Genomic DNA, 47,258 nt, shown 5'->3' on the forward strand with positions numbered 1-47,258 from the left:
CCAGCTCATAGCACCTTTCTTCATGTACGACACCAACTCCGAAGGAATTACCGTGAAAGCGGCAGGCTAGTGGCGGAGGATTTCACATGACGGACCAACTTTCGGGTGTACCTGTTGCTCCCGATAGATTGCCGCTCATCGGCCACAGCGTGGCCATCATCCGCAACCCGCTCGAATTTATGGCGTCACTGTCCGACGTCGGTGACGTCGTGCAGATCTTTCTCGGTCCGCGACCGGTGTACTTGGTCACGACGCCTGAGCTGATTCGACAGGTCAGCTTGAACGAGAACAACTTTCGTCGCGACGAGCTGGCCGAGTCGATCAAGGACATCTGCGTCAACTCGGTGAACATCCTTACTGGCAAGGAGCACGAGCTACGTCGACGGATGATTGCGCCCGCCTTCAAACAGGCAAGGCTCGCCGACTATGCCGTGGTCACAGCCGAGATCGCGAACAGGTGGGCCGCGTCCTTCGAAGACGGTCAGGACGTCAACCTGATGTCGTCGGCGCATCGTGTTGTGTTGGAGACGGTGTCGTCGACGTTGTTCACCGGTGATTTCACCGCGCATGCGCAGGACCAGATCCGCGAAGACATTCCCTGGCTGCTTACCGAAGTCGTGCGCCGGGGATCGCTACCTGCGAGTGTCCGGAATGCAAGGCTTCTGGCGAACTGGCGTTTCAAAGTCCGATCGAAGCGGTTGCGCGAAGCGATCGGCGAGGTGGTGACGCAATATCGGCGCAACGACACCGATCAGAGCGATGTGCTCTCTGCGTTGATCCGCCATACCGATCAACTCACCGGCACAACCCTTTCCGACGAGGAGATCATCGACGAACTGATCCTCGTCATGGCGGGAGGCGTCGGTTCGCAGGCGTCGCTGCTCGGCTGGATCCTGCACGAAGTCATTTCGAAACCCGACGTGGCGGAGAAGCTGTATCGCGAACTCGACGACGTCGTCGGCGCCGGTCCTGTACGGCCGGAACATATTCCGGCGTTGCCCTACCTGCGTCTCGTGCTGCGCGAAACGCTGCGGATGTGGGCGCCCTGGGTGAGTACCCGCACGACGAACGGCGAAGTGACACTTGGTGATCGGACTCTGCCGGACGGTGCGATCGTTGCCTACAGCCCGTACATGATCCATCGCGACGACGAATACTACGAGAACGCAAACGATTTCGATCCCGAGCGCTGGACGCCTGAACGAGCGGCGACAGCAGAACAGCGCACGTCGTTCACCTTCGGTATCGGACCACGGCGTTGCCCGGGCAACCACTACTCGATGCTTGCAATCTCGATCCAAGCGGCGGCGTTTCTCGCGCGCTGGCAGCCCGTCGCAGATTCCAAGTACGTCGTGAAGCCGTCGAACAAGGACTTCGTGCTGTCACCGTCGGCAGTTCCCGTGCGAATGCGCTTGCGCGCCTGAGTCAGTCGTCGGGCGGCGTGAACTGGCTGGCGGTGAAGACGGCGCCTTGCGGATCGCGTATCAGGGCGTCCTTCGTCCAGTCGGTGTCGTCGGTCGTCAGGATGGTGGCACCGAGGCGCTCTGCAGTCGTGACAGTCTCGTCGCGGTCGGCAACCGTGAAGGCAACGTGCCAGTGCGGTGGCTCGCCGTCCTGGACTGGTGCGAGCCATCCGATGGCGTCGGAGAATCCGGGCGGCACCAGCTCGCTCGATTGCCGTTCGTAGATGTCGGGATCGACGGTCGCGGCCAGGTGCGCTCCGTAACCGGGCTGCCGAATCATCGTCGCGTAGCCGATATCGTCGAACGCCCAGCCGAAAACCTCTGTGTAGAAGGCGATCGCTGTCGTCGAGTCACTGGCATGGAGGTTGCTGAAGTTCCACGATCCAGGTGTGTTGGTGACTTGCGCACCTGGCCGTCGTTTGGCTTGCCACAGCCGAAACTGCGCCCCTGTCGGGTCGGTGCACACGACAGAAATCCCGCCCTCACCAGCGGGTGTCGGAGGTTCGACGATCTGTCCACCAGCGGCCGTGACACGCTCGGCGGCAGCGTGCGCATCGTCGACGGCAACGTAGGTATTCCACGCTGATTCGCGTGTCGGAGCGGCTACTGTCGGCCCTCCGACCGCGGCAACATCCTTGCCGTCGAGTTGAGCAATGGCGTAGCGGAATGGTGACTCGGACGGCGTCGCATCGCTGAAGGTCCAGCCGAACAAGCCGCCGTAGAACGTCTTCGCGCCTTCGACGTCGTTCTGCTCGACATCGATCCAGGAGGTAACGCCCTCAGGGTAGTTCCGGATCATCGTTCGCTCCGTTCGGTCGTCGCGCGTTGCTCGGTGCCCCCGAACGTATCCGGGGGCACCGACACCGACGACCGGGGCCGCTATCCGACCTGCGCGCTCCGCACGGGCAGCTTCCAGCCCGGTCGAATGAAGTGGCACGTGTAACCGTCCGGGTAGCGCTCGAGGTAGTCCTGATGCTCGGGCTCGGCTTCCCAGAAGTCACCTGCCGGGGTTACCTCGGTGACAACCTTTCCTGGCCACAGACCGGACGCGTCGACGTCGGCGATCGTGTCGAGCGCCGTCTCCTTCTGCGCGTCGTTGTCGTAGAAGATCGCGGAACGGTAGCTCGCACCCATGTCGTTGCCCTGTCGATTCTTGGTCGACGGGTCATGGATCTGGAAGAAGAACTCGAGCAGCGTGCGGTAGCTGATCTTGTCTGGATCGAAAGTGATCTCGATGGCCTCGGCATGGTTGCCGTGGTTGCGGTAGGTCGCGTTCGGAACTTCGCCGCCGGTGTAGCCGACACGCGTCGAAATGACACCCGTCTGCTTGCGGATCAGGTCCTGCACACCCCAGAAGCAGCCGCCTGCGAGGATGGCCTTCTCGTGTGCAGTGCTCATACAGTGCTCTCCTCGTTCGAGTTTGTCCGATTACCCATACAGACTGATCAACACCGCAGCCTGCTCGGATAGTCCTTCACCTCGTCCAGGCTAGTGACGTTTACCGAACCTGCGCCACAACGAAGATGCGCCGGAACTCGTAGAAGGTCGAGCCGTCGGGTCGCTTCGGATATTCCTGGTCGAGCAGCGGCACCAACTCGTCCCGAAATCGATTCCAGTCTTCTTCGGACAGTGCAGCTTTGACGGGAACGAGGGCGGTGCCCTTGATCCATTCGAGAACCGGATGCTCACCGTCGAGTTGCTGGATGTAGGTCGTCTCCCACGCGTCGACCGAACATCCAGCGGCGCTGAGCAGATCGGCGTACTCGGTCGGCGTGTCAACCACTTTCCCGACCCGAAACGGTATGTCTGCGAGGTGCGGGATCCAACGTTCGGTACTTGCGAGCTCACGCACGGCCGCGTGTGACGGTGCGTCGAAGTTGCCGGGAACCTGGATGGCGATCCAGGACTTCGACGGGAGCAGTCCAGCCCAGCTCTGCATCAGTTTGCGATGCTCGGGGATCCACTGCAATGCCGCGTTGCTGACGAGGACGTCGGTATCGGGTTCGGGAGTCCAGTCCCGCAGATCCAGTACGCGGGCGTCGAGGCCGAGCAGGCGTGCGGCGTCGACCATCTCCGGCGAGCTGTCGACGGCTTCGATCGTCGCCTCCGGCCACCGCTGCGCGAGGCTGACGGTGAGATTGCCTGGGCCGCAGCCCAAGTCCGCAACTCTGCGGGGCGCGGTCGCGCCAATCCTCGATGTCAGTTCGTAGAAGGGCCGGCCACGATGATCTGCGAACGCAAGATATTGGTTGGGGTCCCACATGTGATTCCACATTACTTCTCGGCCGACACGTTCGCCTCGGATCGACCGGCCAGTAAAGCTAGTTGGTCCGCCAGACGGCCGGGATCCCGAGAATCGGCGGAATCCCAGCCTGCTGCGGATCGAACAGCACATCGACTGTGTGGCGTTTGCCCGCGGGATCGATTTGGTAGATGTAGTCGACGGAACCATGGAAGCCGGTCCCACACCACAGGTTCGCCGTGCCGTACGGACTGATGAGCCAGCGCGCGGATCCGCCGAACGGTGCGCTGACCGTGTTGCTGCACTGGTAATCGGGACCCCGCCGCGGGTCTGCGCTTGCGGAGGGAGCGAGTGCAACGCTCAGGCCGATCGTCGCTGCGGCAACTGCGGTCGCGCAGAGTACGCGGTTCTTCATGCGGTTCCTCGATTTCGTTTCGTCTGGCTCGGCACGCTCGAGCCACGGATCGGGTCGGTGGGAGCCTATGAGCAACCCGGCGCGTGCAACAGCCGCTATTTGGAGTGGCTTGTGGGACGTGGGTTAAGTCGTGTAGAGCGCGAGTGCGTTACAGCGCGTCAGCGACGAGATTGCGTTCGTCGTAGTCGGATCGCGCCTTCGCGATTTCGTCCTGGTGCAACTCGGTCCAGGTGACCAACGACTGAATAGTGGCGTGCAGCGTGGTCCCGAGCGGGGTCAGGACGTAGTCCACCCGAGGTGGCACGACGGGGTGAACTGTCCGCTCGACGAGCCCGTCGCGTTCGAGTTTGCGCAGCGTCACGGTGAGCATGCGCTGGCTGATTCCGTCGATCATCTTGCGCAGTTCGGTGAACCGCAACGTGCGGTTGTCCAGCAGCGCTATGACGAGTAGCGACCACTTGTCGGCGACCCGATCGAGAATCTGGCGCACCTCACAGCCCTCGCGGGTGTCCCACTGAAAGGCGTCGTACGGGTCGTCGTACTGGTCACCGACGGTATTCACGCAGTAACCCGGTTCCTTCGAAGTGCCTTCTTCCATAACCTGTAATGGTGCCCGATGATGAGGTCAGTTACAAGAAGTAACTGACCGTCGTATCAGGAACCGAACAGGTTTCTGCATCGGGAGTAGAGGGAGAGTTTTGTGACAAGCCTGTCCTCTCCGGACAAGACAGCCGTCGCGGCCAAGGCCGAACGGATCAGCGGCCGAGGTTGGGCAATTCTGCTCGTTTTGTGTGGAGCGATCTTCTTGGAAGGCATCGACATCTCGATGGTCGGGGTCGCTGTCCCGTCCATTCGTGCTGAACTCGGCATGTCGACGAGTGCGCTGCAATGGGTGGTCGGCGCGTACGTGCTCGGGTATGGCGGCTTTATGTTGCTCGGCGGTCGGGCGGCGGACTTGCTCGGACGCCGACGGATGTTCCTGCTGTGGCTCGGTGTGTTCATCGTGTTCTCAGGACTCGGCGGATTCGCCACCGAGGGGTGGATGCTCATCACCGCACGCTTCGTCACCGGCATTGCCGCGGCCTTTATGGCGCCGGCCGGATTGTCGATCATCACCACACGATTCCCGGAAGGTCCGGCGCGCAACAGAGCGGTACTCGTCTACGCCGGAACGGGTGCTGCAGGGTTCACGCTTGGTCTCGTCGTTGGCGGTGTTCTGACCGAAATAGACTGGCGCTGGGTATTTTTCGCGCCCGTTGCCATGGCGGCGGTCATTCTCGTCGCCGCAATTCGGCTGATCCCTGCGGAACCTCGGTCCCTGCCGCGCACGTTGCAGAGTTTCGATCTGGCCGGTGCGTTTACCGCGACGTCGGCGATGCTCTTGCTGGTGTTTGCTGTCGTTCGTGCACCAGACGTTTCGATCACGTCGACCGTTGTTGCGGCGCTTGCGAGTTCGATATTCTTTCTGGTCTTCGTCGTGGTCGAGCAGCGGGTTCCTGAGCCTTTGATTCGGTTGGGCATCCTGCGGTCGGGCCCGCTCCTGCGGGCGAACGTCTCTGCGATTCTGTTCTCCGGGTCGTTCATGGGGTTCCAGTTCATCCTTGTTCTCTATCTGCAGGAGCTTCGTGAATGGTCGCCGCTTCAGACCGGTCTGGCGATGCTCGTCTCCGGAGGTGACGCCATACTGGCGCCGACCTTGACTCCAGTACTCGTCAACAGATTCGGCAATGTGCGAGTTGTATTGGGCGGCTTGCTGATCGGTGTGGTTGCATACGGACTGTTCGTCCGAGTCCAAGTCGATTGGACCTATGCGGCCATGCTGCCGACGATGGTGTTGATCGGGGTTTCGTTTGCGATGGTCTACGGTCCGCTGACGATCGCCGCGACCGATGGAATCGTCGAGAACGAGCAGGGACTCGCAAGTGCATTGCTCTACACCTCATGGCAATTCGGAACCGCACTCGGCCTTGCCGTCGTGACCGCCGTGCAGGTGGCGGCCCTCGAAAGCAGTGGCTCGGCAGAGGGACTGCTCGAGAGCTATCGAGCGGCGCTGGTTGTGCCAGTGATCGCCGTACTCGCTGCCGTCGTGGTCACCGGATTCGGGTTGCGCCGCAGGGTCGGAGAAGTCACCGCACCTTGACGAGCCTCATGGTGCCGGAGCCGTCGGCTCCGGCACCGTCGTCGATAAGGACGCGGTCACCGGGCTGTAGTGGTAGGTCAGTGCCTACCAAAGCGTCCCAGGCGACGATCTCTTCACATTCTTCGGTCACGAGGATGCCGAAGCCTTCGTACGCGCCGCCGTACCACTGCTGGACGACGGCCCACACCTTCGAATCCATGGCTACCTCTCCCGTTTGATGCCGAGCGCCTACGACCGCGTTTGTCTTGGTCACACTATTCGCTTTCGCGGTGGCGTGGGTTGCGCCGAACCTTTTGCTCACGCGGCTTCGATGTATTCGAGGTGCACGCGTTTGGTCGGGAACCAGGCGTCGATTCTGTTGCGCGGCAATGGGAGTGGTGTCGGTAGGGGTGGAGCTGTGGAGGTGTGTTGATGTCCTGTAGGGGTGGTGATGGTGTAGCTGTGCAGTTCGCCGGGGATGCGTTGGTCGAGTGTTGTGGACCAGCCGTCGGCTTCTTTGGCGTAATTGCACGCTTCGCAGAGTCCTGCGGAATTCTCGTAGGTGGTGTCGCCGCCTTGTGCGACGGATTTTGGGTGGTCGCCGTGTTTGATGGGTGCGCCGCACCAGGGTGTTCGGCAGGTGCGGTCTCGGAATCGGGTCATCCGCAGCATTCCTTTAGGGAAGCAGCGCGATTTCGATTCCATCGCGGTCAGAGCTCCGGTTGTGGGGTTGGCGTAGAGCCTGCGGAGTTCGATGGTGGCGTCGGTGTCGTGGAGCCAGTGTTTGACCAGGTCGGCGGGGATGGGTCCGTAGCCGGGAACCTCTGCCGCAGCAGGTTTGGTCCCGAGCAGCGCTTCGTCGGAGATGACGATGTCGACGGTCATCGGGACTGCGGTGGCGGTGGACAGTCCGGTGACGCGTTCGACGAGCAGGTCGGCCATGACCTGGGCTTTGGTGCGGTGGTCGCCGGCGGCGACGACCGCGGCGGCGTCGCGCATCAGGGTGGCGTGGACGGTGACGGCTTGTTTCACCGGTAGCAGTGCGGTGACGTAGGCCATGGTGTCCGGTGCGGGTCGGGAGGTGACGCAGCGGTCGGCGGTGGCTTTGCGGGCGCGGCGGACGAGTGCTTCGGTGTCGAGTTCGATCGCGATGGCGAGGGCGGCCGCGGCGATCTGTTTGTCGCCTTTGCCTGCGAGGGTGGCGGGGTCGCCGCAGAGTCGGCGGTCGACGATGCGGCGGTCTTCGCGGCTGAGGCAGGCTGTTTCGCGGACGAGGAGGGTGGCGCGCCATTCGGTGAGGTCGCCGGTGACGAGTCGGTCGAGGGTGTGGGGCATGTCTTCGTCGAGTGCTTGGGCGAAGCCGAGGTATTGGTTGCCTTTGTGGTGGGAGCAGCGTCGTGCGAGGCCGATCTCGAGGGGGATGCCGGCGTCTTGCTCCTTTTTTCGACAGTCCTCGGGCGGCGCGTTCGGTGCGTCGTGCTTTGGCGAGGTCGGCGGTGAGTTTGGCTTGTGCTGCGGTGCAGCCGGATAGGAGTTTGTCGAATTCGGTGATCGAGTCGCTGCGTTCGGTACAGCTGAGGGTGCGGTCGATGTCTGCTATTTCGGCTCTGATGGCGGCTATTCGCTGGGGGAGCGACTGCTGTTCCTTGGTGTCGAACATGCGTTCTATTCTATTGCGAATTCAGCTCATCCGCAAGCGATTTCAGCCGCACGCAAAGGCGTTGTGACAGCAGTACGACCATCGTCGGGGACGCCCTCACGCCGTCCAGCGACGTCAGGGGCACCTTCACGCCGTGCCCGTCGGCAACACGCAGACTGTGTCGATTCCCAGCACATGGTTGAGTCGTCCGAAGGCGAGCCACGAGCCCAAACACATTGTCAGTTCAACGATTTGGCGTTGATCGTAGGACGCCGACATACGGACCCAGAACTCGTCGTCCAGCCCATGATGGTCGAGTGCATACCGTTCGGCGTATTCGGCGGCCAACCTGGTGCGCTCGTCGAACGCGTCGGTCGTTCGCCAATTCTCGACGGCCTCAGCGAAAGTCGATTCCACCCTGGCACCGTCGCGTTCCGTTCGCCAGTCCTGGCAAAAGATGCAGCCGTTGATCTGAGCGATCCGCAGCCGTGCCGCCTCGAATTCTCTGAGGCCTAGTGTGGTGTCGGAGTAGACCTTCAGCGAGAACTTCGCCGCTGCCGTGCCGATGCCAGGCACCATCTCGCCCCACACATATGCGATGGGATCTTTGCCGTCGGGAACGTCGATCATCATGTGGAGGCCATCCTTTTCAACTTGCCGAGCGCCGGGAGGAGAGGTACATCGAGCGCGTCGTAGATTCCCGGCCCGGCCGACCGAAGCCAGGGGATTGCGTTGACCAATCTGCCTACCGCAGTGGCGTTTCCACCTGCCGCGCGACTTCCACCCTCGTCGGTCGCCTCGACGCTGATCTCGATACGAGGGCGTCCTTCGATGATCACCTTGTGGACGCCGTCGCCGCCGTCGGGCGGCAGCGGCCAGTCCGGTGCACACGAGGGATGGATTCTGGTGATGTGTTCGATGACGATCAGCGGTTCTCCCTCGACGATTCCCTGCACCTCGAACCGCAGTGCCCCTTGGGTTCCGGCCTCGAAAGTTCCCATGTTGGGCGTTTCGATCGTGCTGTCGAGTGGCCGCCGCAGCAGCGTCTCGCGAATCTCCTCCAGTTCGACACCGAGGGCGCGTGCAATCAACCGAATCTGTCCGCCCCACACCATCGTCGGAATCTTCGGTGCGACCATCGGCGCGACGTAGTCCATCGGTTGGCCCATGCCGATGAGGTATCGAACGGAATCGGGTTGGTCGTAGGTCGTGTAATCGAAGATCTCCTGGCATCGAACGCTATCGACCGACGACGCGAGTCCCGTGGCGAGAACGGGCAGAATGTCGTTTCCCCAGCCCGGATCGATGCCGGATACGAACAACGCACCGCCACCGGCGGTGATCGCGGCGAGAACCGGATCGCGGACCTCCGGGGGAGCGGACCGCGGGTCGTACAGCGCATACAACGACGGCGTCACGACTGTGGCGCCGCGACCGATCGCTCTCGTGATGTCGGCGAGTGCGTCGTCGGGACGGATGTCGCCGGACGCGGCGTAGACGGCGGCATCGGCGACGGCCAGCGCCGCGTCGATGTCGTCGGTCGCGGCGACGCCCAATGTGCGCCCCAGTCCGGCAATCTCGCCCGCGTCGCGTCCTACCTTGTCGGGGTTGTGGACGATGACGGCAGCGAGGTCCAAAACAGGGTGAGAATCGACAGCGCGGATCGCGGCACGGCCGACGTTGCCGGTGCCCCACACGACCGTACGAATCCGATCTCGGCTGCTCATGCACTTCACAATAGAACGTGTTGCAGTTTTTGGGGAGGGGCTGTTGCACCGCACTTCGAAGCACACGGGTCAGGTCGTCGAGAAAGCTCGACATCGTGGCACGACCCGTCGGGGTGTCGGGATATCGGCTCCGCAGGGCTATTCCGTCGTCGGTTCGCGAGAACCAGAACTGCGCGTCGTCGGCAGCGGTCACATTCGAGACATGATGGGCATCGATTGCGTCGTGCAATGCGGCACCGGGCAACTTCCGGTAGTCGACGTAGGATGTCATGAATACGTCGGACCTCGTTGCCTTCAGCCCACCCAACACTTCGACAACGTGCGCGAGCGGAATCTCACCCATCTGCAACGCATTTCGCAACTTTCCACCATTGCGGCCGAGGGCATCGATGAAGTCGGCGCCCGCGGCGACCTCGATGGGCACGTTGGTGGTGAACCACCCGACTGCGTGGTGCCAATTCTCCGAGCGTCGCGTGCGTACAGGGACCAGCACCGGCATGTGGGCGGATTCGTTTGGTGCACAGGCGCACTGCGCCATTGCGGTCAACACCCCGGCGAACACGCTTGTGTTCGCACGCTGGCAGACCTCCGCGAGACGCTGGGTCTCCTCGGCATCGAGCACATGACGGACGTCGGATCGCTGCGCCGCCGACGACCCCGCGACGACGCCGAGGTCGAGCGGAAAACTCGGCGGCGCACAGTCGTTCTTGCGAAGAAACTCGAGCCACGCGCGCATCCGTCGGTCGTCGGGAGAGACCTTCTCGACGACCGCTTCGGCGGCGCAGTAGTCGATGAAGTCCCCGACCTCCGGGAGCGGTTCGATACTCAGACCGCTGGCATCGGCAAGGTATCCGGAATACAGGTGGTGCAACTCGGCAACGATGATGGCGATCGAGTACGCGTCGACATGTGCGTGGTCGAAGCCGCAGAATACGGTCGACCGTCCTGGCCGATCGATGGCCGACAATAGGCATGTGGAGGCGCCGAAACGTCGGCAATGCATATCGAGTGCGGACCGAAGATGGTCGCGGACCTCGGTGGAGGTGTGAAAGCTACTGTCCTGCAATTGTTTCAGCTGGACCCGGCGATGCAGTTGCCGCTCGATTCCTTCATCGTTCCGTACGAAGGAATTTCGCAACGCGCCGTGCCGGTCGAGGAGCGCGCTGAACGCCTGCTCGAGGGCCTTGCCGTCGATCGGTCCATCGACATCGAAGCCGCCAGCGAGCCACACGCTCGGTCCGTCGGGCGCGTTCAGATGGAAGTTCTGGTTGAAGGACGGCGGCACCGCGGACCTGATCGGTGGGCTCCCAGGAGCGACGACCCACTGCAGAACAGTGCCGGGCTCGGGGGAGTAGCGGTCAATTGTTGTGACGTGCAAGGATCAATCCCTCGTCGACAACCGTGGACCGGGGGATCGCGTAGTCGCCGTCACGCGCAACCGCAGCAATCACACGGTGCAAATGTTCGTGATACCTGGACAATTCGTTGCGAGCCTGTGGCGTGTCCGGAGTCTGGCTGCCGAAGTAGAGATGGCTGTGGTCGCGGTTGATCCACATCGAGGCATTGGCTGTCTCGCCCTCTCCCGTGAAGAGCAGTCCCTTCTCGTAGGGGGTCGATCCGACTCCGGGAAACCAACGAAAATCTATGTAGGACAGCATGTGTGGACTCTTCGCCACTTCCTCGGCAGACGCGCCCGACGCGAGTAGTGCCATGATCACAGCCTGCACCGGTACGCGAGCCAGACGCTTCGACCGAAGGTGGCCTTCGTGAGCAAGCGGCATCAGCTCGCGGAACGACGACGCGTCGGCGGTGCGGAACGCCACTGGGGCAAAGTTGCAGAACCAACCCTGCGAAAGCGCGTAGTTGCCGACGTCTCGGCTGTTGAGGACGCTCATACCGTAGTACTCGGGTCGGCCTGCGAGTTCGTAGTCGGTGATCGCGAGAGCAGCGTAGATCCCGCTGATCAGTTTGCCGCCCGCTGCTTTGCACACGGCGTCGAATGCGTCGGTGCCTGCGATGTCGAGGAGATCGAACTCGACTGGGCGAACGGGCGCGGTCTCGCTCGGTGCCAGGCCGAGATCGAGGGCGAACGCCGGCATCGTCGAACCATGGCTTTCGAAAATCTGCAGCCACTCGGCGAGCTCGGGGGATTCTGCCGTATGAGCCTGCGCAAGTGCATGTTCCGTGCAGGCGTAGTCAGGAAAGCCGCCTGTTGGTGCTGATGTGTAGACGCTTGGTTCCGAGCCGTCGACCTCGGCTCGATAGCGATCGACCAACTCCGACAGTGCCAAGACCTGCGATGCTCCGTCGCTGAAAGCGTGATCGCAGCCGTAGTAGATGGTGAAGCTGCCAGGTCGACGGACCGCACCGAAGGCAAACCCCGGCCACCGAATGGACGTCGCATCGTTTTCGAAACGATGATGAATGTAGTCGGCGAAGGCATCGGTGTGTTCGAGTGCGCCCGCATTGTGGACCTCGAAATCGATTGCTGTCGAATCGATCCGGTGTCGAACGATTGCGGGTCCAGCAGCGGAGAAGAAGGTGTGCAAGCCGTCGTGGCGATGCACATACGACGTGAGTGCTCGGGTGAGAGCGTCCTCGTCGAGATCGCCCTCGACCTCGGTGGTGACACCGAGGAAAGCCCGGTGTGGACCGCCGCGTTGCTGCTTCGCGAGGAAGCCTCGAACATGGGTCTGCTGCAGGAAGGTCGGTGGATCGGCCTCGACGGGTGCAGCGTCGGCAACCGCCCGCGCCTGCTCGGTCGGACGCCACTCGAGTAGATCACCCGGCTCCGGTCGCCAGTTTCGCATCGCCGTTATGATCATTCGACCTCCTCAGCTTGCCCGCTGCGTTTCGTCGGCCGCGTGCGAGAAGGTCCCGCCGTCGGCGACTGATGTGAGCATCGACCCGAACGTGCTGATCAAGCGTTCGACGTTTCCTGTCGCCGTAGCGTTGCCGGGAAAGCGAGTAGAGATCGTCAGTCCGGCCGGTGCGCGGCTGATCCAGAAGTAGACTTCGTCATTCGATTCCGAACGACCGCGCAGCGTTCGGGCGCGCCACTGTGGCCACTGTTCGGCGTCAGGCACATACCGAACATCCAGATAGGACAACGCGAACCGCGGAATCGCAGAATTGTCGAGCAGTTCGGCAATACGCGGATAGGGAAAGCGCGCCAGCTCCTTTGCCGACGCGACAGCTGTCGTCGCGGCAGCCAGACAATCCTCGAATGTCGTTGCACCGCGGAGATTCACCTCCACAGGGACGATGCCCACGTACCACCCGACAGAGAAGCGATAGGCCAACTCGTGTCTGGTGTGCATCGGCATCGTGAAGCGCAGGGTCGGGTCCCCGGTGAGCTCGCGGTTCGCCAAGGCGACCGAGGCGAGTATCGCCGACTGCATTCCGTGGCCTGCCCGCCGGCTGTACACGTTGACGGCTTCTGCCTGCTCTGCGTTCAGCAACCACGACGAGGAGCTACCTTGCTGTGCGGCAGCGTCTTCCGAGCCGACCGAGGTGTCGACCGGCAGCGGGAACGCAGGGAACTTGCCGCCGGACTGCCGCAGGAATCGGCTCCACGTCTTCACGGCGTGATGCTCTGCAACGACCGAATTGCCAAGTTCGCGATCGTGGACGCTGAAGTCGAGGTGGCTACCGACGTCGGGCAGTCCTGGGTCGGTGCCGAACAGTTCGTATTCGTAGAGTCGGTGGATCTCGCTGATAGCCAACAACATCGAGTACGCATCCATCACCGAGTGGTCGGCGCCGAAGATCAGAAGAAACGACTCTGGCGTTTCGATGGTTGCGGCGACACAATGCGGCCAAGCAAACGGCGAGATGTGGTTGTCGAAGAAGTCGATCACCTTGGCGTGCATGTGTTCCGACGTCGACGTCTGGTGGGCAACCGCGTCGACGCCGAGCAGTTCGCCCGAGGTGGTTCGTCGTGAAAAGCGTTCGGTGCCTTGACCATCGAGATTCTCGACCACGGTTGTGCGGAACGTCTCGTGGCGCAGCATCCATGCGCGCAGTGCGCTGGCGACTTTGTCGGCGTCGTAGCGATGGTGGATTTCGAAAACGCCGCCGAGCCACGACGCGCTTGCGGCGCGATCGCTACTCCCGCGGGCGCAATGGTCCTCGTGTGTGTAGGCAAGGGGACGTGCGTCTGCGGACCAGGTCGCACCGTCGCATCGTGTGCTTGGCACCCAGGCTGTCAGTCTTCCTGCGGGTAGCGGATAGTCGGATAGTTCGGTGAATCGCATTGGGCCACATCCACTTCTGTAACCAGAGGGTGATTCGCGGTGATCACGAAGCCGGCGGCGTCCGGTGGGCAACACTGCCCGAAAGTGACGCGAAAACGATGCTAGGCGCGACGCGCCGATCGCGCGCAGCCGAAGACGCGTAACCTTTGTCACGCTAAGTAATGAATGTGGAATAGGACACAACAGACAGCCCGACATCCGATTACCGGGCGATGACCCGAATATGTCCGCGAGATGAAACCTGCGACTTCAGGCCGTGTTTCGGCAATTACCGCGTGCCCACACATCGCATCTTGGCTATGTATCGGTCCGGTTGCGGGTCGGCGTTACATCAATAAGCTCTGAACCAGTGACCAATTCGTTTGCCGAGCACCGCAGCGTCCGCCCGGCAAACTTCGGACCGATCCCGCCTCACCCACGATGGAGGGAACATGAGCACTGATAGCGACCTCGCCATCGCGACGGCAGGCCTGACCAAGTCGTTCGGAAGCTTCCGCGCAGTCGATGGCATAGATCTGCAGGTGCCTGCGGGCTCCGTCTACGCGGTTCTCGGCCCCAACGGGGCAGGCAAGACCACGTTCGTTCGGATGATCGCGACACTGCTGCGACCGGACTCGGGGACCGCCAAGGTCTTCGGCTACGACGTCGTCGCAGAAGCCACTGCCGTGCGGTCTCTCATCGGGTTGACGGGTCAGTACGCGTCGGTCGACGACGACATGACCGCGCAGGAGAACCTCGTCGTCTTCGGAAAGTTGCACGGACTTGGCCGTAAAGCGGCGCAGCTCAAAGCATCCACCCTGCTGGGCGAGTTCGGTCTCGACGACGTCGCCGATCGGCCGCTGAAGAAGTTCTCCGGCGGGATGCGTCGCCGATTGGATCTCGCGGCCAGCCTCGTCGCTGCTCCGCCGCTGCTGTTTCTCGACGAACCGACAACCGGACTGGATCCGCGCACGCGCGCACAACTGTGGGACAGGTTGCGCGCGTTGGTGGCCGAGGGCACAACGATCCTGCTGACGACCCAATACCTCGACGAAGCCGACCAACTCGCCGACCGAATAGCGGTCGTCGATCGAGGCTCGCTCGTCGCCGAGGGCACGGCAGACGAACTGAAATCCGCTGTCGGAAACCAACTCCTCGTCTTCACACTGACCGACGAAGCCCTCGCGGCGACCGCGGCTGCCGTCATATCACGCTTCACAACCGGCGACGCCGTCATATCACCGGGTGGGATCGTTGCTTCGCCCGTCGACGACCTGGACGCACTTCCGGAGATATTGCTGGCGCTGCGGTCCGACGGGGTCGCGATACGCGAAGTCAACGTCAAGAAGCCCAGCCTCGACGAAGTGTTCTTCGCGATCACGAGCCAGTCGGCACGAGGGGAGGCAGCATGACCGTCACGGATACCCGGCTATCGCCGGTCGGCACCGATCCGCTTGCCGGGCGTGTGATTCCGCACCGCATCGATGTGCGCCAATCCCTTTCGCACACGTCGACGATGGCCCAGCGCGGACTGCTCAAGCTGCGCCACAATCCGCAGCACCTGTTCGATGTGATCGCCCTGCCCGTCGTGTTCGCGGTGATGTTCTCCGCCATCTTCGGCGGTGCCATCGCAGGGTCCGTCGGCGCCTATCTCCCCACCCTGATTCCGGGCGTCATGGTGCAGGTGGCCATCGCGGCTTCGGTGACCACCGGAGTGCAACTTCGTGAGGACATGAACAAGGGTGTGTTCGATCGGTTCAGATCGCTGCCGATCGCGCGTATTGCACCGCTGGCAGGGTCACTACTAGCCGACGTCGTCAGATACGCCGTTGCTACGGCGATGACCGTTGTAGTTGGCCTGGCCATGGGGTATCGCCCCGGCAGCGTTGCAGGTCTGCTGTTCGCTTGCGTTCTCGTTGTTGCCGTGGCATTTTCACTGAGCTGGATCTTTGCGTTGATGGGTGTGCTGATGGACAAGGCATCCACCGTTCAAGGCGTTTCGATGTTGGTGTTGATGCCGCTGACCTTTATGTCGAACGCGTTGGTGCCCGTGTCGACGATGCCGGGCTGGATGCAGGCATTCGCCAACGTCAACCCTGTCTCGCACCTCGTTTCGGCTGTCCGCGAGCTCGCGAACGACGGGACCTTCGGCACGCAGATCGGTTGGTCACTGCTCGGTGCGGCGACCGTCCTTGCCGTCTTCGTTCCGCTCACTCTCCGCGTGTACATGCACCGCGCCTGACCGAAGAAGGGATCGATGTGGACGCCAAATGTCTGTCGATAGTTGTTCCGACCTACAACGAAGAGGACATCATCGGTGAGTGCCTCGAGCGGCTGACTGCGCAACTGGATCACATCGCCGAGATCGTGGTCGTCGACAACAACTCGACCGACGACACGAACAGCATCGTCGAAACGTTCGCGTCACGATTCGCCGAGGTGAAGATGATCAGCGAGCGTGAACAGGGCCTGGTATTCGCCCGAAATGCGGGCCTCGACGCGGCTACGGGTACCCTGATTGCGCGAATAGATTCCGATACTTTGGTACCACCGCATTGGGCACAGTCGATCGTCGAATTCTTTGCAGACGACACCACCGGTAAATGGGCTGCGGCGTGTGGCAGGGGAGAGGCCTACGGACTCCCGTACGGTGATCGTCTCGGCAATTTCAAACTCCGCTATCTCGGCAGAAGGACTAATAACGCTGTCCGAGAAGTACCGGTGTTGTACGGCTCGAACATGGTCCTGCGACGAGACGTGTGGCACAAGATTCGCGATGCCGTGAGTATGCGGCGAGATATCTTCGAAGATGTCGATACCGGGCTGTGCGTGGGTGAAGCAGGCGGCAGCATTGCATTTCTTCCGAATATCACCGTCGGAGTTTCTCCACGTCGTATGGAGACTCGAATGTCGGCATTTGTCGTATATATGAGTTTCCTGCCTCGGACGCTCCTGCTGCATCGTCGATTCGGGTATGCGGCGTTGGCGACGTTCGTCTACCTACCGGCGCTCACCGTGCTGCACGCGGGTCGGCTCGCCGTGATCCGCGGATACGATCCGAAGTCGGGATCGTTCTCGGCGAGAAACTATCGCCTCGCGACCGTCGATCGAATCAATCCGTAGCTAGCTATCCCCGACGCACGCTTGCTCCACGATGTCCGCCGCACGATCCGCGGCAGCGGCCGGCGAAATCATCGCTGCGGCGACCCGTCCTGCTGCCGCAACGCAGGCGGGGTCGAGCGCTCGCGTCAAGGCCGCTTGGAAGGTCGTCGGTGTCACATCGGTGAGCCGCAGCGTTGCGCCCGCACCGACCTTGGTCACTCGTGCGCCCCAGATCGGTTGATCCGCTCCGATCGAGCAGACCACCGTTGGCACTGCCGCCCGCAGGCTCGCGGCCGTCGTCCCTGCACCGCCGTGGTGGACGGCCGCACGACAGCGCGGCAGCACGGCGTCGTGGTCGACAGCTCGCGTGACGTGGACGCGGTCGTCGAACTCGAGCGCACACGCACTCCACCCTGCGGCGACGAGCACCCGGTGGCCGAGCGAGAGGCACACTCCCACAATGATGTTCATCAGTTCAGTGGCGTTCGGTACGGCCATGCTGCCGAACCCGACGTAGATCGGAGGCGGCCCGGCAGCGAGCCACTGCGTCAATTCGCCGTCGTCGGAGTCGTCGCCTATCCGCGCTCGCGTCTCCTTCGACAGATTGAGAAATCCGACGAGCGGGCGGCCCGCACCCCACTCCTTCTCGAGATCGCCGAACAGGACCGGATCGTACGCCTGGATTTCCGGCGTCCCGCGGCGCGCGATACGCGTTGCGGCGGGAGCCGTGCTGGGTGGAAGCCCGAGATCGGCCGCCAATGCATCGTCGGCGGACTTGCCTGTTCGCCACAGCAGATGCTCGACGGCGGCCCAACTCGCTCGGGTGACAGGCTCGCGGACGAGCCGAGGGAGGTGCTTCGTCGCGGGATCGAACAGTGACACCGAGCCGTTGCGTCGAACAGGGCAGTAGTGCAACGGGACGTAGGGGATGGCGAGGGATGCTGCGACGTTCAGCGCCCGTTCCTGCCCGGCGCTACCGCCAACGATCGCGTCCGCTTTGGTACCGATGGCCAGAAGTTCGGACTGCATCTGCAATCCACCTCGCATCGTGATCTCGTTGATCGCCCGGATACGTGTGAGTGGATTGGCGGACTTGAGATCTTTGCCGACCAAATCGGATTCCAACAATTCCAAGGTATCGAGCCCGTAGGAATAAGCATCGAGACCGGACGATTCGGCGAATTCGACGAGGTTCGGCGGCACTGCAATGGCTATCGTGTGCCCTCGCTCACGAAGTCGAACGCCCAGCGCGACGGCCGGCTGAATATCACCACGCGAACCATTGAAGGCAAGGACCAATTTCATGGGCGATATCACAATCTGTCGATGCCGTAATGCGCAAATGGCGCGTCCGGACTAAGATCGAATTTCGGAACGGACGACATCCTATCCACAAGATAGCATCGAACCGGAGACGCGTATGAAGTTCGCTTTCGCATTCAATGGCACCCGCGGCGATATTCAACCGGCGGTTGTCCTCGCAGCTGAGCTGCGACGTCGAGGCCACGATGTGGTGTTCGGCGCGCCGCCCAATTTGGTGGGATTCGCAGCGCGCACAGGACTGGATGCGAAAAATTTCGGCTACGACACTCGCGCGCACATGAACTCCGATCTCGTCCGCAAAGGTCCTCGGACCGGCACGCCGAGGCAGCGGCTGAAGGCTCTTGCGGAAATCCGAAATTACGGCTGGGCGCAGATGGTCGAGGAGATGTCGGAGCTCCAGGACGGGTGCGACGCCATCGTCACAGGTTTCACGACCGAACAGATCGCGATCGGCTATGCCGAGGCTGCAGGCGCGAAGCTGATCACGCTGCATCACGCGCCGATCCTGGCAAACCCGTACGTATCTCCGGTTCCCGGCGCGTCGTTGTCGTTGCCGCACTGGCTCAATCGAGCGAGCTGGCAGGTTTTCGACCGCCTGTTCTGGTTCATGACTCGTTCGCGGGAGAACCGGTTGCGGGCCGACCTCGGGCTCGAGCCGGCCACATCCGCACTTGCAGCACGCCTGGTGACTTACCCGACGCTGCAAATCCAGGCCTACGATGCCGTACTTGTTCCGGAGCTCGCGCAGAGCTGGGACTCGATGCGTCCATTTGTTGGCTTCATCGACCCGACCGCCGAGCAACGCGCCCTGATCGGCGAGGACAACGAGCCTGCGCCTGCCATCCTCGAGTGGATTGCCGACGGACCTGCGCCGATCTACTTCGGCTTCGGTTCGATGCCGGTCCCTGATCCACAGGGATTGCTGGCAGCGATCACCAAGGTGTGCGCCGACCTTGGGGAGCGCGCGCTGATCAGCGCTGGCTGGAACGACTTCGAGGTAACTCCGAGTGCGAACGTTCGCGCTATCGGCGCGGTAGACCATGACCGCGTCTTCCCGATGTGCAGCGCGATCGTCCACCACGGTGGAGCGGGAACGACGGCCGCAGCGGCACGGGCAGGTGTGCCGTCGATGGTGTGCTGGGTCGGTTCGGATCAACCGTTCTGGGGCGAGATCGTTCGGACGTTGGGGATCGGAACGTCCACCAGATTGAAGGGGCTCGATGCGGCGAAGCTCCGGGATGGTCTGGGCGAGATAACAACCGAAGAATGTCGAGAAAGGGCGCGTGCGTTTGCCGCGACGTTGACTCCGCCCGCCGCCGCCGTTGCCGCAGCAGCCGATGCCATCGAGAGTCACGTCGTTTCCGCCGAACGAGTTCTACGGTGAGGGCGCCTGCCCGCCTCGAATCATCGGACTTCGTGTACCGATTCGTCGACACCGCCTTCGGTTGGTCGGTAGTGCTGCAGGTCGCGTGGACGTTCTCGCGTCCGCCGGATCGAAAAGCGTTGTCGGAGATGGCTGCTCGACTCGCTGATGGGCCGCTGAATCGCAGGCTGGTGACACCGCGAGTCCCGCTGGCACGCCCGTATTGGACACAGTCGACGGTACGTCCAGGGGTGATCGTCGACGAAGGCGCGACAGAATCGCCGAACGAGTGGCTGAATGCGGAGCTCGATACGGTGCCCTTGAACGCCGAGGCCGGGCGGTGTTGGCAACTGCGTGGCGTCGCCACCGATACCGGGGGATTCGTGCTGTCGCTCTGCGCGTTACATCTGGTGGCCGACGGAAAGACTTTGGTATCAGCGGCTTCGAGCGCCCGCGATAGTGCGCCGCTACAGCAACCGCAGCAGTTCGGTCATGCGTCGATGCTTGGGTCCGATCTGGAAGATGCTGCTAGGCAGTTCGTTTCGGCTGGTCTCGGCATCTGTAGAGCCGCCGTTGCTGTAGCGCGTGGCAGTGGCGCCGCCGGCAATGTCGACGTTGTGAAGAAGGCGCCTCTGCACGAGCGTGCGCCGCTGGCTCGTCCTGTGTGGGCAACGGTGACTGTGGACAGGCAGGATTGGGAGGTTGTGGCGAAACGACATGGCGGGACGGCAAATTCGTTGTTCGTCGCTGTCGTGTCCGGGCTTCTGCGCACTTCTGGATATGCGCCGCTCGGCCAGACCGTCAAAGTCGGAATACCCGTAAGTCAGCGGGTCGACGGCGACTCCCGCGGCAATGCGACCGCCGGGGTGTCGGTGTATCTCACCGAGGAGCCGGTCGCAGGTGGGGACCTCGGTGGTATCAGGAGTGCGTGCAAACGTGCCTTCGCCGCGTTGTCCGCAGGCCGGCGACCCGCGTTCGTTCACCTGCAGCCGCTGTTGCAACTGCTGCCCGCGCGCTTGGTCGCCACTGCCGCGTCTGCCGGGTCCGGAATGCCGGACGCAGTTGTGTCGAACCTGGGTAACTTTCCTGCCGAACTCGCCGAGATCGGCGACGAGATTGCGACATCGGTGTTCTTTCGGGGGATCGCGCAGCACGTCGATCCGTCGTTGCCGTTCAGATTCGGCGACGGTGTTCAGTCCTGGCTGCTCGAGGTCGGCGACGACGTGTCGTTTTCGGTCGCGGCGTTCGACGAGACGCACTTCGGCGACGATGCGGTGTTGCGTGACCTCCTTGCCGGAGAGCTCGCCGGGTGGGGTGTGCCGCATCGGATCTCGTGAGGACCTACCGACAAACCGCATGTGGAGACTAAGGAGATTTCGATGAGTCGAGTAGCTGGAGCCGACGAGTCGTACCTGTTGGCGGAGAGCAACTTCGGGCTTTCGGCGCCGATTCAGTACCTGTGGATCTACGCTACGGATCCCGGTGCGAATGCGGTGAAAGGGCTGCGAGATCAGCTTGCAGCCGGTGTGCTCGATCGCCGGGTGGTCCGAGCGCGAGTCCCGCTTGCCAGGCATCGTTGGGTGCGAGCCCATCAGATCCCCGACGTGTACACCGAGGCACGTGTCATCGGCGACGACGACGTATCCGACTGGGCCGACACCCGACTCCGAATGGCCGATCTGGAGCCGGCGGCGGGTGCAGGGTGGCGGCTGGAGTGTGCGCACACGGAGTCGGGGAGACTCGTTCTCTCCCTGCTGGTCTCGCACATGATCACCGACGGTCAAGGGCTGTACAACGCGCTCGCGGCCGCGCACGCCGGGACCTCGACGTCCACACTGCCCACCGCTGACGACGTGCGGGGGTGGGCTGGTCTGCGGGGAGACCTCGCCGATTCAGGTAGCCAAGTGGTCGAAGCAGCCTCCGCCATGCGGGTGGTAGCGAAAGAACTGTGGCGCCAGCGAAAACGCGGCGGCGCTGCCAAGCCGACTCGGCCCGCAAGCATGCTTGCCTCGCCGTCCGCCGATGATGACGCCCCCGACACCACGCTTGCCATCGTCGACATCCCGAAGAACGAGTGGATCGGTACCGCAAAGCAGCACGGCGGCACACCGAACGGATTGCTGATCGCCGTTCTCGGCGGAGTCGTCCAGCGCGCGGGTTGTCCTTTGACAGACGACGAGATGCGGATCTGCATCGCCGTGAACAGGCGCGAAGACGGCGACGACCGCGCGAATGCATCCGGGGGAGTCTGGATTCGGATCCGCGACGAGATCGGTCCCGAGCGTGGACTCGGCGAGATACGAGCGCTCTGTAAAAACGCGCTCAGGGAGTATGCGACATCGGGCAACGACAAGGTTGCCGACAACCTACAGCCGATCGTTCGACTGCTTCCGAAGAAGCTCATCGGCAAGATGATGCGCTCCGTGGTGGGTCCGGATGCGACGGTTTCCAATCTCGGTGTCGCACCCGCGACGTCCATCGAACTCGGTGAACTCACCGCCGAGTCGTTCGCGATTCGCGCCATCATGGTCGGCCACACGGCCGCCGACCGCCGCAGACAGGGTCCTGCGATCGCGGCATGGGCCGTCGAATACGGCGACAAGGTCACGGTGACGATTTTCGGAATCCATCCGGACTACTTCGGTGATACCGACTCGGTGCGCAAGCAGATCTCGGAAGAACTGACCGCATGGGGGTTGTCGGCCACGTTCTGGTGAGGTCAATGGCCGGGTGCAACGACAAAGCACTCCAACGAGATCCAGTCGCGGTATCGCTCGATCCCCATCGCTGCCATGAGGTCGGTCGTCTGGCTTCCGTGCGCCGCCAACGCCCGCAGCTTTGCGTCGAGCAGAGGTCCTTCGAGTTCGACGAGCAGCGCGAGATCTTGCCGCGCGGTGGTGGTCGGCAGGCCCGGTTCGAAGATGTCGAACTGTGTGTGCACATCCTCGAAAGCAGCACTGTGCTCGTGGATACCAGTGTTGTGCAACAGCTTCGGCGCATCGGCATCGAGGCGCGTTACGGCGGCGTCGACCCAACGTGACACCGTGCGGTGGTCCGGATGGCCGGTGAAACCGTCCGCACCGAACGTGATGACCGTCTTCGGTCGGCGATCTTTCAGTATTGCGACGAGTTCGGCGATTGCGATCTCGGGATCGACTGCCGCACAACCTCCGTCGGGGAACCCGAGCAGAACGTGGTCCTGCACACCGAGTGCGCCGAGAGCGGCCGTCAACTCGGCGGTCCGGCGTCGGCCGAGGGCCGCTCGATCTTCAGCTGGTGCGTTCAGTTCACCCGCGGTAGCGATCACGCAGGTCACGTTGGCACCCGTGGCAGCTGCAAGCGCCATCAGGCCGCCAGCTAGATACGACTCGTCGTCGGGGTGTGCCCAGATGGTGACGATATCGCCGAGCCCGGCAACCTGAGCACCGGCGGAATGGTTCTGCAAGGGAGTTGTCATGTCAGCAATCGTGTCGGTAGGTACTCACATCCAACTTCCATCGGCTCACATATGCCAGGTGAGCTACGATTTGCGCACTTTGTGACGATTCGGCGGTAGAAGACGGTGGCTTCGAATCTGGTGATCGGTGTGCTCGGGCCGGTGCAGGTCAGCATCGACTCTGTCGACCGCGCACCGAAGGGCACCCTGCAGCGCCGTTTACTCGCGATGCTCGTACTGCACGCCAACGCCATCGTTTCGGCCGACGCACTCTGTGAGGCGCTCTGGCCGACAAAGCTTCCGGCCGACCACCACGCTGCACTGCATACCCACATGTTTCGGCTCAGGCGATCGCTGCGTGCCGTCGACATCGAGCGAACAGCATCGGGCTACCGGTTGAGCGTCGACGCCGCGGCACTCGACGCTCGGGTATTCGAGACAGCAGTCACTCGCGCCGCAACTGATCGGGACGGCACTGCAGCGCTGACGATCCTCGACGGCGCGGAGGTGTTGTGGCGAGGGAGGCCATACGAGGAACTCGGCGACGTTGCCGACGCAGCCATCGAAGCCGAACGACTGATCGAGATACGGAACAGGGCGAGCGAGGTGAGGTTCGACCTGCTGTTGGCGGCAGGCAGGCATCGCGACGTGCTTGCCGATCTCGATGCTTTCGCGGCACGGCACCCGCTACGGGAGCGACCACAGGCGCACCTGATGACCGCTCTGCATCGGGAGGGTCGAAACGCCGACGCACTTGCCGTGTACGACCGCTATCGGCGCAGGCTGGGCGAAGACCTCGGGATAGATCCGTCGCCGCAGATCGCACGGCTGCACGACTCGATGCTGACCGCATCGGCGGCCGGCCGCGCAGAAGAGGTTGCGCCACAAGAAAATCATGGCCGGCTGGTTGGGGCCGGTCGACACGACAACACCTTCGTCGGCCGCGACGACCTCGTAGCGAACCTGGACAGATTGTTGACCGACCACCGCATTGTCACGGTGCTGGGAACCGGAGGGGTCGGCAAAACGCGCCTGGCCAGCGAGGTGTGCCGTCGGATCGCGCCACGTTTCCCCGACGGAGTCTGGTTCTGCGCGCTTGCGCAGGCGAATAGCGACACCGTTGCGCTCACCGTCGCCGTTGTGCTCGATATCGAGCAGCGCAGCGGTGCCGATCCGGTGCAGCGTATCGCCGAGGTGCTGCAACACCAGGAAGCGCTGTTGGTGCTCGACAACTGCGAACACGTGCTGGACGAGGCTGCCGCGTTGGCAGAAACGATCGTCCACCGCGCCCCCGGCACGACAGTTCTGGTGACAAGTCGTGAACGCCTGCGAATCGACGGCGAACAACTGTGTCCGGTCCCGCCCCTACCGCTGCCGTCGACGTTCGCAGCGGATCAGCCTGCGGTGCAGCTGTTCACGGATCGGGCCGATGCAGTGCTGTCGCGGCGGTGGGAGCCCTCTGAGACCGAACGCGATGTCATCGCAACGGTCTGCCGCCGACTCGACGGCCTGCCGTTGGCGATCGAGCTGGCTGCCGCACGTCTGCATACCCTGACACTCGATGAGATTGCCGAAGGTCTGGACGATCGGCTGCGGATGTTGACGCGCGGCAGGCGAACGGTCGGCAGGCACAGTTCACTCGGTGCGGCGATCGAATGGTCGTACGCACTTCTCGATGACGACGAACGAAGGTTGTTCGAGGCAGTCTCCGTGTTTCACGGTCCGTTTCCTGCGGCAGGCGCAGCCGCCGTAGCCGAGTGTTCGGTTGCCGACGCGACCGACATTCTCAGCAGTCTCGTCGAGCGATCGTTGCTGCAGCGCAGCGGCACAAGATATCTGATGCTCGAATCGTTGCGCGAGTTCGGCGCTGCGCGGTTGCAGAGTCGTGGAGCGGCGGATGCGGTACTGCATGGCCATGCACGTTTTATGATTCGTTTCGTTGCCGAGTCGAATCGTCGCTTGCGAATGCCGGACGTCATCGGTGTGCTCGACGACATGGACGTGGCGCTCGCAGACCTGCGAAATGCGTTCGCGCATCTGCTCGGACGTGACCTTTTCGACGAGTTGCTCGACGCGTCGCTGGACCTGCACGACTACGGGCTCTACAGAATGCGACCCGAAGTCTTCGGCTGGGCGCAATCGGTGGCCGAACGTGCTGAAGCTGCCGGTTCGACCGATCCGCGGGTGGCCGAGGCTTTCGCGATCGGTGCTGTCGGTGCCTGGAAACGTGGCGATCTCGAGTTGATGGACACCTTGGTGACGCGTTCGAAAGAGCTGTCGTCACGTTCGGCGATCAGCTCGATGGGGTACTACACCGCAGCTCTGTTGACCCTCCAGGCACTTATCCACGGTCGCCTGGACGACGCGATCGATAAACCGTTTGCGCCCAACGGTTCTGCGGTGGGAGACGACGACGCGTTTCGCCGAGCTGAACGCGAAGGCGTCGTTCTCCTCGCGCGGGGTTACCGCGGCGACGAAACTGCACCAGAGCTCGCCGCCGAGATGCTGCGCTCGACGAACGAACGAACTCCGATACTGCGCGCGGCTTGGATCAATTATGTTGCAGGCGAATCGGTTTTGGATACCGACGCGGCCACCGCTGCCATCCGGCTAGCGCGAGCGATGGACCTTGCCCGGCGTTGCGGTTCGTCGTTCGTGCTCGGCATCGCTGGGTCGACGGCGGCGTCTCTGGAAACCCGTCATGGTGAGACCGAGTCAGCGGTCGAGTTGTACCGCTGGCTGTTGCCGCATTGGCGTCGAGCAGGTGTCAGATCGCTGCAGTGGACAACCCTGAGATCCGTCGCCGAATTGCTTGCGCGGCTGGGCCTCACCCGCGACGCCGCCGTGCTCCTCGGTGCGGTGACGTCGTCGGCCGGTGGGCACGATATCTATGGCGAAGACGACCGTCGCCTGCGCGAGCTTGCCGATGAGTTACGACGGGTCCTCGGAACCGAGAGGTACACAGTAGCTTTGGCAGAGGGTGGCAGGCTGGACGACAACGCCGCCGCGGCAACGGCGTTGTCGGCCTTCGGCCGCAGACAGGTCTGACCTACCACCGTGGCGTTTGTCCCGTGATGCCGAGCGCGGCCTTGCCCACCATTTCGTGTGTGAGCGCGTCGTTTCCGGGATGGAAACCGCCGCAACGGACGTCGCGGTACAACCGCTCCAGTTCGCGTCCGCGGAACATCCCTGCGCCACCCGTGACATCGAGTGCGATGTCGACGACCCTTTTGGCCGCCTCGACCGAACGCCACTTCATCGACAGCAGTCTGGGTCCCCACTGTGCGCCGTGATCGGCTCCTGCCATCCAGTCGTCGACGAACCGGTCGGCGGTAGCGATCGCCGCGTCGAGTTCCAAATACATCTGCGCGACTTGGTGCTGGACCATCGGGTTGTAGGCGTAAGCACTGCGTTCGATTGCGATGGAGGACTTGCCTCGTGCCGATGCGATCGCGAGTTCCATTGCGCGCTCTGCGATTCCGAGGTATACGTTCGCGATCACCGGTAGTGCCCACATGTTCATTGCGACGTAGAACAGGTCGGTGTCGTCGCCGGCAGGTAGGACCCGACCGATACGTGAATCAGGGACGTAGACGTCGTCGAGCACGGTGTCGTGGCTCTGACTCGGTCGCATGCCGAGGGTGTCCCAGTTCTCCACTACCGTCACCCCGTCCGACCGCCTATCGACGAATGCATGCACGATCTGCCCGTCGGTTGTCATCGCGTGAGCACCGAGCCAATTCCATACCGGACCATTGGATCCGAACTGCTTTCGTCCCGTGAGGCGATAACCGCCGTCCACGCGCTGCGCCACGCAGGTCGACAGAACAACCGGAACGTCGTTGCCCGACTCTGCGTGTCCGGCTGCGAAGATCTCTCCGGAGGCCGCGGCCTGCAGGATCCACACTAACGAGCTGTCGCCGAATCGCTCCAACTCCGCGGCAAGGCCGGTCCAGTAGAAGTGCATCGTCGTGGCCAAGGCCGTCGCCGGGGCGTAGCGCGCGAGCCTGCGTTGCGACTGTGCCAGATCGCCGAGCGTCAGTCCCCAACCACCGTGGTGCGTCGGTACCGCCGCTGCCAGGTAGTCGACTGTGCGGAGGTCGGCGAGATCCTCGTGGAAGTAGGTATTGGTCCGATCGAGTTCACCTGCTCGAGCGCGGAAACGCTCGAGCATGGCGGTATCGAGGGTGTGGTTGGTTCTGGCATTGCTCAATGTGTTGGTCATGTCGGCAACTGTCGTGATCGCCACTCACATCCGGCTGACATCCGCTTTCACGTCGGTGACCTGTGCAAGAGTTGGCCACTGACCGAGGAGTGGAGGACAACAATGTGGCCGAACGAGTGGCCAGCAATCCCGCGTGCAATCGCCACGGCAACCTACGGCGCGGATGCTGCGGCACGAGCGGGTTCCGCGGACCAATTCAGTGCTGCCATAGCGGAATTGAGTGCATTGCCCTTCGAGCAGGTTGCCGCAGTGCAGTTCCGAGTCGTTCGCGAATTGATGGAGACCTTGCATCCGGACGGGTTGGACGGTGATGATGTCTCCGAGGTCCTCGGACGCTGCGCTCGGGCCGCGGCACCCTGGTGGCAGGGTCTCGACGTCGAGTTTCTTGCTGTCGTGATCACCGGCGCACTCGGCGTTGCCGAGGCCGAAGAGACACCGAGAGGGCGAGATAATCGGGTCGTCATCGAATCGGCCGTGCTTGTGATCGCTGACCTTGCAGGTGCCGCGAAGGTCGCGACGAAGGACTACATCGCACGCGCCGTCAGCGACATCGCCCGCGCCGAAACGATCGAGATGCCGTAGCTCAGAGCGGTTTCCGTCCCGCGCTTTCGGTATAGGCGGCTCGCGCTTTCTTGATAGCGGCGAGATTCGGACCGCTAGCGAAGTCGACATTGAGCGGCGGGCGAAGGATTTCGATGATGGTTCGTTCCACGGCGGCGGGATCGGGATGCGCGCACCACGTCAGTGCAAGGTGATTGTGCATCCATGTGGTCAATCGGTGCTCGTCTTGCGGCGAAAGGACTACTCGGTCGGTCCACATCGTCTTGTATTGCTCCGAGTCGAGGAGTAGCCCGGCGAGGGTGCGTCTCAAAGTCGAAGACCCACTTCGCTTGAGGTGGTTACTGACAATCCTTCGTCGCAGGGTCGATGCGAGACCTATGTAGAGAAGGCGCATCGAGGAATCGCGGCCGTTCGGGGGACCTGCCAACGATTCGAACGTGACGGGTTCTGCCCACCACGCGTACAGCCCGGAGGCAGCGGGCACCCGCAGCGAGGCATCCACGCTCCGCACTGGTGGCCCATGTAGTTCTTCGATGAGAGCGTCTACATCGGGTGTTGCCGAACTCGATTCGCCCATGACCCTTATCAGATCACTTCGGAACCTCGATTGACGACGCAACCGAGCGCGGATCGCCACTGGACTTATGACTCACCAGTAAGTTACCGTCTAGTCAATTAGTCCGGCGCGAATTTCTGCGATTGGGTCGCGAATACAGAACACGCGATCAAGGACTTTCTTTCGGCGAGAGGATCCGGCGTTGCTTGTTGCAGCAGCACAGAAGTTGGTCAACCACAACTGGCGGCACAATGGCCGTCCGTTCGATCCGACGACACCGATGCACCCGCCCGTAGGTCGGTACTCGACCGTCCACTACGGAATGATGATTCCTGGACTACCTGCGCCCCTGAACTTTCTCGACCTCATCGTCGTCATCGGGCAGCCGGCGATCGACCTGTGGACCAACCCGCACCTCGTCGAGACGACGCCGCGCGACACCGCCAACGTGCTGATCGGGTCGGGGATCACTTTTCCAGGTCAATTTCGTGGGTATCGGGTCGAGCAAGACATCACCGCGACCGACGACGGCAGCGTGGTGAAGTTCGGCAGCGACCTCGAACTGCGGCACGACTATCCGAACTTCCATCTGTCCTACGCCAACGACGCGTTCGACGTCGAACTCGACATCGTTGCCACCGACAAGGTCGCGCACTTCAGCAAGTTGCCCGCCGGCATCTACGACCACTGGTCCCTGCTGTGCCAGCACACCGGAACCGTCACCTACGACGGGCAGGCACATCGGCTGAGCGGCCTGAACACCTACGAGTACGCGCGGGGAACCGCAATCGCTCTGCCGATGAAGTTCTTCACCTACCAGATCCTGAATATCGACGAATCGACACAGGTGCTGATGACAGAGGTGCTCGGCCCGAAAGGCTTGCCTCTGCAACGGTCGGTGTACGTCCGCTCGCTGACCGATCATGGTGCGGTGTACGAGCGTGGTTTCGCCTTCGAGGTCGACGAACTCGAAGCGGTTCCACGGACCACACCGAACGACGTGGCGATGCACCTGGCGAAACGATTCCGCTGGTCTGTTCAAGACGACAGCGGCAACGACCTGATCGCACTCGAAGCAGTGACCAACGACGACTACGTGTACGGCATGGCAGGCGGCTACGTCGGAAGCTACACCTACACAGGGCAATTCCGGAGCAGCGATATCGCAGGAACCGGCTACGTGGAGTATGTCGGCACCCGCTAGCCGCGGCTGAACGGCGTGAAGGGACCCTTGCCCACATCCAGTGTGGTCAGGGGTCCCTTCGCGCCGCGGGATCAGTGGTGGTTGTTGTGGCCGTGGTGGTCGTTGTCATGGTGGTCGTTGTTGTTGTTGCGGTTGCGATCGCGGAACGTGTTGTTGTCCTTGCGATTGCCGTTGTTGTCGAAATGATCGTGGCAGTAGGTGAAGTTGTAGCCCGAGCTCTTCTTGTTGCAGTAGAAGTCGTAGTCGCCGCCGCCATTGCCGGCCGAAGCGATTCCAGCTCCTGCAGACAGTGTGAAGAGGATTGCGGCGGAGGCGGTGACGATGCGCTTGGTGAAGTTCGACATGGGTTGTGCTCCAAAGGTTTTGTAGGCCGACACGGCGTCGTTCCTGTGTTGAGAACAAGTTTCCGGTGTCGACCGCTTTGGGTCTGTCAGGTCGCCGACGGTCCTACTGTGTCCGTGCCGACACTTCGCTTCGGGAGCGGACGGCTCGCGTCAGTCGAGGGCGGACGGATCCGGGCGTGGTGTCTTGGCGAGCAGATCCTGCCGCATGCCTTCGAGCTTCGCGCCTGATGCGCTGCGATCGTGATGGGTCGGAATCAGTGAACCGTCGGTCTTTCCGCTCCGGTTTCGAAGGTGAATCTCGACATCGGCCAGCTCACGCGCAAGGTCGTGATCGCCCGCCCGCGCAGCAGCCCGTTGCGCACGTTGCACTGCAGCAACTTTCGGATCTTCGACGGGGGACAGGCTCGGTTCGTCGGCGGCCGACTCGCTGCTGAGTGTCGCGACCGCTCGGGCCGCCACCTGTTCGACCGTATTGGCAGCACCGATCAGGAACCGTGTCAGCATGGACCGATTCGTCATTAGTCTCCCAGACTCCACATGTGATCGCGTTTGCGTGGATACCCGGGAAGTATGCCGCCGCTCGCTCGTATCAGCCAATCGGTAGGCGCACCGTAAACAAACCGTAGGCAGGCTCCGCCAGGCTGTAAGCGCAAGAGAACGGCGAGAACGAAAGTCGAATCGCCACTCGACACCGACACGAAGGGACACGCAATGCGCAAGTTCAAGCTCCAGGTCCAGACCACCGTCGACGGCTACATGGCAGGGGAGAACGGTGAGATGGATTGGATGTCGTTCCCGTGGAGCGACGACCTCAACGCTTACATCGGCGCCCTCACCGAAACCGTCGATTGCATCGTGTTGGGACGCAAACTTGCCGAGGGCTTCATTCCTGCCTGGGCTGCAGGACCCGAAGGTGAGGATCAGGATTCGATCGACTTCATGAACAACACCCCGAAGGTCGTCATCTCCGACAGTCTCGCCGAATCACCCTGGGACAACACAGTTGTGGCCGGTGATCTGGTGGCGACGATCAACGAGCTCAAGGCGCAGCCCGGCAACGACATCATCACCTACGGCGGCGCGACGCTCGCCGCCAACCTCATCGCCGCCGGACTGCTCGACGAGATCAACCTCTTTGTGAATCCGACCGCCATCGGTGCGGGCAAGCCGGTATTCGGCAAGGATGCCTACGCGCAGCTGAGCCTTGTCTCTGCGACGCCATTCGAATGCGGGATCACGGCGTTCCGCTACATGCCCAAAAGCGCGTGACTGCGTGGCGGTCGATCTCGATGCGACGACTATGTTGAATAACATTCGGCGTTGCTGGGCAGCGTCGCAGTCGACCCTGCGGGGTCTCGTCAACGGGGAGTGGAAATGTCGGAACCGCAATCTCGATCGATCGCCATCGTTGCCGCTCGGTGGCACGCCGACATCGTCGATCAGGCCGTCGACGCGTTCAAGAGCGAACTCGAAAGTCAGGGCTACTCGGACGTCCAGGTCTTCACTGTGCCAGGAAGTTTCGAGATCCCGCTGCACGTTCAGCGGCTGGCGAGTACCGGACGCTATGCCGCGATCGCCGCGTGTGGGCTCGTCGTCGATGGCGGTATCTACCGACACGACTTCGTTGCTACCGCGGTGATCGACGCGCTGATGAGAATCCAACTGGAGACCGACGTGCCTGTCTTCTCCGCAGTGCTGACGCCGCACCATTTCCACGAGCACACCGAACACGTCGACTACTTCCGACGCCACTTCACGAAGAAGGGCGAGGAATTGGCGCGAGCGTGTGCATCGACCGTCGCCAGCCTGGCGAGTTTGTAGCCTTCCCTCATTTACGCAACCAATAGTTGCCAATGCGTCGATGTCTGCCATGCTTCTCGTGCAACCAAACGTTGCGTAATCGAGAGGAACTGACATGGTCGACATCCTGCACAGAATCGCAACCGCAACGTCGTCGCCGGACGCGGTCTATCAGCAATTGGCACTGAAGCCGACATACCTCGTGCGTCTTTTCGGCGGTCCAGACCGCCGAAAAGACGCACGAGGCGCGAAGCGCCCTAAAACCGGTCGAGATCCGTCACCTTGGTCCAGGCCGCGACGAAGTCGTTGACGAACTTCTCCTTCGCATCGTCGGTTGCATAGACCTCCGCAAGTGCCCGCAACTGCGAATTCGACCCGAAGACCAGATCGACGCGGCTACCAGTCCACTTGACCGCACCGGTCGAGCGGTCCTTGCCCTCGTAGGTTCCGTCGTCCGCCGCGGAAGGCGCCCACTCGGTGCCCATGTCGAGGAGGTTCACGAAGAAGTCGTTGGTCAGCGACCCCGGGGTGTCGGTGAACACGCCCTGCGACGACTTCTTGTGGTTCGCGCCGAGGACGCGAAGTCCGCCGACGAGAACCGTCAACTCCGGAGCGCTCAAGGTGAGCAGGTTCGCCCGGTCGACCAACAGGAACTCGGCAGGCAACGTGTTGCCCTTGCCGAGGTAGTTGCGGAAGCCGTCCGCAGTCGGCTCGAGTGCGGAGAAGGAATCCACGTCGGTGTCTTCCTGCGTCGCGTCGGTACGCCCGGGCTTGAAGGGAACGGTCACGTCGTGTCCGGCATTCTTCGCGGCCTGTTCGACACCTGCATTGCCTGCGAGCACGACGAGGTCGGCGAACGAGACCGTCTTACCCGTAGCGTTGAAGGTCTCCTGAATTCCTTCTAGCGTGCGTACGACCACGGCCAACTCGTCGGGCTCGTTGACCTCCCAGCCGGCCTGCGGCTGCAGGCGGATACGGCCACCGTTGGCGCCGCCGCGCTTGTCGCTGCCGCGGAACGACGAGGCTGCCGCCCAGGTGATCGAAACCAGCTGTGCAACAGTCAGTCCCGAAGCCAGGATCTGGCTCTTCAGGTCTGCGACATCCGCGTCGCCGATGAGCTCGTGCGTCACCGGCGGGACCGGGTCCTGCCACAGCAGCGTCTCCTGCGGCACCTCCGGTCCGAGGTAGCGGACGATCGGTCCCATATCACGGTGAGTCAGCTTGAACCAGGCCTTCGCGAACTCGTCCTTCAGTTCCTGCGGATTGTCGAGCCAGCGTCGCGTGATCTGCTCGTAGATGGGATCCACACGCATCGCGAGGTCGGTTGTCAGCATCACCGGGGTGTGCGTCGCGGACGGCACGTGCGCATCAGGCACCAGGCCTGCGCCGCCGCCATCCTTCGGGATCCACTGGAAGGCGCCCGCCGGGCTCTTGGACTGCTCCCACTCGAAGCCGTACAGCGTTTCGAGGAAGCTGTTGTCCCACTTGGTCGGAGTCGGGGTCCATGCACCCTCGAGTCCGCTTGTGATCGCATCCTTGCCGACGCCGGTGCCGAAGCTGTTGCGCCATCCCAGACCCTGCTCCTCGAGGGGTGCGCCCTCAGGCTCGGGACCGATGTGGGGGTCGGGCTCTGCCGCGCCGTGCGTTTTGCCGAACGTATGTCCGCCGACGATCAACGCCGCCGTCTCGACGTCGTTCATCGCCATCCGCGCAAAGGTCTCGCGGATGTCGGTGGCCGATGCGAGCGGATCCGGGTTACCGTTCGGGCCCTCCGGGTTGACGTAGATCAGACCCATTTGTACTGCGGCCAAGGGCTTTTCGAGGCTCCGCTGACCGGTGTAGCGCTCGTCGCCCAGCCAGGTGTTCTCCGGTCCCCAGTAGACATCCTCTTCGGGTTCCCACTGGTCGACGCGACCGCCACCGAACCCGAAGGTTTCGAAGCCCATCGACTCCAGTGCAACGTTGCCGGACAGAACGATCAGGTCGGCCCACGACAGCTTGCGGCCGTACTTCTTCTTGACCGGCCACACGAGTCGGCGTGCCTTGTCCAGGCTGGCGTTGTCGGGCCAGCTGTTCAGCGGTGCGAAACGCTGCATTCCTGCACCGGCACCGCCGCGGCCGTCGCTGATGCGGTAGGTGCCCGCAGCGTGCCACGCCATGCGAATGAAGAACGGCCCGTAGTGGCCGTAGTCGGCCGGCCACCACGGCTGCGAATCCGTCAGGACTGCCTCGATATCGCGCTTCACCGCAGCGAGATCCAGGGTCTTGAACTCGGCGGCGTAGTCGAAGTCGTCACCCATCGGGTTGGCGACGGCGGGGTTCTTCTGGAGGATCTTCAGGTTGAGCTGATTCGGCCACCAGTCACGGTTGCCAGCTCCTTCGGTCGGGTGAGTGCGGCGCCCGTGTGTGACGGGGCATTTGCTCTCCTCCTCGTTCATTTCGGCAACGCGGGTTTCGTGGGTTTCCGACACGACAAACCTTTCCGGGAGTTACTGCTTCGGGGCTGTGATCACGGCTGTGATCGGCGAACTATTGGCTGTTGAACACTTCTCGCACGTTCCCCAGTAGATGACCTCGGCCTCGTCGATCGAGAAGCCATCGGAGTGGGATGCGGTGAGGCAAGGGGCTTCGCCGACGGCGCAGTCGACGTCAGCGATGATCCCGCAGGACCGGCACACCACGTGATGGTGGTTGTCGCCGATCCGCGACTCGTAGCGAGCTACGGAATTGGACGGCTGGATGCGACGAATGAGGCCGGCCGCGGTGAGTGCATGCAGAACGTCGTACACCGCTTGGCGGGATACCTCGGGCAGTGAGGTACGCACGGAGCCGAGTATCGAATCCGTGTCCGCATGCGGGTTCGCGTGCACCGCATCGAGAACCGCGACCCGCGGACGGGTTACCCGGAGTGCCGCGTTACGCAGCAATTCGGTGGAGTTCGATGTGGGGGACACCTAAGAGATAAGACCTTCTTTTCTGGACTAAGTCAAGAGTTGGGGTAGGCGTGTCGAAAATCGAAGGCAGGACCTCTCAGCCGATCGGCCCCCGCATGGCCCTTGCGTACCGGCGTGACAGGCGCTCGAACGCCTCCTCGAGTTCGGGCGGTCCGACGACCTCGAAGTCGGCGTCGAACCTGCCGATCCTGGCCGCGAGCGCAGGCCACGACCATGAGCCTGCGACGAGTCGGCACCGGTCCTCGCCGACGGCTTCGACGATTCCGTCATGAGTGAAGCGAGCGACATCTGCGGCAGGAAGATCCAGGATCACCTCGCCGCGGCACGGCCAGCCGCCGGACCCGCCTTGGAACTTGGCGGTAACGAATCCGGCAACACCGCCTTCGGGTAGCTCGCGTGGAGTGAAGCGTGGTCCGGTCGGGATCTTCGGCGTGATGCGATCGGCCCGATAGATTCGCCAGTCGTCGCGATCGAGATCCCAGCCGACGAGATACCAACGCCCGCTCCACGTCACGAGGTTGTGAGGTTCGACGCGGCGAGGCGGGCCGAGATTCGAGGCATCGCCAACGTTCTGGTAGTCGAACCGCAGCACCTCGCGAACCTGAACGGCAACGCTCAGCGCGGCGAGGACGCTGCTGTCTGCCTGCGGAATCCGTTGCAGCGACGGTCTTTCGACGGAGGTGAAGCCAATTGAATCGATGCGGTGACGCAGCCTCGTCGGCATGACCTGCCGAATTGTGTTGAGCGCTCGCGTCGCGCCTTCTTCGATGCCTGCGTCGGCTGTCGTTGCAATTCGAAGGGCGACGGCAAGGGCGACAGCTTGGTCGTCGTCGAACAACAGCGGCGGCAGTTGCGTGCCTGCCTCGAGCCGGTACCCACCGTCGGGACCTTTGGCGGTGTGAATCGGGTAGCCGAGTTCGCGCAGCCGATCTATATCGCGTCGCACGGTCCGCGCACTTATGTCCAACCGCTCGGCGAGCAGCGCGCCCGGCCAGTCTCGGCGCGCTTGCAACAACGACAGCAGTGCCAGTAAACGCGCTGAGGTCTTCGGCATGGTCACTGATGCTGCCACGAGAAGCGGACAGATTCTGTCCGCTTACGCGACAACGGAATGCGCGACGCCATGGATTGCATAGAGTCGAACCATGGTGGCTGGCGACCTCATCCCGTGGCTATTGGACTCCGATCCCGCATTGCGGTGGCAGGTCGAGCGCGACCTGCTGCACGAACCACCCGCGGTGTGGGTGGCGACGCGAGCCAAGGTCGCATCCGTTGGTTTCGGTGCGCAACTTCTCGCTCTTCAGGACGCCGACGGGCAGTGGGCCGGTGGAGCGTTCTTTCCGAAGGACTTCGATCCCGACGGGCCCGACGCCGCCGGAGGCGGGCAACCGTGGACCGCAACCACCTGGTCACTCAACTTCCTCCGGGAGTGGGGGGTCGATGCCGACATATTGCGTGAGCGTCGAACGGTCGAACTGCTCAGCGAAAACAGCCGTTGGGAGTACGACGACCTGCCGTATTGGGGCGGCGAGGTCGATTGCTGCATCAACGCGTGGACGGTGCAGAACGGACTGTGGCTCGGCGCCGACATCTCGGGAATCGTCGACTGGTTGGTCGAGCATCAGCTTCCCGACGGTGGCTGGAACTGTGAGTGGGTCGAGGGTTCGACGCGATCCTCGGTCCACTCGACAATAAATTCGCTTAAAGGCCTGCTCGCGCACGAGATCGCAACCGGTGGCACGGAAGGCACCCGCACAGCGCGAAAATCCGGGGAGGAGTACCTACTGCAGCGCGAACTCTTCCGCAGGCTCTCGACCGGTGAACCGATCGCAGCGTGGGTCGACCACGTCGCCTTTCCGTTCTTCTGGTTCTACAGCGTGCTCAACGCTGCCGACTATTTCCGTGAGGTATCGCAGTTCGACGCAACGCCGCCGAACCCACGGATGTCCGATGCCATCGCCCTCATCCGTGCCGCCCGTCAACCCGACGGGACCTGGCGCCAGGGTCGCCGCGTACCTGGGCGGATGTGGTTCGAGATCGACGTTCCGGAAGGAGAGCCGTCCAAATGGCTGACTCTCTGCGGCACAAGAGTTCTCGAATGGTGGGACGGTGAGTCCGAGCGATGAGCCCCTCGTCGGACGACGATTCGGCTCCTGAATCTTCGGCGTGGTACTCGGCCTGGCAGATTTTGGCCACACGCATAGACCTGGTGACGCCGTGGGCCATTCGCGCCGCAGCAACCTTGCGGCTCGCAGACCTCATCGCGGATGGTGCTGACGGGATCGAAGAGCTGTCTGGAAGGTCCGGAACCGACCCCGACGCACTGAGTCGTCTGTTGCGACACCTGGTGTCCCAGGGTGTGTTCGTCGAAAAGCAGGCCGGCAGATTCGGCATCAACGATGTTGCGGCACTATTGCTTTCGGACCATCCCGCCGGGATGAAGGCCATGCTGGACCTCGACGGATTCGGCGGTCGCATGGACGTAGCGTTCACCGGTCTGCTGCACACGGTCCGAACAGGAGAGCCCGCATGGGAGACGGTTTTCGGTTCGCCCTTCTGGGAGTATCTCGCCGACAACGAGAATGTCGCTTCGTCGTTCGACGCCATGATGGCAAGTGGCGACGACTACATTCTCGATGCGGTCGGCGGCTACGACTGGTCGGAAGCGGCGCACGTCGTCGACGTCGGGGGAGGTACCGGTGCGTTTCTGGCCGAAGTTCTGCAGGCGGCCCCGACTGCACGGGGGACCGTCGTCGACCTGCCGGCTACAGCGGCGAGGGCGCGAGAGTTCTTGGCCATGCGTGCGCTCGAAGATCGTTGCGACGTAGTTGGTCAGAGCTTCTTCGATCCATTGCCTCCCGGCGGTGACGTGTATGTCGTCCGACGGGTTGTGCATGATTGGAGCGACGTCGAGGCAACAGCGATACTGCGCCGGTGTGCGGAAGCGGCAGGCAGTGCTGGCCGGGTCGTCATGATCGAGTCGCGCGGCATTGCCGGTGACGATCCGGCCATGTTCGCCGAGATGAACCTGCGGATGATGGTGCTGGCGGGTGGTCGAGAACGAAGTGTCGACGACTATGCCGCGCTTGCAGCGGCTGCTGGGCTCCGGGTCGACACCACACGCACAACTCCGCTCGGCCACATTGTTTTCGACTGTACGTCGGCGAGCTAGAACTCTGGCGTAGCTACCGAAAGCGATTCAGGAAGCACAGAATTCGTTGCCCTCCGGATCCTGCATGACCCACCAGTGCCCTGCCGGACCCTTGTCGAACTCGCGAACGCGGGTCGCCCCCAAGCCTTCCAGCCGCGTGACGAGGTCGTCCAGACCACCCGGCTCACTGTGCACATCGATGTGTAGGCGGTTCTTGCCGGACTTGGCCTCCGGTACATCCTGAAACAGCAGACGCCGACCCTGCCCGACTCCGCTTGTCGGGTCGAACGGATCATCTGGGTGACGGATTGCTGCGTACCCGCGGAAGATTTTGCTCCCTCTGTGCTCCAGGACCGCCTCGGCAGGGAGGTGGCCGGCCGACAGTAGCTGCTCGATGAGCGCGCTTGGATCCTCGACCTCGTAACCCAGTGCCGCAGCCCAGAAATCGGCGACTACAGGTGCTTCCGCTGTGTCGATGACGAGCTTCCAGTTCAGTGCCATGAGTCCTGTATAGCCCTGGGGTCCGACAATTCGGAGGATAGGGCCTTCGGCCTCGTGAGTACTTTCGGAGGGTGGGACCGCCGAAAAGACGCACGAGCGGCATAGCCGCCTAGGGCCGAAATTCCTCGGCGATGGTGTCGAGCAAGGCGGGATATCGCTTGGCCTCCGGATGTGAACCGGGCTTGCCACTGCTGACCACGGCCGCGGACAGATTTCGCTCCGGATCGGCCCACATCGCGATGTTGGTGAGCCCGGTGTGCCCGAATGCTGCGCTCGCATTGCGACCGAACGGTCCGAATCGCCGCGATCCGAGCATGTAACCCGTGCCCCAACGCAGGGGAACTCCGCCTGTCGCGATATCGGGTCGCAGCCGCCGCTGCTGGACGACGGCCGATCGCAACGTTTCCGGGTTCACAACCCGCACGCCATCGAGTTCGCCACCGCGACGGAGCATTTCGGCAAATCGGCACAGCTCGAAGGCAGTGGAGACCGTGTTCGACGACGGCAGTACGCCGGTCAAGAATTGCGGAGTGTTGGACCTGGCGATCGTCTGCGTCAGCGTGCCGCCGACTACTTTGCGAAAGGCTCCCTCGATCGCGGGCGGCGGCGGGGTACCGGTCGCATGGCTCGGCGCGATCAGTGGCACGTCCGCTTCGGTGACCCCGTAGTTGGTCCAGCGGAAGCCGAGCGGATCGAGAATCTCGTCTGCCAAGACCTCGCGGATACCTTTGCCTGCGGCAGCCCCGACGAGTTCGCGGACCAGCGGCCCCCAGGTGAGAGCGTGATAGATGTGCATAAATCCAGGACGGTGAATCGGCTTCAGCTGCGCGAGCATCTCGCGGGTGTAGTCGCTGTCCTCGGAACGGCGAAGGTCGAACCTGGGCCCCCTGAACACCGGTACGCCCGCGCTGTGCGTCAAGACGTGCCTAATGGTGGTGCGATCTTTGCCGTGGCTCGTGTAGGTCGGTAGGTAGTCGCACACACGGTCGTCGAGGGCCATGACGCCACGCTCGATCAACATGTGTACGACAGTCACCGAGATCGCCTTGGCCGTCGAATAGACACAGAACGGTGTGTCCGTCGAAACGGCAACCTGCTCGGCGTCAGGGGGATCTGCCGGGCCGTTGCCCCAGCCGTGTCCGATCGCTCGGTTGAGCACGACGGTCCCGTTGTGCCGGATGCATACCTGAATCGCCGGGTGCATTCCGGCGCGATACCAGTGTTCGGCGAAGTGCCAGATGCGTTCGACGGCGGCACGTTCGGTGCCTGTCGGATCTTCGTCGCCGATGTCGGTCACGGCAGGGAGATCGTCGGCGACGCGGATCCTGCCGTGCAGTTGCGAACTCACCTTGGTCACGCGACTCACCCTACGGAAGGCCGGTCAAAGCAATCTTGCCAGCGCAGAAAGAAGCGGACACTCCCTGTCCTCTTCGTTCGAGATCGTTGAGAAGTACGAAACGAAAACCAAGGGAGCCCATCATGGCAATCAAGACAGTCGCTCACATCAACCTGCGAGGCAATGCTCGAGCTGCGTTGGAGTTCTACCAGTCGGTCTTCGGCGGCGACCTCGTCGCAGTCAGCTACCGGGACGCGCACAGCGTCGAAGATCCAGACCAGGCGGATCAGCTCAGTTGGGGCCAGGTCACCTCGAGCAGCGGCTTCCAGATCATGGCCTACGACGTCCAATCGTCGAAGCTGTGGGATCAGGGGAGCAATGCCTTTTTCGTATCGGTCAGAGGCACGGACGCGAAGGAAATCGAGGACTACTGGGGACGACTCAGCGCAGACGCAACCATTTCCGCTCCGCTCGCCCCCGCAGCGTGGTCGCCGCTGTACGGAATGCTGACAGACCAGTTCGGGGTGACCTGGGTGCTCGACGTTGCGGTGGAGTACAACCACTAGCTGGGGACAGAGTCGTTGGATTCGGTCCGGCGGGGCAGCTCACAACTGCTCCGCCGACCCGACCGATGAGTTCGCACGGCATCGTCGGTCTTACCTGTCGGAACGCAGTCGACCGACCGAAGGAGAACTTGTGAGCGACGTTTGGCAACTGGTACATGCGGAGCGTGCTGCGCTGATCGCCGACCTCGAGCAGCTGGACGACAAGCAATGGGACGAGCCGTCGCTGTGCGGAACATGGACCGTGCGCGACGTCGTCGCTCATCTGATAGACACCGCCAAGACGACCCGACTGGGTTTCGTCGTTGGTCTCGCTCGCGCGCGTTTCGACTTCGACCGTCAGAATGCCTGCGGCGTCGATCGTGAGCGCGGTGGCTCACCGCAAGAGACTCTGCAGCGATTTCGCGACGTCGCGGCGCGGACTTCGACGCCGCCGGCTCCGCTCGACAGTCGGCTCGTGGAGGCAATCGTGCACGGTGAGGACATTCGGCGTGCGTTGGGCTCGAAAGGTGTGTACCCGATCGAAGCAGTCGTCAGATCGATTCGATTGCAGGCCAACACATCAGCCTCGTTCGGCGGCGCCAAAGAACTGGTGGCACGTTGTCGTTTCACCGCGACCGACGCCGACCTCTCGATCGGCGACGGCCCGGAAGTCCGAGGGCCCGCACTGTCGCTATTGCTCGCTGTGTGTGGGCGTCGGATTGCGCTTGACGATCTCGATGGACCGGGAGTAGCCGAGCTGGCGGCGGCGCTTGGCTGACGGGATGTCACAAAGTGGTGGGGGCCGGCGTCCTATGGGGGACAGGTCCGCGCGCGAAGGGGAATCGACGATGAGCGAGCACATGGAAACCGCGACGAAGGCGTTCACCGAACAGCGAAATCTGCTTTTCACCATTGCGTATCAGATGCTCGGATCGGCGGCGGACGCTGAGGACGTACTGCAGGAAGTCTGGCTGCGCTGGGTGGACGTCGAACTCGACGATGTTCGGGATCAGCGCGCCTACCTCGTCCGCGTGACCACCCGGCAAGCGCTGAGTCAGTTGCGTCGGGTCGGCAGACGCAGAGAGTCCTACGTCGGCAACTGGTTGCCCGAGCCGCTGCTGACGTCGCCCGATGTGGCCGAGGACGTAGAACTTGCCGACAGCGTCTCGATGGCGATGCTTCTCGTGTTGGAAACTCTCGCGCCAACCGAACGGGCTGTGTTCGTCCTACGTGAAGTATTCGCTCTGGAGTACGACGAGATTGCCGACGCCATCGACAAGAATCCCGCTGCTGTGCGCCAGATTGCGCATCGAGCACGTGCACACGTTGCTGCGCGACGACCACGCGGACCAGTGTCTGCGGCAGCGTCCAGACACGCACTCGACGCATTTCGACGCGCGATCGAGACCGGTGATCTTCAGGGCCTCGTCGACGTGCTCGCCCCGGACGTGGTGCTGCTGGGCGACGGTGGCGGTGTTGCGCAGACCGTTCCGCGGCCGGTCGTCGGGGCAGCGCGAGTGGCGCGATTGTTCGCGGTCGGACTGCCTCGTGTCGCCGGCCGCTTCACCGTCGAACCGGCGCAGATCAACGGCTGCCCAGCGTTGATCCTTCGACTCGACGGGGAGATCGACGACGTCGTCGCGGTGCGAATCGACGACGGTCTGATCAGCGGGCTCTACATCGTGCGCAATCCAGCGAAGATGTCCCGTGTGGAACAAGAAAACGTTCTGACGCGGTGAGTTGAACCGAACGGGGGGTTGGTCCGTTCCACCTCGTATGGCCGTCGAATCCTCCGCACGTCGTCTCGGTGTTGCCTTCACACCGATGGAAACCAGACGTGACGTCATCGTCGCTACTGCGCGCCGAGCCGAAGAACTCGGTTTCGAAATCTTCTCGCTCGCCGAGGGTTGGGGTCACGATTCGACGTTGCTGCTGACGGAGGTCGCGCTGCAGACGTCGCGAATTTCTTTGGTATCAGGGGTGCTGTCGGTGTGGAGTCGTACACCGGCTGCGCTCGCGATGAGCGCAGCGACTCTCGACGAAATCAGCGGAGGCAGAGCAATACTCGGTCTCGGTGCGAGTAGTCGCGCAATGACCGAGGGTCTGCACGACATGGCGTTCGAGCGTCCGGTAGCGAAACTTCGAGAAGTTGCGGGCGAGGTGCGGTCCATTCTTGCCGGCGAACGAGTCCATATCGACCCGTCGCGACAGGCACGCCCTATGAAACTGGGACTCGCTGCGGCGCCGGAACTTCCGATCTGGATCGCGGGCAGCGGCAAGTTGTCGACGCGCGTGGTCGCCGAGCATGGCGACGGTTGGTATCCGCTGTTCCTCACCCAGGAGCGTCTTCGCGAGCGCGCCGGTGAAATCAAGAGTCTGCGCGTGGGCCGTCCGCCGATCACGGTCGCGGCCGGACCGTTCGCAGTCGCCGACGCCGACCCACAGATCGCGCGCAACATTGCTGCCAGTTGCCTTGCCTGGTACATCTGCGCCATGGGTGACGGCTATGCGGAACTGATTGCCGACCAAGGATTCGGCGACGAGGTCCGGGCCATTCGGGACGCCAATCCGCGACCCAGCCCGACGCGTTCGATCGTTCCGCCGGAGGCGGAGGCCGCCCTGGACGCGTTCACAGCCCATGGAACGCCTGACCAGGTGCGTGCGACATTCGACCGATGGACACCCGACGCCGATATTCAGATGGTCGTTCTTCCGGCCGGAATATCCTGGGAGACAATCGAAACAACTTTGGTCGCCGCTGCCGGATGATCGAGCAGGTGATCGGTATGGCATTCTCGTTTCGTGGCCGATCGTCCTGATGTACCGCGCGAATGGGTGGAGCGTCTCCGCGACATTCTCGGTCGATTTCCCAGCTGCGACGAAGAGTCGGCCTGGGTCGGCATTCGGTGGCGGGTCGGCAGTTCGACCGTTGCCCATGTGTTCGGCGGTGAGGACCAGCTGTTTCGGATTCTCTTCCGCTCCGAACCGTCGGAGGTGCTGGCGTTCGAAAACCTTGGGCCGCCGTACTTCAAGACCGAGTGGGGCACCAACACCGTCGGCCTGATCATCGACGACGAGACCGACTGGGACGAGCTCACCGAGATGTTGACCGACTCGTACTGCCTGCAGGCACCAGCTCGGTTGGCCGAACAGGTCGAGCGGCCTGGCGACTGAAATCCCGCGGGGGGTTGATATGCAAGTAGCTACTTGCGTATTGTGATCGGTGTGGCGGACGTATTCAGAGCACTCGACGATGAGACCAGGCGCCTCATACTCGACGAACTGGCCGCCAGTGACGGACAGACCTTGTTCGAGATCTGCACCTTGCTCACGATGCGCCACGGGCTCGGTTCGACACGACAAGCCATCTCTCAGCACCTCGCCGTGCTCGAGTCGGCGGGACTTGTCGTTACGGAGCGTCGAGGCCGATCGAAGTTCCATTTCTTCAACAGTGAGCCACTCGCTGCGATAACGCAGCGCTGGCCAGTAGCCGAGAAAGGCTCCAGCACATGAGAATTGAATTGACCAGCATTTTCGTCGACGATCAACGGGCCGCGTTGGCGTTCTACACAGACGTTCTCGGCTTCGTCAAGCATCACGACGTGCCGGTGGGGGAGGACGCCTGGTTGACCGTCGTATCACCCGATGCACTGGACGGGCCCGATCTCCTGCTCGAACCGGCGGGCCACCCGGCCGTCAAGCCCTATCGCGACGCACTGGTGGCCGATGGGATTCCGTTGGCGCAGTTCGCTGTTGACGACGTCGACGCCGAGTACGAACGTTTGACGAAGGCCGGGGTTGTATTCACGCAGCAGCCGACCGATATCGGAGTCGGAACGGTCGCCGTGTTCGACGACACCTGCGGCAACCTGATTCAGATGATTTCGATGAAGCCGGAGGCTCAGTAGCAAATCACTCCGTGGCAGATCGCTGTGTCACCGCGCTTACCGCTATCACGCCGCCTTGCGGGTCAGCGATCACTGCGTTGCGGAACCCTGGCGTGTCCATCGGACCCATGAGGACTGAGCCGCCAAGGCTGACGGCGCGCTGAGCGAAGGCGTCAGCGTCGACGACGGCGAAATTGATGCTCCAGTGCGGCGGCACAGTGCCATCCGTCGCCGTCACGACGCCAACGACCTCGCCCCGGAGGACCCATTTCGAAAATCCGGCACCTGGAACCGACGCGAGTTCCCACCCGAATGCTTTGCCGTAGAACGCTTCAGCTCGAGGGAGGTCGGTGGTGTGCAGCGAACTCATCGCCCAGGAGTTGGGCTCGCCGACCACCTCGGCGCCACTGACATCTCGCGACTGCCGCAACCCGAACGGGACGCCAGTGGCGTCGGTAAGTATGCCGATCTCACCGCCGAAGCTAGCGGCCACCGGTCCGACGACGCGTGTGCCTCCTGCCTGCTCGGCGAGCGAAAGAGATTGCGCCACATCATCGACGGCGACAAACGTCATCCAGCCGACCGGAGTCGACGGCGGCGCCTGACCGATCCCAGCGACTCGCTTCCCGTCGAGTCGGGCCGTGAAGTACTCGCCTTCGGAACCTGTTGGCATCGCGGTGGGTTCATCGAAAGTCCAGCCGAATAGCTTGCCGTAGAACTCGGTCGCCGCTCGGGGATTCTGTTGAAATGCCTCCACCCAACACGGCGCTCCGAGTGAGGAGGTGTTTTGCGCTGCCATATAAGTTTCAGCCCCTTTTCGATATGCCATCAATGCGTGACCAGTACTTTGATCACAACAATCGCTGCCGCAAGACCGGCGGTCACAAGTCCCGCGATCACATAGCGCAGCGACAACCCGTTCCCTCGGATGCGCTGGGTAGCTATCTGCACACCTGCTATTCGGACGATAACCACTGCACCTGCCAACAACTGTGCCCACAGTGGCGACAGCACACCTAGCCAACCGAGCAGGAGAATGAATGCCGGTATGAATGCCGACGACGCGATAGGCACTGCGTCACGGAGATGTTCGCCCAAATGAATCCGACGGGTGTCTTCGTTCGAGGACTCATCGGAGTCCGGGATATTCGTATGCGCCACCATATCCGCGAAAATGTGTGCGACGAATGTGGTCGCCGCAGTCCCGAGCACCAGCGCCGCAGCCGAACCGTCGTCGATACCATCTGGCGTAGCTATCGCAACGGACGCACAGGTCAAGATATTGCCGTAGATGTACGCGGACAACCTGTTTGCGGCCCGGACTGGCGGTAGCGGACCACCCCGGCGCTGCACGATGCGGTCGTAGATCGTGCTCCCATTTTCAGTGACTGCCGGCGACGTCATAGATAGATGGTCCCAGGCCGCTGCCGTGGGTCGTGCTCCGGTGCACGCTTCTCCGATAGCTTTGACCAATGGACCTGGTCGCACTTGCGCTCGCGTCGCCTCGCGGTCGATTCTTTGCCGCGAATGTCGCGTACAAATGCAGCCCGGACGATATCTACTTCTGTCGGCCGATAACCCCGAAAGATGTTCGCGACGTAGTCAGGGCAGTCGATATCCAAGCTGTCGCGAGACTGTCCGAATTGGATCTGCTCGATGCCTTGTCGCTCGCCACCGACTTTGCGCGCTACTGGCAGCCGCCTGACGACGAGGACGTGCTGTTCGCAGACCCAGAGGTAGTGGAGACATTGCGCCCGGTAATCGCCGCGGCATTGGATTCCCCGCACGCTCGGTGGTGGGGGGAGTCCGTCGACCTCGACGACCAACGCCTTGTCGTTCACCCGTATTCGGTCGATCAGTGGCCGGAATCCACTGAGCCGTACCGCCCTTCGGAAGACCACTTGGAACTATGGCGACAGCGCGCGCTGGAGTGGGAATCTCGGTTCCGCAGTCTTCGAATCGATCGTCCTGACCACCAAGTGGGCGGCGAATGGTGGTCGACACCTGCAGGTAACACGTTGTCGACGAGCAGATCCCGGGACGGCCTCGGCGCGCTCGAGTTGTTGCTCGAGGAGGATTCCTCCGGGTGCGGCGAAGCACGAGTGTGGCCGGTGCATGTCCTCGGCACACCTCGGGTCTACGAAATTGCCCAGCCGACGGACTGGGCCAGCCTCGTCGATTCGTATCCGTTTGCAGTACCCGAATCGAAGTGGTCGGACTGGTTCGTCACGACGGGGGAGCGGCACGATTGGTTCATTCCCGACTGGGTCGCGGTGGCCGAAGACTACGACGCCGTGCATCTCAGCATCTACGGCTACCTGACGACCCCCGGTCTCGCAATTCCGTTGTCGCACAACTCGGGCGCGACCGTCCTCGCCGGTTGGGACCCGGACGCGACGTGGTGGCTGAACAATGACGTCATCACCGTCGAGGACGAACCCACGCTGTGGAGTCGTGATGACGAAGGGTGGCGGAAAACGTAGATCCCGCCTCGATTGCAAAGGTCGCAACGTGGCGGATTTCGATTCGGCGTGAGCCTTGAGTGCCGCCAGGGTTACCGGAAGCCCATGCAATGCATGGTTATCCCTCAGCCGGCCGACTGGTCCGGACCAGCGCAACGCTCGATTGAACGCGGACTTGTAGGGCCATTCGCGGTACTCCGTGAGCAACGTGCCACGCTCATGAGGTTCTAGTCGATAACCCCACCGTGGTCCGACGATGTGAACTTGAAACTCGAAGTGCTCGAATGGATTCGACACGGTTACCTCGCACGGTGTCGCCCACACCACCGGCCCGATGCGATTGACTCCGACGAACCAGGCACCGACCCGGGGACCCGTTGCGTCACCCAGCCAGTACCCGCTGCGGTTCTCCGAGCTCCATCGGCCCATGCCGGAGATATCTGTGACCAAATCCCAGATCTGTTGCACCGGTGCGTCGATGACTACCGACGCCTGATCGGTCATGCTGTGATCGTCGCGACTTCGATCAACGCCTTCCGGCGGCTCTAGAAACCGTCGAACAGTGGAAGCAATACCGCTGATCATCAGTTACTCCTCATCTGCGATCGCTAACCTCGCGCTTTCACGCTAATTCGGCAGAGGACTGTGTCGCAGACAAAGAATGGTGC

General features: G+C 62.6%; 47 protein-coding genes and 2 pseudogenes. 23 read left to right on the forward strand and 26 right to left on the reverse strand.

Features of this window, described 5'->3' with window-relative positions:
- Window positions 1–86 precede the first annotated feature (86 nt).
- Window positions 87–1,424 (forward strand): cytochrome P450, encoded by a 1,338-nt coding sequence (locus ACHIRB_RS05170; RefSeq protein WP_395125697.1) that lies wholly within the window; start codon window positions 87–89, stop codon window positions 1,422–1,424.
- 1 nt (window position 1,425) lies between these two features.
- Here the strand turns inward: ACHIRB_RS05170 and ACHIRB_RS05175 are convergent, their stop codons facing one another.
- From ACHIRB_RS05175 to ACHIRB_RS05195, 5 genes are all read right to left on the reverse strand, one after another.
- Window positions 1,426–2,262 (reverse strand): VOC family protein, encoded by an 837-nt coding sequence (locus ACHIRB_RS05175; protein ID WP_395125696.1) that lies wholly within the window; start codon window positions 2,260–2,262, stop codon window positions 1,426–1,428.
- 80 nt (window positions 2,263–2,342) lie between these two features.
- The gene (msrA, locus tag ACHIRB_RS05180; protein WP_395119149.1) at window positions 2,343–2,861 is read right to left on the reverse strand and encodes a peptide-methionine (S)-S-oxide reductase MsrA; all 519 of its coding nucleotides are present in this window, start codon (window positions 2,859–2,861) and stop codon (window positions 2,343–2,345) included.
- A 100-nt stretch (window positions 2,862–2,961) separates the two neighbouring features.
- Window positions 2,962–3,726: a trans-aconitate 2-methyltransferase gene (locus tag ACHIRB_RS05185; RefSeq protein ID WP_395119147.1), complete on the reverse strand. Its 765-nt coding sequence runs from the start codon at window positions 3,724–3,726 to the stop codon at window positions 2,962–2,964.
- 58 nt (window positions 3,727–3,784) lie between these two features.
- Entirely contained in the window at window positions 3,785–4,120 is a 336-nt protein-coding gene (locus tag ACHIRB_RS05190; protein ID WP_395119145.1) for a hypothetical protein, read from the reverse strand.
- Window positions 4,121–4,268: 148 nt separating this feature from the next.
- A complete protein-coding gene (locus tag ACHIRB_RS05195; RefSeq protein WP_395119143.1) occupies window positions 4,269–4,718 on the reverse strand; it encodes a winged helix-turn-helix transcriptional regulator in 450 nt (149 codons plus the stop codon).
- Between the two features lie 102 nt (window positions 4,719–4,820).
- On the opposite strand from ACHIRB_RS05195, the gene ACHIRB_RS05200 reads away from it, so the two are divergent.
- Window positions 4,821–6,260 (forward strand): MFS transporter, encoded by a 1,440-nt coding sequence (locus ACHIRB_RS05200; protein ID WP_395125695.1) that lies wholly within the window; start codon window positions 4,821–4,823, stop codon window positions 6,258–6,260.
- Here the strand turns inward: ACHIRB_RS05200 and ACHIRB_RS05205 are convergent.
- From ACHIRB_RS05205 to ACHIRB_RS05235, 7 genes and pseudogenes are all read right to left on the reverse strand, one after another.
- Entirely contained in the window at window positions 6,247–6,459 is a 213-nt protein-coding gene (locus tag ACHIRB_RS05205) for an SH3 domain-containing protein (protein ID WP_395125694.1), read from the reverse strand. The genes ACHIRB_RS05200 and ACHIRB_RS05205 overlap by 14 nt on opposite strands.
- A gap of 98 nt (window positions 6,460–6,557) precedes the next feature.
- Entirely contained in the window at window positions 6,558–7,661 is a 1,104-nt protein-coding gene (locus ACHIRB_RS05210) for an HNH endonuclease (protein ID WP_395127623.1), read from the reverse strand.
- Between the two features lie 364 nt (window positions 7,662–8,025).
- Window positions 8,026–8,511, reverse strand: a complete 486-nt coding sequence (locus ACHIRB_RS05215) for a carboxymuconolactone decarboxylase family protein (protein WP_395125693.1) — start codon at window positions 8,509–8,511, stop codon at window positions 8,026–8,028.
- Entirely contained in the window at window positions 8,508–9,605 is a 1,098-nt protein-coding gene (locus ACHIRB_RS05220; protein WP_395125692.1) for an NAD(P)H-dependent amine dehydrogenase family protein, read from the reverse strand. The genes ACHIRB_RS05215 and ACHIRB_RS05220 overlap by 4 nt, the downstream gene beginning before the upstream one ends.
- Window positions 9,606–9,702: 97 nt before the next feature.
- A pseudogene (locus ACHIRB_RS05225) lies at window positions 9,703–10,890 on the reverse strand (condensation domain-containing protein); the annotation flags it as partial.
- A 73-nt stretch (window positions 10,891–10,963) separates the two neighbouring features.
- The gene (locus tag ACHIRB_RS05230) at window positions 10,964–12,430 is read right to left on the reverse strand and encodes a condensation domain-containing protein (RefSeq protein ID WP_395125691.1); all 1,467 of its coding nucleotides are present in this window, start codon (window positions 12,428–12,430) and stop codon (window positions 10,964–10,966) included.
- A gap of 9 nt (window positions 12,431–12,439) precedes the next feature.
- Window positions 12,440–13,861: a condensation domain-containing protein gene (locus ACHIRB_RS05235; RefSeq protein WP_395125690.1), complete on the reverse strand. Its 1,422-nt coding sequence runs from the start codon at window positions 13,859–13,861 to the stop codon at window positions 12,440–12,442.
- Between the two features lie 431 nt (window positions 13,862–14,292).
- On the opposite strand from ACHIRB_RS05235, the gene ACHIRB_RS05240 reads away from it, so the two are divergent.
- Genes ACHIRB_RS05240 through ACHIRB_RS05250 form a run of 3 tightly spaced genes read left to right on the forward strand, consistent with a single transcriptional unit; the run spans window position 14,293 to window position 16,963 of the window.
- Window positions 14,293–15,252 carry an ATP-binding cassette domain-containing protein gene (locus tag ACHIRB_RS05240; protein ID WP_395119127.1) on the forward strand — a complete coding sequence of 320 codons (960 nt, stop codon included), beginning with the start codon at window positions 14,293–14,295 and terminating at the stop codon, window positions 15,250–15,252.
- Window positions 15,249–16,082, forward strand: a complete 834-nt coding sequence (locus tag ACHIRB_RS05245) for an ABC transporter permease (protein WP_395119125.1) — start codon at window positions 15,249–15,251, stop codon at window positions 16,080–16,082. Before ACHIRB_RS05240 ends, ACHIRB_RS05245 begins: the two co-directional genes overlap by 4 nt.
- A gap of 17 nt (window positions 16,083–16,099) precedes the next feature.
- A complete protein-coding gene (locus ACHIRB_RS05250; protein WP_395119123.1) occupies window positions 16,100–16,963 on the forward strand; it encodes a glycosyltransferase family 2 protein in 864 nt (287 codons plus the stop codon).
- Here the strand turns inward: ACHIRB_RS05250 and ACHIRB_RS05255 are convergent, their stop codons facing one another.
- Window positions 16,964–18,247 (reverse strand): glycosyltransferase, encoded by a 1,284-nt coding sequence (locus ACHIRB_RS05255; RefSeq protein ID WP_395119121.1) that lies wholly within the window; start codon window positions 18,245–18,247, stop codon window positions 16,964–16,966. It abuts the gene before it with no gap.
- Window positions 18,248–18,362: 115 nt separating this feature from the next.
- Here ACHIRB_RS05255 and ACHIRB_RS05260 point away from each other — a divergent pair, with 115 nt between their 5' ends.
- Genes ACHIRB_RS05260 through ACHIRB_RS05270 form a run of 3 tightly spaced genes read left to right on the forward strand, consistent with a single transcriptional unit; the run spans window position 18,363 to window position 22,345 of the window.
- Entirely contained in the window at window positions 18,363–19,649 is a 1,287-nt protein-coding gene (locus tag ACHIRB_RS05260) for a glycosyltransferase (protein ID WP_395119119.1), read from the forward strand.
- Window positions 19,646–20,965, forward strand: a complete 1,320-nt coding sequence (locus ACHIRB_RS05265; RefSeq protein ID WP_395119117.1) for a hypothetical protein — start codon at window positions 19,646–19,648, stop codon at window positions 20,963–20,965. Before ACHIRB_RS05260 ends, ACHIRB_RS05265 begins: the two co-directional genes overlap by 4 nt.
- A 42-nt stretch (window positions 20,966–21,007) precedes the next feature.
- Window positions 21,008–22,345, forward strand: a complete 1,338-nt coding sequence (locus ACHIRB_RS05270; protein WP_395119115.1) for a hypothetical protein — start codon at window positions 21,008–21,010, stop codon at window positions 22,343–22,345.
- A 2-nt stretch (window positions 22,346–22,347) separates the two neighbouring features.
- Here the strand turns inward: ACHIRB_RS05270 and ACHIRB_RS05275 are convergent, their stop codons facing one another.
- Window positions 22,348–23,085, reverse strand: coding sequence for a PIG-L deacetylase family protein (locus tag ACHIRB_RS05275; protein ID WP_395119113.1), 738 nt, complete (start codon window positions 23,083–23,085; stop codon window positions 22,348–22,350).
- 105 nt (window positions 23,086–23,190) lie between these two features.
- Between ACHIRB_RS05275 and ACHIRB_RS05280 the strand changes: the two genes are divergently transcribed.
- Complete coding sequence (locus ACHIRB_RS05280) at window positions 23,191–26,112, forward strand: BTAD domain-containing putative transcriptional regulator (protein ID WP_395119111.1); 2,922 nt, start codon at window positions 23,191–23,193, stop codon at window positions 26,110–26,112.
- A gap of 1 nt (window position 26,113) precedes the next feature.
- Here ACHIRB_RS05280 and ACHIRB_RS05285 read toward each other — a convergent pair whose 3' ends face one another.
- Window positions 26,114–27,289 (reverse strand): acyl-CoA dehydrogenase family protein, encoded by a 1,176-nt coding sequence (locus ACHIRB_RS05285; protein WP_395119109.1) that lies wholly within the window; start codon window positions 27,287–27,289, stop codon window positions 26,114–26,116.
- A gap of 102 nt (window positions 27,290–27,391) precedes the next feature.
- On the opposite strand from ACHIRB_RS05285, the gene ACHIRB_RS05290 reads away from it, so the two are divergent.
- Window positions 27,392–27,871 carry a hypothetical protein gene (locus ACHIRB_RS05290; protein WP_395119107.1) on the forward strand — a complete coding sequence of 160 codons (480 nt, stop codon included), beginning with the start codon at window positions 27,392–27,394 and terminating at the stop codon, window positions 27,869–27,871.
- Window position 27,872: 1 nt separating this feature from the next.
- On the opposite strand, the gene ACHIRB_RS05295 is transcribed toward ACHIRB_RS05290, so the two are convergent.
- The gene (locus tag ACHIRB_RS05295; RefSeq protein ID WP_395119105.1) at window positions 27,873–28,427 is read right to left on the reverse strand and encodes a GIY-YIG nuclease family protein; all 555 of its coding nucleotides are present in this window, start codon (window positions 28,425–28,427) and stop codon (window positions 27,873–27,875) included.
- Window positions 28,428–28,608: 181 nt separating this feature from the next.
- On the opposite strand from ACHIRB_RS05295, the gene ACHIRB_RS05300 reads away from it, so the two are divergent.
- Window positions 28,609–29,610: a DUF6670 family protein gene (locus ACHIRB_RS05300; RefSeq protein ID WP_395119103.1), complete on the forward strand. Its 1,002-nt coding sequence runs from the start codon at window positions 28,609–28,611 to the stop codon at window positions 29,608–29,610.
- A gap of 71 nt (window positions 29,611–29,681) precedes the next feature.
- Here the strand turns inward: ACHIRB_RS05300 and ACHIRB_RS05305 are convergent, their stop codons facing one another.
- Together ACHIRB_RS05305 and ACHIRB_RS05310 are read right to left on the reverse strand one after the other, a co-directional pair.
- Window positions 29,682–29,954 (reverse strand): hypothetical protein, encoded by a 273-nt coding sequence (locus tag ACHIRB_RS05305; RefSeq protein ID WP_395119101.1) that lies wholly within the window; start codon window positions 29,952–29,954, stop codon window positions 29,682–29,684.
- A 150-nt stretch (window positions 29,955–30,104) separates the two neighbouring features.
- The gene (locus tag ACHIRB_RS05310; RefSeq protein WP_395119100.1) at window positions 30,105–30,473 is read right to left on the reverse strand and encodes a hypothetical protein; all 369 of its coding nucleotides are present in this window, start codon (window positions 30,471–30,473) and stop codon (window positions 30,105–30,107) included.
- Window positions 30,474–30,665: 192 nt separating this feature from the next.
- Here ACHIRB_RS05310 and ACHIRB_RS05315 point away from each other — a divergent pair, with 192 nt between their 5' ends.
- Both ACHIRB_RS05315 and ACHIRB_RS05320 read left to right on the forward strand, forming a co-directional pair.
- On the forward strand, window positions 30,666–31,223 hold the full coding sequence (locus ACHIRB_RS05315) for a dihydrofolate reductase family protein (protein ID WP_395119098.1): 558 nt from the start codon (window positions 30,666–30,668) through the stop codon (window positions 31,221–31,223).
- 105 nt (window positions 31,224–31,328) lie between these two features.
- Window positions 31,329–31,775 (forward strand): 6,7-dimethyl-8-ribityllumazine synthase, encoded by a 447-nt coding sequence (locus ACHIRB_RS05320; RefSeq protein WP_395119096.1) that lies wholly within the window; start codon window positions 31,329–31,331, stop codon window positions 31,773–31,775.
- A gap of 236 nt (window positions 31,776–32,011) precedes the next feature.
- On the opposite strand, the gene katG is transcribed toward ACHIRB_RS05320, so the two are convergent.
- The 3 genes from katG to ACHIRB_RS05335 all read right to left on the reverse strand — a co-directional run bounded on the left by katG (window position 32,012) and on the right by ACHIRB_RS05335 (window position 35,762).
- Complete coding sequence (gene katG / locus ACHIRB_RS05325) at window positions 32,012–34,192, reverse strand: catalase/peroxidase HPI (protein ID WP_395119224.1); 2,181 nt, start codon at window positions 34,190–34,192, stop codon at window positions 32,012–32,014.
- A gap of 51 nt (window positions 34,193–34,243) precedes the next feature.
- Window positions 34,244–34,708: a Fur family transcriptional regulator gene (locus tag ACHIRB_RS05330; RefSeq protein WP_395119094.1), complete on the reverse strand. Its 465-nt coding sequence runs from the start codon at window positions 34,706–34,708 to the stop codon at window positions 34,244–34,246.
- 76 nt (window positions 34,709–34,784) lie between these two features.
- On the reverse strand, window positions 34,785–35,762 hold the full coding sequence (locus ACHIRB_RS05335; protein ID WP_395119092.1) for a helix-turn-helix transcriptional regulator: 978 nt from the start codon (window positions 35,760–35,762) through the stop codon (window positions 34,785–34,787).
- A 91-nt stretch (window positions 35,763–35,853) separates the two neighbouring features.
- Between ACHIRB_RS05335 and ACHIRB_RS05340 the strand changes: the two genes are divergently transcribed.
- Together ACHIRB_RS05340 and ACHIRB_RS05345 are read left to right on the forward strand one after the other, a co-directional pair.
- The gene (locus tag ACHIRB_RS05340) at window positions 35,854–36,834 is read left to right on the forward strand and encodes a prenyltransferase/squalene oxidase repeat-containing protein (RefSeq protein ID WP_395119090.1); all 981 of its coding nucleotides are present in this window, start codon (window positions 35,854–35,856) and stop codon (window positions 36,832–36,834) included.
- A complete protein-coding gene (locus ACHIRB_RS05345) occupies window positions 36,831–37,880 on the forward strand; it encodes a methyltransferase (RefSeq protein ID WP_395119088.1) in 1,050 nt (349 codons plus the stop codon). Before ACHIRB_RS05340 ends, ACHIRB_RS05345 begins: the two co-directional genes overlap by 4 nt.
- 27 nt (window positions 37,881–37,907) lie before the next feature.
- On the opposite strand, the gene ACHIRB_RS05350 is transcribed toward ACHIRB_RS05345, so the two are convergent.
- Window positions 37,908–38,360: a VOC family protein gene (locus ACHIRB_RS05350; protein WP_395119086.1), complete on the reverse strand. Its 453-nt coding sequence runs from the start codon at window positions 38,358–38,360 to the stop codon at window positions 37,908–37,910.
- Between the two features lie 109 nt (window positions 38,361–38,469).
- Entirely contained in the window at window positions 38,470–39,708 is a 1,239-nt protein-coding gene (lipE, locus tag ACHIRB_RS05355; RefSeq protein ID WP_395119222.1) for a lipase LipE, read from the reverse strand.
- A gap of 131 nt (window positions 39,709–39,839) precedes the next feature.
- Between lipE and ACHIRB_RS05360 the strand changes: the two genes are divergently transcribed.
- The 7 genes from ACHIRB_RS05360 (at window position 39,840) to ACHIRB_RS05390 (ending at window position 44,149) form a co-directional block, all read left to right on the forward strand.
- Window positions 39,840–40,262 carry a VOC family protein gene (locus ACHIRB_RS05360; protein WP_395119084.1) on the forward strand — a complete coding sequence of 141 codons (423 nt, stop codon included), beginning with the start codon at window positions 39,840–39,842 and terminating at the stop codon, window positions 40,260–40,262.
- A gap of 130 nt (window positions 40,263–40,392) precedes the next feature.
- Window positions 40,393–41,019, forward strand: coding sequence for a maleylpyruvate isomerase family mycothiol-dependent enzyme (locus ACHIRB_RS05365; RefSeq protein ID WP_395119082.1), 627 nt, complete (start codon window positions 40,393–40,395; stop codon window positions 41,017–41,019).
- Between the two features lie 70 nt (window positions 41,020–41,089).
- Complete coding sequence (locus ACHIRB_RS05370; RefSeq protein WP_395119080.1) at window positions 41,090–41,980, forward strand: RNA polymerase sigma-70 factor; 891 nt, start codon at window positions 41,090–41,092, stop codon at window positions 41,978–41,980.
- 85 nt (window positions 41,981–42,065) lie between these two features.
- Window positions 42,066–43,010: an LLM class flavin-dependent oxidoreductase gene (locus ACHIRB_RS05375; RefSeq protein WP_395119078.1), complete on the forward strand. Its 945-nt coding sequence runs from the start codon at window positions 42,066–42,068 to the stop codon at window positions 43,008–43,010.
- 33 nt (window positions 43,011–43,043) lie between these two features.
- A complete protein-coding gene (locus ACHIRB_RS05380) occupies window positions 43,044–43,415 on the forward strand; it encodes an MmcQ/YjbR family DNA-binding protein (RefSeq protein ID WP_395119076.1) in 372 nt (123 codons plus the stop codon).
- A gap of 51 nt (window positions 43,416–43,466) precedes the next feature.
- A complete protein-coding gene (locus ACHIRB_RS05385; protein WP_395119074.1) occupies window positions 43,467–43,754 on the forward strand; it encodes an ArsR/SmtB family transcription factor in 288 nt (95 codons plus the stop codon).
- On the forward strand, window positions 43,751–44,149 hold the full coding sequence (locus tag ACHIRB_RS05390; protein WP_395119072.1) for a VOC family protein: 399 nt from the start codon (window positions 43,751–43,753) through the stop codon (window positions 44,147–44,149). Before ACHIRB_RS05385 ends, ACHIRB_RS05390 begins: the two co-directional genes overlap by 4 nt.
- A gap of 4 nt (window positions 44,150–44,153) precedes the next feature.
- Here ACHIRB_RS05390 and ACHIRB_RS05395 read toward each other — a convergent pair whose 3' ends face one another.
- Together ACHIRB_RS05395 and ACHIRB_RS05400 are read right to left on the reverse strand one after the other, a co-directional pair.
- Entirely contained in the window at window positions 44,154–44,927 is a 774-nt protein-coding gene (locus tag ACHIRB_RS05395; RefSeq protein ID WP_395125689.1) for a VOC family protein, read from the reverse strand.
- Between the two features lie 29 nt (window positions 44,928–44,956).
- Window positions 44,957–45,532 carry a hypothetical protein gene (locus ACHIRB_RS05400; RefSeq protein ID WP_395125688.1) on the reverse strand — a complete coding sequence of 192 codons (576 nt, stop codon included), beginning with the start codon at window positions 45,530–45,532 and terminating at the stop codon, window positions 44,957–44,959.
- Window positions 45,533–45,600: 68 nt separating this feature from the next.
- Here ACHIRB_RS05400 and ACHIRB_RS05405 point away from each other — a divergent pair, with 68 nt between their 5' ends.
- The gene (locus tag ACHIRB_RS05405) at window positions 45,601–46,611 is read left to right on the forward strand and encodes a hypothetical protein (protein ID WP_395125687.1); all 1,011 of its coding nucleotides are present in this window, start codon (window positions 45,601–45,603) and stop codon (window positions 46,609–46,611) included.
- A gap of 150 nt (window positions 46,612–46,761) precedes the next feature.
- On the opposite strand, the pseudogene ACHIRB_RS05410 reads toward ACHIRB_RS05405, so the two are convergent.
- Window positions 46,762–47,175, reverse strand: a pseudogene (locus tag ACHIRB_RS05410) (SRPBCC family protein); the annotation flags it as partial.
- Window positions 47,176–47,258 lie beyond the last annotated feature (83 nt).

Source organism: Antrihabitans spumae, assembly GCF_043944905.1.
Taxonomy (GTDB): Bacteria; Actinomycetota; Actinomycetes; order Mycobacteriales; family Mycobacteriaceae; genus Antrihabitans; species Antrihabitans spumae.

What these genes read in the sequence shown, in the direction of transcription:
- ACHIRB_RS05170 (WP_395125697.1), top strand. Translation starts at nt 87, where the DNA reads ATGACGGACCAACTTTCGGGTGTACCTGTTGCTCCCGATAGATTGCCG.
- ACHIRB_RS05175 (WP_395125696.1), bottom strand. Translation starts at nt 2,262, where the DNA reads ATGATCCGGAACTACCCTGAGGGCGTTACCTCCTGGATCGATGTCGAG.
- msrA (WP_395119149.1), bottom strand. Translation starts at nt 2,861, where the DNA reads ATGAGCACTGCACACGAGAAGGCCATCCTCGCAGGCGGCTGCTTCTGG.
- ACHIRB_RS05185 (WP_395119147.1), bottom strand. Translation starts at nt 3,726, where the DNA reads ATGTGGGACCCCAACCAATATCTTGCGTTCGCAGATCATCGTGGCCGG.
- ACHIRB_RS05190 (WP_395119145.1), bottom strand. Translation starts at nt 4,120, where the DNA reads ATGAAGAACCGCGTACTCTGCGCGACCGCAGTTGCCGCAGCGACGATC.
- ACHIRB_RS05195 (WP_395119143.1), bottom strand. Translation starts at nt 4,718, where the DNA reads ATGGAAGAAGGCACTTCGAAGGAACCGGGTTACTGCGTGAATACCGTC.
- ACHIRB_RS05205 (WP_395125694.1), bottom strand. Translation starts at nt 6,459, where the DNA reads ATGGATTCGAAGGTGTGGGCCGTCGTCCAGCAGTGGTACGGCGGCGCG.
- ACHIRB_RS05215 (WP_395125693.1), bottom strand. Translation starts at nt 8,511, where the DNA reads ATGATGATCGACGTTCCCGACGGCAAAGATCCCATCGCATATGTGTGG.
- ACHIRB_RS05220 (WP_395125692.1), bottom strand. Translation starts at nt 9,605, where the DNA reads ATGAGCAGCCGAGATCGGATTCGTACGGTCGTGTGGGGCACCGGCAAC.
- ACHIRB_RS05230 (WP_395125691.1), bottom strand. Translation starts at nt 12,430, where the DNA reads ATGATCATAACGGCGATGCGAAACTGGCGACCGGAGCCGGGTGATCTA.
- ACHIRB_RS05235 (WP_395125690.1), bottom strand. Translation starts at nt 13,861, where the DNA reads ATGCGATTCACCGAACTATCCGACTATCCGCTACCCGCAGGAAGACTG.
- ACHIRB_RS05240 (WP_395119127.1), top strand. Translation starts at nt 14,293, where the DNA reads ATGAGCACTGATAGCGACCTCGCCATCGCGACGGCAGGCCTGACCAAG.
- ACHIRB_RS05245 (WP_395119125.1), top strand. Translation starts at nt 15,249, where the DNA reads ATGACCGTCACGGATACCCGGCTATCGCCGGTCGGCACCGATCCGCTT.
- ACHIRB_RS05255 (WP_395119121.1), bottom strand. Translation starts at nt 18,247, where the DNA reads ATGAAATTGGTCCTTGCCTTCAATGGTTCGCGTGGTGATATTCAGCCG.
- ACHIRB_RS05260 (WP_395119119.1), top strand. Translation starts at nt 18,363, where the DNA reads ATGAAGTTCGCTTTCGCATTCAATGGCACCCGCGGCGATATTCAACCG.
- ACHIRB_RS05270 (WP_395119115.1), top strand. Translation starts at nt 21,008, where the DNA reads ATGAGTCGAGTAGCTGGAGCCGACGAGTCGTACCTGTTGGCGGAGAGC.
- ACHIRB_RS05275 (WP_395119113.1), bottom strand. Translation starts at nt 23,085, where the DNA reads ATGACAACTCCCTTGCAGAACCATTCCGCCGGTGCTCAGGTTGCCGGG.
- ACHIRB_RS05285 (WP_395119109.1), bottom strand. Translation starts at nt 27,289, where the DNA reads ATGACCAACACATTGAGCAATGCCAGAACCAACCACACCCTCGATACC.
- ACHIRB_RS05290 (WP_395119107.1), top strand. Translation starts at nt 27,392, where the DNA reads ATGTGGCCGAACGAGTGGCCAGCAATCCCGCGTGCAATCGCCACGGCA.
- ACHIRB_RS05295 (WP_395119105.1), bottom strand. Translation starts at nt 28,427, where the DNA reads ATGGGCGAATCGAGTTCGGCAACACCCGATGTAGACGCTCTCATCGAA.
- ACHIRB_RS05305 (WP_395119101.1), bottom strand. Translation starts at nt 29,954, where the DNA reads ATGTCGAACTTCACCAAGCGCATCGTCACCGCCTCCGCCGCAATCCTC.
- ACHIRB_RS05310 (WP_395119100.1), bottom strand. Translation starts at nt 30,473, where the DNA reads ATGACGAATCGGTCCATGCTGACACGGTTCCTGATCGGTGCTGCCAAT.
- ACHIRB_RS05315 (WP_395119098.1), top strand. Translation starts at nt 30,666, where the DNA reads ATGCGCAAGTTCAAGCTCCAGGTCCAGACCACCGTCGACGGCTACATG.
- ACHIRB_RS05320 (WP_395119096.1), top strand. Translation starts at nt 31,329, where the DNA reads ATGTCGGAACCGCAATCTCGATCGATCGCCATCGTTGCCGCTCGGTGG.
- katG (WP_395119224.1), bottom strand. Translation starts at nt 34,192, where the DNA reads ATGAACGAGGAGGAGAGCAAATGCCCCGTCACACACGGGCGCCGCACT.
- ACHIRB_RS05335 (WP_395119092.1), bottom strand. Translation starts at nt 35,762, where the DNA reads ATGCCGAAGACCTCAGCGCGTTTACTGGCACTGCTGTCGTTGTTGCAA.
- ACHIRB_RS05340 (WP_395119090.1), top strand. Translation starts at nt 35,854, where the DNA reads ATGGTGGCTGGCGACCTCATCCCGTGGCTATTGGACTCCGATCCCGCA.
- ACHIRB_RS05345 (WP_395119088.1), top strand. Translation starts at nt 36,831, where the DNA reads ATGAGCCCCTCGTCGGACGACGATTCGGCTCCTGAATCTTCGGCGTGG.
- ACHIRB_RS05350 (WP_395119086.1), bottom strand. Translation starts at nt 38,360, where the DNA reads ATGGCACTGAACTGGAAGCTCGTCATCGACACAGCGGAAGCACCTGTA.
- ACHIRB_RS05360 (WP_395119084.1), top strand. Translation starts at nt 39,840, where the DNA reads ATGGCAATCAAGACAGTCGCTCACATCAACCTGCGAGGCAATGCTCGA.
- ACHIRB_RS05370 (WP_395119080.1), top strand. Translation starts at nt 41,090, where the DNA reads ATGAGCGAGCACATGGAAACCGCGACGAAGGCGTTCACCGAACAGCGA.
- ACHIRB_RS05375 (WP_395119078.1), top strand. Translation starts at nt 42,066, where the DNA reads ATGGAAACCAGACGTGACGTCATCGTCGCTACTGCGCGCCGAGCCGAA.
- ACHIRB_RS05390 (WP_395119072.1), top strand. Translation starts at nt 43,751, where the DNA reads ATGAGAATTGAATTGACCAGCATTTTCGTCGACGATCAACGGGCCGCG.
- ACHIRB_RS05395 (WP_395125689.1), bottom strand. Translation starts at nt 44,927, where the DNA reads ATGGCAGCGCAAAACACCTCCTCACTCGGAGCGCCGTGTTGGGTGGAG.
- ACHIRB_RS05400 (WP_395125688.1), bottom strand. Translation starts at nt 45,532, where the DNA reads ATGACGTCGCCGGCAGTCACTGAAAATGGGAGCACGATCTACGACCGC.
- ACHIRB_RS05405 (WP_395125687.1), top strand. Translation starts at nt 45,601, where the DNA reads ATGGACCTGGTCGCACTTGCGCTCGCGTCGCCTCGCGGTCGATTCTTT.